Source organism: Actinomadura litoris (assembly GCF_009733595.1).
Taxonomy (GTDB): domain Bacteria; phylum Actinomycetota; class Actinomycetes; order Streptosporangiales; family Streptosporangiaceae; genus Spirillospora; species Spirillospora litoris.
Genome location: NZ_WOFH01000010.1, coordinates 1 through 56,188, shown reverse-complemented (window position 1 = coordinate 56,188; position 56,188 = coordinate 1). Strand labels below are relative to the sequence as shown.

Below are 56,188 nucleotides of genomic sequence, written 5' to 3'. Positions count from 1 at the left end.
GGTGACCGAGGCCAGCACGATGGACGAGCCGAGCAGCGCGAGCCCGAGCCCGTCGCGGCGGTGCTCGGGGTCGAGGCTCCGGGCGCTGTTGCCGTAGGCGCGGAACAGCGACCCGACCGAGACCGCCGCGAGCTGGTAGAGCTTGAACACGAGCTGGGCGAACCCTGAGATGACCTGGACGATCGGATGGGGCTGCGGGGCCGCGGGCCGCCGCCCGCCCGAGCCGCGCGCCGCACCCTTCGCGCCGCCCTTCGCCCCGCCCTTCGCAGCGCCTTTGGCGCCGCCCTTGGACGCGCCGCCGGACGGGCGTTTGCGGGGGGTGGAGCTCGCGGGCTTACGAGCCGCGCTGCCCCCGGCACGCGAGGTGCTCTTCGCTCCGGACGCACGTGTGGCCATGATGATGAGAGTAACCAAGGAGCCTGGCGGTTCCTTGGAGAAGCGGACGGCGTGTCGCCCCGCCGGTGACGGTCGTGGCCCCGGGGAACGCCGAGGCCGCACATATCGGAACGTTCCGATATGTGCGGCCCGCTGGGACCGTTCCGCTATGCCCGGATGGCCGGAACGGTCCTACACCTCGACGATCACAGGGATGATCATGGGACGGCGGCGGTAGGTGTCGCTCACCCACTTGCCGACCGTGCGCCGGACGAGCTGGCTGATCTGGTGCAGGTCGTTGACCCCGTCGCCCGCCGCGTCCCGCAGCACCTGGTCGATGCGCGCCAGGACCTCGTCGAAGTCCTCGTTGACGATGCCGGCGCCGCGGGCGTGGATCTCCGGACCCGCGACGACCTTGCCGGAGGAGGAGTCGATGCCGATCACGATGGAGACGAAGCCCTCCTCGCCGAGGATCCGCCGGTCCTTCAGGGAGGTCTCGGTGACCTCGCCGACCGACAGGCCGTCGACGTAGACGTACCCGGCGGGGACCGCGCCGACGATGCTCGCCTTCCCCTCGACGAGGTCGACGACGACGCCGTCCTCGGCGATGACGATGTTCTCGTCGGGGACGCCGGTCAGCGCGGCGAGCTTGGCGTGCGCCCGCAGGTGCCGCCACTCGCCGTGGATCGGCATGAAGTTGCCCGGCTTGGTCATGTTGAGCACGTACAGCAGCTCGCCCGCCGAGGCGTGCCCGGACACGTGCACCAGCGCGTTGCCCTTGTGCACGACCCGCGCGCCCCACCGGGTGAGCCCGTTGATGACCCGGTTGACCGCGTTCTCGTTGCCGGGGATCAGCGAGGACGCCAGCATGACGGTGTCGCGGTCGGTGATGCGGATCTGCTGGTGGTCGCGGTTGGCCATCCGCGACAGCGCCGACATCGGCTCGCCCTGCGAGCCGGTGCACACGAGGACGAGGCGGTCGGCGGGGACGTCCTCCAGCTCCTTCGGCTCGACCATGATGCCCTCGGGCACGTTCAGGTAGCCGAGCTCGCGCGCGACGCCCATGTTGCGGACCATGGAGCGGCCGATGAAGCACACCTTGCGGCCGTTGGCGACGGCGGCGTCCAGCACCTGCTGGACGCGGTGGACGTGCGAGGCGAAGCAGGCGACGATCAGCCGCTCCTGCGCGGTGCGGAACACCTCGTCCACGACGGGGCCGATGTTGCGCTCGCTCGGCACGAAGCCGGACACCTCGGCGTTGGTGGAGTCCGACAGGAGCAGGTCGATGCCCTCGGCGCCGAGCCGGGCGAACCCGGGCAGGTCGGTGAGCCGGCCGTCCAGCGGGAGCTGGTCCATCTTGAAGTCGCCGGTGTGCAGCACGAGCCCGGCCCCGGTGCGGACCGCGAGGGCGAGCGCGTCGGGGATCGAGTGGTTGACGGCGAGGAACTCGCAGTCGAACGGGCCGAAGGTGCTCCGGTCGCCCTCGCCGACCACCCGCGTGACGGGCCGGATGCGGTGCTCGGTGAGCTTGGCCTCCAGCAGCGCCAGCGTCAGCCGCGACCCGACGAGCGGGATGTCGGGCCGCTCGCGCAGCAGGTAGGGGACGGCGCCGATGTGGTCCTCGTGGCCGTGGGTCAGCACGACGGCCTCGATGTCGTCGAGCCGGTCCCTGATGTAGTCGAAGTCGGGCAGGATCAGGTCGATCCCGGGCTGCTCGGTCTCGGGGAAGAGCACGCCGCAGTCGACGACGAGCAGGCGTCCGCCGTACTCGTACACCGTCATGTTGCGGCCGATCTCACCGAGGCCGCCGAGCGCGACGATGCGCAGGCCGTCCGCGGGCGGTTCGGGCGGGTCGGAGAGCTCCGGGTGAGGATGGCTCACCGGGCGACCTCCGGGATCGTTTCGGGCACTTTTACTCCCCCTGTCGTCAGGTCCTCACGCAGGCGTGCCGCGAACTCCGGCGTGGCCTCCACCAGCGGCGCGCGGAGCGGGCCGCCTCCGGGGAGGCCGAGCAGGTTCAGCGCTGCCTTGACGGCGATGGCGCCCTGCGTGCGTGTCATGATCGCGGTGACCACGGGCAGCAGCCGGCGGTGGATGTCCAGCGCCCGACCGTGCTCACCGGCGCGGTATGCGTCGATCATCTCATGGAGCTCGGTGCCGACGACATGCCCGACCACGCTGACGAAGCCCGCCGCCCCGACCGACAGCCACGGCAGGTTGAGCACGTCGTCGCCGGAGTACCACACGAGGTCGGTCTCGGCCATTACCCGGGAGGCGCCGAAAAGGTCGCCCTTGGCGTCCTTGACGGCGAGGATCCGGGGGTGCTCGGCGAGCCGCAGCAGCGTCTCGTTGTGGATCGGCACCCCGGTGCGGCCCGGGATGTCGTAGAGCATCGCGGGCAGGCCGGTGGCGTCGGCGACCGCCGTGAAGTGGCGGACGAGCCCCTCCTGCGGCGGCTTGTTGTAGTACGGCGTGACCACCAGCAGGCCGTGCGCGCCGGCGGCCTCGGCCTGCCGCGCGAGTTTCAGCGTGTGCTCGGTGTGGTTCGTCCCGGCACCGGCGACGATCACCGCGCGGTCGCCGACCGCCTCGATGACCGCGCGCAGCAGGGTGGACTTCTCCTCGTCGCTCGTCGTCGGCGACTCGCCCGTCGTCCCGCTGACGACGAGGCCGTCATGGCGCCGCTCGTCGACCAGATGGGTCGCGAGGCGCGCGGCGCCGTCGTAGTCGACGCCGCCGTCGGGCAGGAACGGAGTGACCATCGCGGTCAGCATCCGCCCGAACGGCGCGTCGGTCGTTGTGCTGGGTGCCATGCATCGAACGGTACCGTTCCGGCCGGTCGGCGTGGACCCGCAGGTCCCTCCTAGTCAGGGAATATCCCGCCCTGGCGCCCCGGGCCGCCGCCCGCGGGCCGGAACCGGGCGGGGGACATCGCCCGCGCACCGCCGAAAACGGGCTCGGCGGCCGGGATCCGGCCGCGCTTCTGGAGGATCCGCCGCCACACGCTCGGGGGTACGCGTGGCGGCGGCTCCATCACCACATCGTTGCACGCAAACGCGACGTTACGGGGTCAGTCCGGCCACTTCCCGGACTCGGTTGGATAACATGACCCTGCTCGCCCTGGCGTTGCCCGCGGCATCCCGATCGGGTGCCCGGCGGGTGGTTCAGCGAGCGGCCCCGGCGGCGGCCGTCCCGGCGGGCCATTCCGCGCGGTAGCGCGCCCACTCGGCGTCGTCGGTCGTCCAGTCCGCGTAGACGCCCACGCCGAAGGGGCGTTTCGGCGGCCGCTCCAGGTCGTCCACGCCGCGCCGGATGCCCCGGAGCGCGACCGCGAGGTCCTCCGCCCACGGCACCAGCGGCCGGTACGTCGGGACGCCCATGAACACCGTCGTGCGGTCCCCGATCAGCTCCAGCGTCCAGCGGGTGTGCCGGGCGAAGTGCCATCCGGCCAGCGCCTTCGTCGGCAGCGACACGTCGTAGGTCATGATCGCGACCTGGTCCGCCCGGTCGGCGATCCTGAGGAGGAACTCCCTGGTCGGACGCGGCGGGTAGTGCACCGGCCCGTGCCGCGGCACGAGCGCCTTGTAGACGGGCTGGAGCGCGTCGAACAGCGTCGGCTGCTCCAGCGCGACCGACAGCAGCCGCCCCCGGGACCGGGTCAGGGCGCGCGTGGCGTCCATCAGCGCCAGGAACGCGGTGTCGTCGGGGTAGATCGGCTCGAAGTCGTAGTGGATGCCGTCGAACCCGGCGTCGAGGAGCGCCGCGTCGCTGCCCAGCACCCGCGCGCGGACGGCCGGGTCGTCGAGGTCGGTGACCCCGTGGCCCTCGACCGTCCGGATCTGGCCCAGGTACGCCTGCGCGCGGACGCCCGGCGCGTACTCGCGCACGGCCCCGAGGAGCTGCTTGGCGTAGCGGTACTTGGCCGGGGGGACGGTCCCGTCCGCCTCGAAGGGGCCGGCGTGGAAGTACACGTCGGTGATCCGGTTGCGCTTGAGCAGACCCGCGAACGCGCGGTACTCGGCGTCGGTGTGCGGCTCCCCCACCCACTGGTGCCGCGCCCACAGCGCGTTCACCTCCGTGCCGGGCGCGCGCGGCTCCCGCTGCCACCACACGAAGGCGCCGCTGACGGTGATCGCGGCGAGCCCCAGCGCGTAGGCCGCCGCCCAGGCCGTCCAGCGCAGGGAGCGCAGGAGCAGCCGCCGCCAGGACGTTCCACCCGATCGCCGCATCCCGCCATGATCGCGGATCAGTGGGGCGGTTCGGGCGCGGACGGCATGCGGCGGCCACGGGACGATCATGTTTCGGTCGGGATCGCGGGTCGCGCGCGCGATCCGTTGACACCGCCGGAACGATGTGGTGACCAGGCGGTTCGTCGGACGCGGACCCGGCAGGGTCCGCGCCCCTCCGCTGCGAGGCGTGAGCCGCCCGGTCCGAACCCCGTTTCATCGGGATGGAGGTCGAGCGTCATGCGAGGACGACCGAACCGGGCCGAACCGAAACCCCTGCTCAGCACGCGCGCCCTGGTGATCCTGATCGCCGCGGTGGGCGCCGCCGCCCTGTGCGCCGCCGCGCCCGGGGCCGCCGTCCCGATCGGCGTGGGCGTCGGGGTCGTCACGCTGCTGGTACAGATCGTCCGGGACTGACCGGACCCGGCCGCGCGCCGCCGGCGCGTCCCGGCGGACGCGCGTCCGCTGGGTCAGCGCCACGCACACGAGGACGCCGACGGCGGCGAGCGCGGTGGTGGCGTCGATCGACTCCTCCAGCAGGAGGGCCGACCACACCAGCGTCAGGACGGGCTGGGTCAGCTGCACCTGGCTGGCGCGGGCGATCCCGGCCCGCGCCAGGCCCTCGTACCAGGCGAAGAAGCCGAGGTAGGCGGAGAACGCGGTCACGTAGCCGAAGCCGAGGGCGGCGCGCCCCGTCCAGTGCGGGCCGGTGGTGGCCAGCAGCCAGCCCGTCACCGGGACGGTGACCGGCGCGGCCAGGACCAGCGCCCAGGAGATCACGCGCCAGCCGGGCATGTCGCGGGTGAGCCGCGCGCCCTCGGCGTATCCGGCGGCGGCGGCCAGCAGCGCGGCGAACAGCAGCAGGTCGCCGACCGTGAGGCGGCCCGCGCCGCGCACGAGCGCGAAGCCGGTGACGCAGGCGGCGCCCGCCCCGCTCGCGAGCCAGAACGCGCGGGAGGGCCGTTCCCCCGCGCGCAGGACGGCGAGCACGGCGGTCGCGGCGGGCAGCAGCCCGATCACGACGGCGGAGTGGCCGGAGGAGGCGCCCCGGTCGAGCGCGAGCGTGGTCAGCACCGGGAACCCGAAGATCACTCCGGCGCAGACGACCGCGAGCCCGGGGAGCTGGTCGCGCCGGGGCCGCCGGGCGCGCACCGCCAGGAGCGCGATCGCGGCGAGCCCGGCCGCGGCGGCGGACCGGCCGACGCCGATCACGTAGGGGTCGAGCCCCTCCAGCCCGAACTCGGTGCCGGGGAAGGTGAAGGAGTAGATCAGGACACCGATCGAGGCGAGCCACAGCCCGCCGGCCGCTACCGGCGTGGAGGCGGTAGCGCTATCGTGATTCCTCATGCAACACGATAGCAGCGTGCTCTCCCTGGCGGATCGGCTGCGCGCGGAGGTGCGCGGGCTGAATCCTGGGGAGCGGCTGCCGTCGAGCCGGTCGCTGGTCGAGCGGCACCGGGTCAGCCCGGTGACGGTCTCGCGGGCGCTGGGGCTGCTCGCCGCCGAGGGGCTGGTCGTCACCCGCCCGGGGAGCGGCACGTTCGCCGCCGACCGCCCGGCGCCCGCCGAGCCGTCCGACCCGGGCTGGCAGGCGGTGACGCTCGGCGACCGGGCGGTCGACGCCTCCGGGGTGTCGTGGCTGCTCACGCCCGCGCCGGAGGGCACGGCCGCGCTCAGCGGTGGGTACCTGCACCCGACGCTCCAGCCGGTCCGCGCGCTCGCGACGGCGGCGGCCAGGGCGGCCCGGCGGCCGGACGCGTGGGAGATGCCCGCGCTCGGCGGCCTGCCCGAGCTGCGCGCCTGGTTCGCCCGGACGGTCGGCGGCGGCGTCGCGCCGTCCGACGTGGTGATCACCAGCGGCGGGCAGCAGTCGCTGACGACCGTGCTGCGGGCGCTGCTGCCGCCCGGCGCGCCGGTGCTGGTGGAGTCGCCGACCTACCTGGGCGTGCTCGCGGTGGCGCGGGCGAGCGGGCTGCACCCGGTGCCCGTCCCGGTGGACGCGGGCGGCGTGCGGCCCGACCTGCTCGCCGAGGCGTTCGCGATGAGCGGCGCGCGGGTGCTGTACTGCCAGCCCGCCTTCCACAACCCGACCGGGGCGGTGCTGTCGGCGGAGCGGCGCGAGCGGGTGCTCGCGGTGGCGCGGGCGGCGGGCGCGTTCGTGGTCGAGGACGACTTCGCGCGGCACCTCGGCATCGACCCGCCCCCGCCGCCGCTGGTCGCGCGGGACGGCGAGGGCCGCGTCGTGCACATCGCCTCGCTCACCAAGGCCACCGCGCCGAGCCTGCGGGTCGCCGCGGTGATCGCGCGCGGCCCGGTCGCCGAGCGGATCCGCGCGACGCAGCTCGTCGAGGAGTTCTTCCCCGCGCGGCCGTTGCAGGAGACCCTGCTCGAACTGGTCAGCTCGCCGGGCTGGCCCCGGCACCTGCGCACCGTCCGCGCGGCGCTGCGGTCGCGGCGCGACGCCGTCCTCGCCGCGATCGCGCGCGACCTGCCGGAGGTGCGGACGAGCCGTCCGGCGGGCGGCTTCCACATGTGGCTGCGGCTGCCCGAGGGAGTGGACGACGTGGACCTGGCCGAGGCGGCGCTCCGCGCGGGCGTCCTGGTCAGCGCCGGGCGCCCGTTCTTCCCCGCCGAGGCCCCGGCCCCTCACCTGCGGATCAGCTACGGCACGGCGGCCTCGGAGGCGGAGCTGGCCGAGGGCGTCCGGCGGCTGGCCTCCGTCCTGCCGCGCTGACCTCCCCCTGACTCGGCGGGCCGCGCAGAAGCGGAACTCATCGCCTCGGCTCCGGCGGGCGGCCGGCGCCGCGGCTCCGGCACCGTCCGATCAGGTCGTGGACGCGCCTCGACCTGCGCTCGGCGCGCTCCAGCGCCTCCGCGCGGGCGGCGAGGCGCGCCTCGACGAGGTCGGCGTGCAGCCGCGCGTACTGCCGCCGCGCCCACGCGTGCCGCGTCGCCAGGTCCGCCAGGTAGGGCAGGGCGTTCATTCGCTCTCCCATCGTTGACACCAGCTAAACCGTAACGCTGGTGTCGCTCATGCTGCAACCACCAAAGCAGGAATGCCGGTGTTGTGGGTTGGGTAGGGTGCTCGGTGACAGGCAGGAGGGGTGATGGCCGACGCTGGTCCCGGTGAGGACGCCGCGCTGCTGCTGCGGGACTTCGTCAACACGCTCGACGTCGACTCCGGCACCGACGGGCTCGCCGCACCCGCCGACCTCGCGCGCTGGCTCACCGAGCGCGGGCTCGTCCCGTCCGGCACCGCGACGGGCGACGCCGACCTCGCCATGGGGATCGCCCTGCGCGAGGGGCTGCGCGCCGCGATGCTCGCCCACCGGGGGCCGACGGACGAGGAGGTCTGCGACCTCGACGACGTGCTCGCCGAGCTCCCCCTGCGGGTCGTCCTCGACGGGCCCCGCCCGGCGCTCGTCCCGGCGGGCGGCGCCGCGGCGGCCGCCGCCGGCCTCGCCCGCGTCGCCTCGGCGATCATGGACGCGGCGGCCGCCGGGACCTGGGCCCGGCTCAAGGTCTGCGAGGAGGACACCTGCCGCTGGGCGTTCCTCGACACCTCCAAGAACCGCTCCCGCGCCTGGTGCTCGATGAAGACCTGCGGGAACCGCACCAAGACCCGCGCCTACCGCGCCCGGCGCCGCCCCCCGGCCGGCGCGGCGCCCGCGCGCTGAGCCGTATCCTCGCGACGTGCTGACGATCCGTTTCGCGGGGGCGGAGGACGCCGAGGCGATCGAGGCCGCCCGCGCCGCGTCGTGGCGGGCGGGCTACGCGGGGCTGCTCCCCCGGGCGGGTGATCGACGACCTCACCGGCCCGGACGAGGTCGAGCGGCGGCGCCGGTGGCCGGAGGCGAACCCGCACGGCCGGATGCTGCTGGCCGAGGTCGACGGCGTCCCGGCGGGGATGGCGGCCTTCGGGCCCGAGCGGCGGCCGCGCGACACCTCCGCGTCGTCCCGCGTCGAGCTCTACTCGCTGTACGTCGCGCCGGAGTTCTGGTCGGACGGCGTGGGCCGCGCCCTGCTGGAGCGGGTGGTGGACGAGAGCCGCGCGTCCGGGTACGACCGGCTCGTCCTGTGGGTGCTCGACACCAACACGCGGGCCCGGCGCTTCTACGCGCGGGCGGGGCTGACGGAGACGGCGCGGGAGCAGACGGAGCTGCGCGGGCACGTCGTCACCCACCTCCGGTGCGAGCGCGACCTCACGCGTCCCCCTAGGGTGAGCGGTGATCCCGGACGAGAGGACACGTGACGCCATGGCCGATGTGGGCGTGCGGCCCGCCCGGCGCGCGGACGCCGCCGCCGTCGCCGACATCCAGGTGCGCGCCTGGCGGCTCGGCTACCGGGACCTGCTCCCGCCGGAGGTCCTCACGAGGGTGACCGGTCCCGAGGCGCTCGCGGCCTGGCGGGAGCGGTGGGCGGACGCGGCGGTGTCGCCCCCGTCCCCGCGCCACCGGCTGCTGGTCGCGGTGGCGAACGACCTGGTGGTCGGGTTCGCCGCGCACGCCCCCGCCGAGGACGCCGACCTCGACCCGGCGGCGGACGCCGAACTCGTCGCGCTGCTGGTCGACCCGACGCACGGCCGCGCCGGGCACGGCAGCAGGCTGCTGGCCGCCTCCGTGGACCTGCTCCGCGAGGACGGCTTCCGCACGCTGACCACCTGGGCGTTCGAGGACGACGCGGTGACGCGGGGGTTCCTCGGCTCGGCGGGCTGGGCCCCCGACGGGACGGCCAGGACGCTCGACATGGGCGAGCCCGTCCGGCAGATCCGCCTGCACACCGGCATCGCCGACGAATTGTAGGCGGGGCGGGGCGTTCGGCAGGGGTCGGTGAAGGGCACGGGGCGTCCGGCCATATCTTTGAAGTCGTGCCCGAGTCCACCTCCCTGAGCCCGCCGCCGCATGTCTCGGCGGGGCCGTCGCGCGCCGGCCGCCGCCGCTGGCTCGGCATGGTCGTCATCAGCCTCGGCGTCTCGCTGATCGTGGTCGACGCCACGATCGTCGGCGTCCTGCTCCCCCGGATCGTCACCGGGCTGGACCTCACGACCACCGGCGCGGAGTGGGTGACCTCGGTCTACTCGCTGGTGTTCGCCGCGCTGCTGATCCCGTTCGGGCGGGCGGGCGACCTGTTCGGGCGCCGCCGCATGTTCGTCCTCGGCGTCGCGGTGTTCTCGGTCGCGAGCCTGCTCGCGGCGCTCGCGGGCGGCGCCGGGACGCTGGTCGGCGCGCGGGCGCTGCAGGGCGTCGGCGCTTCCATGATCCTTCCGGCGACGCTGTCCACGGTGAACGCGATGTTCACCGGCCGCGACCGCGCGATCGCGTTCGGCATCTGGGGGTCGCTGATCAGCGGCATGGCCGCGCTCGGCCCGCTGGTGGGCGGCGCGGTCGCCACCGGTGGCGGCTGGCGCTGGGCGTTCGGGATCAACCTGCCGCTCGGCGCCGCGCTCGTGGTGGGCGCTCTCGCCCTGATGCCCGAGACGCGGGCGGAACCCGCCGTTCCGGGGGGCATGGGGGGTCGTCCCCCCGCAGGAGACCGGTCCGGGAGCGCATGGCGGGAGATCGACTGGGTCGGCGGGCTGCTGTCGGCGCTCGGGCTCGGCGCGCTGGTGTTCGGGCTGATCGAGGGCCAGACCTACGGCTGGTGGGCGGCGGCGCGTCCGATGTCGATCGGCGCGTTCGAGTGGCCGGGCACCGGTCTGTCGCCGGTCCCGATCGTCCTCGCGCTCGGGATCGCGCTGGTCGCGGTGCTGGTCGTGGTCGAGCGGGCGCGGGCGGCGGCGGGGCGCGCGGTCATGCTCGACCTGGCGCTGTTCCGCATCGCGAACTTCCGGCACGGCAACCTGGCCTCGTCGCTGATCAGCGTGGGCGAGCTGGGGCTGCTGTTCATCCTGCCGCTGTTCCTGCTCGGCGTGCACGGGACGTCCCCGCTCCAGATCAGCGTGGCGATCCTGCCGCTGGCGGTCGGCGCGTTCCTGTCGGGCGGGTACGCGGGCCGGCTCGCGAACAGGCGCGGCGCGCACCGGGTCGTGCAGATCGGCATGGTGCTGGAGGTCGCGGCCGTCCTCGCGCTCGGCCTCACCGTGTCGGCGTCCACCACCGGGTTCGGGCTCGCGCCCTGGATGTTGCTGTACGGGTTCGGCCTCGGCCTGACCTCGGCGCAGCTCACCAACGTCTCGCTGGCGGACGTGCCGCCCGCGCTGGCCGGGCAGGCGTCCGGCACCCAGTCCACCGCCCGCCAGGTCGGCGCGGCGCTCGGCATCGCCCTGATCGGGACGGTGTTCGCGACCGGCCTCGGGCACGCGATGAGCGACCGGCTCGCCGGGTCCGGGCTGCCGCCCGAGCGGCAGGCCGCCATCACCCGCGAGCTGCGCGACAGCGCCGGGACCTACGGACGTGACCTGCACGACACCCCGGGTATGGGCGCCGAGGCGCACGCCGCCGACGCCAGCCTCGCGGTGGCGACCAGGCACGGGGCGCTCGCCACCGCCGCGATCCTGGCGCTCGGCCTCGCGATGTCGCTGCGGCTGCGCCCGAGCAGTGATCATGATCGTGGACAATCGAAGGGATAGTCCCCTGTCATCGCACGAGAACCCGGGATAACTTTGGCAACGCTCTCCCAGTGGGTCGCCGGCGCCCGGCCTCGCACGCTGCCCACCTCGCTCGTCCCCGTCGTCGTCGGCACCGGGGTCGCGGTCGGCGCGGACCACGCCGTCTGGTGGCGCGCGCTGCTCGCCGCCGTCGTGGCCCTGGTCCTGCAGATCGGCGTGAACTACTCCAACGACTACTGCGACGGCATCCGCGGCACCGACGAGAAACGCGTCGGGCCGCTGCGGCTCGTCGGGTCCAAGGTCGCGCCGCCCAGGCAGGTGCTGGCCGCCGCGCTCGGCGCCTTCACCGTCGCGGGCGTGGCGGGCCTCGTCCTCGCCGCCGTGACGACGTGGTGGCTGGTGCTGATCGGCGCGTTCGCGATCCTGGCGGCCTGGTACTACACCGGCGGCAAGACCCCCTACGGCTACCGCGCGCTCGGCGAGATCTCGGTGTTCGTGTTCTTCGGCCTGGTCGCCGTCGTCGGGACGGCCTACGTCCAGGTGGAGGGGCTGCCGTGGGAGGCGTGGGTCGCGGCGGTGCCGATCGGGCTGCTGGCCTGCGGGCTGCTGGTCGCCAACAACCTGCGCGACATCCCCACCGACCGCGTCTCGGGCAAGCGGACCCTGGCCGTCGTCGTCGGCGACCGCTGGACGCGGATCATGTACGCGGTCTGCACCGCGCTGCCGTTCATGATCGTCCTCGGGCTGGCCGCCCCGCACCCGTGGGTGCTGATCGCGCTGCTGGCGGCGCCGCTGTCGGTGCCGCCCACGCAGAAGGTGCTGAACGGCGCGGTCGGCCCCGCCCTGATCCCGGTGCTGGGCGAGACCGGTCGGCTGCAGATCGCCTACGGGGTGCTGCTGGCGATCGGCCTCGCCATCTGACCATCCCGCTCCACGAGCAGGACGGCGCCGGTCAGGCCCATGACGAGCCCCGCGAGCACCCCGGCGAGCGCCGTCATGGCCTCGGCGACCGTGAAGCCGGACGCCAGGTGCGCCGGGCGCCCGAGCATCACCAGCAGGGCGTACAGGGACCCGGCGAACGTCGCCCCCGACCCCACCCACGCGGCGGCGAGCGGCGGCACGAACCCGCGGGGGCGTCCGGCGCGCAGGACGATCAGGAGCAGCGCGCCCGCCCCGGCGGCCGTCAGCAGACCTGAGACGCCGTCGACCGCGTGTCGAAGGACGGTCCGGTCCTGGATCTCCTCGGCGGTGAGCCCGGCCGTCCCGCCGAGGGCCCAGAAGAGGTCGGCGAGCGCGACGACGGCCGCCAGCCCCGCCGCCCCGAACGCGAGGAGTCTCTGGAGCGCGTGGGTCGCGCCCTCGGGGAGGTCCCTGGTCCGGCTGGTGAAGACGCCGGGCCACCGCGTCCGCGCGTAGAGGACGAACGCCGCCAGCAGCCCGAGGCCCTGCACCGTGAATCCCGAGTACACGACGGCGTAGACCCAGCCCTGGAGGCCGTTGTCGGTCCCGGTCAGGGACTCCGACGAGGTGAGCGTCTGCAACGCCGACCCCAGCGGGACGGCCACGACGATCGGCGCGAGCAGCCCGGCCGCGATCCAGATCGGCGCCAGGACGGCCCACGCCGGGATCCGCAGCCCCCACCGGAACGTGAACGCCAGCGCGACGAGCACGGCCGCCGCGTCCATGGCCATCGTGATCGCGTTGCCGACGTAGAGCGCGGAGTCCTTCGCGGCGTCGACGTCGTTCCAGCCGACCGTGCTGCCGGACAGCCAAGCGATCTTGATGGTCAGGTAGGGGACGCAGGCGGCGACGGTCGCGACGCAGACCGCCAGGCGGACACGTCCGGGCCCCGCGCCCGGGACCCCGGCGGCGCCGCGTCCCGGCAGCGGATGAGCTGAAACGGTCATGCCCGCCATGCTCACCCGAACGCCCGCCGCCCCGCCTCCCGCCGCCGGGGGAACCGGAACCGCCCGGCTCCCCCGCATGGGTGATCATGCGGTTGTGTTCATGAAAGCCCCGGCCCACGACCGCTCGCGTGGCGACCGTACTCACGAAGCCCCGGCCCCCAACCGCTCGCCTGGCGACCGTACTCACGAAGCCCCGGCCCCCAACCGCTCGCCTGGCGGCTCGCGGCCGTGACCGCGCCTTTGGCGAGTGCGGCATCGCTTCGCGATCTTCCCGGTGGGGCTCGCCTTCGGCTTCGCCCCACCGGTCAGCTACGCACTCGCGTGGCGGCTGAGGTCGCTGCGGGGTGTCCTAGGCGAGGTTCCAGTCGATCTCGGAGCGGCCCGCGTCCACCAGGGCCTTGTTCACGGCGCTGAAGGGGCGCGTGCCGAAGAACTTCTTGGCGCTGAGCGGGCTCGGGTGGGCCGACTCGATCACGGTGTGCTGGGGGCCGGTGATGAGGCGGGCCTTCTTGCGCGCGTAGGCGCCCCAGAGCACGAAGACGACGCGGTCGGTCTTGTCGTTGAGGGCGCGGATCGCGGCGTCGGTGAAGTCCTCCCAGCCCTTGCCGGCGTGCGACCCGGCGTCGCCCGCGCGGACGGTCAGCACCGCGTTGAGCAGCAGGACGCCCTGGTCGGCCCACCGGGTGAGGTCTCCGGACCCCGCGGGCGGGATCTCCAGGTCGGCGGCCAGCTCCTTGTAGATGTTGCGCAGCGACGGGGGCAGCCGCACGCCCTCGCGGACGCTGAAGCTGAGCCCGTGCGCCTGGCCGGGGCCGTGGTAGGGGTCCTGCCCGAGGATCAGGACGCGGGTGTTCTCGTACGCGCAGTGCCTGAACGCGTTGAACAGGTCGGCCTGCGGGGGGTAGACGGTCTGCTCGGCGTACTCGGCGGCCACGAATGCCTCAAGGGCGGCGGTGGCGATCGGGTCGAGCAGCGGGTCGAGCCGCTCCCGCCAGTCGCCGGGCAGCGATTCCATCAGGTCGAGCGACATCGTCGGGCCTCCGGGGAAGTGATCTCCAGCTATCCGGAACACTAGTGCGGGGCACTGACACGCCAGGGCGGAATCACGGGAGCGAATGCCCTGGGACCCTAAGATCGGGCCATATGCCCGACTCCCCCGGCCGGCGCCGCCCCCGAGCATCCGCGCTGCTCACCGTTCTCGTGCTGCTCGGCCTCACGGCGGGCTGCGGCGGTTCGTCGGGCCCGGTGACGCTGAGGGTCCTCGCGGCCTCGTCGCTGACCGAGGCGTTCGGGGAGATGGGTCTGGCGTATTCGCAGGCCAACCCTGGCGTGAAGGTGAGGCTGGAGTTCGGCGGGTCGCAGGAGATGGCGGGCCGGCTGTCCGATCACGACCCCGGCGACGTCCTGGTGACGGCGGACGAGGCGAGCATGCGGAAGGCCGACCGCTACCTGACCGGCCCCCGCCCGGTCATCGCGCACAACTCGATGACGATCGCGGTCGCGCCCGGCAACCCGCGCGGCATCCGCGACGTGCGCGACCTCGCGCGACCGGGGCTGCGGGTCGTGGCGGGGGCCGAGATCGTCCCGGTCGGACGGTACGCCCGGCAGGTCCTGGCGCGGGCCGGGGTGAGCGTGCGTTGGAGGTCGGAGGAGATCAGCGCCCGCGCGGTACTGGACCGGATCCGCACCGGGGACGCCGACGCCGGCCTCGTCTACATCACCGACCTGGGGTCGGCGGGGGCGGCGGCGAGCAGCGTCCCGATCCCGGCGAACCTCAACGTCACGGCGGCCTATCCGGCGTCGGCCGTCAGGGGCGGCCACCACCTGGACGAGGCGAACGCGTTCGTGTCGTGGCTGAGCACGCCCGAGGCGCAGAAGCTGCTGGGCAAGTACGGCTTCGCCGGCCCCGGCCCCGCCCGCTGACGCCCGCGTCAGGACGCTTCGGCGCGGGCCTTGAGGGCGGCGTTCATGGCGGCGAACTCGTCCTCCATCTTGAGCTGGCCGCCCGCGACCGGGACGAGCGCGCCGCTGAACCGCTCGCCCTGGGTGAGGCGGACGCGGCCCTGCCCGGCGGGCTCGATCCGGAAGTAGTGCTCCCCGTCCACGATCCCGGGCACCCACAGGCGCCCGATCCAGCGCAGCTCTCGGCCCGGCTCGGCGGCGAGGACCTTCGGCTCGAACGTCATCGAGCTTCCGCCGGAGTCGCGCAGCACGTTGCGGAGCCGCGCGCCCTTCCTCGGCTCGCCCTCGGCCTTGACGATGAACGGGTTCCACTCCGGGAAGCTGCCGAAGTCGGTGAGGATGCCGTAGACCTTGTCGGCGGGCGCGGCGATCTCGACGGTGCTGCTGACCTCGTGCGGCGCCAGCTCGCCCCAGGCGAGCAGGCCGCCGGCGGCCAGGACCGGGACGGTGAGGGCGGTGACGACGACGCGGCGGATCATGGCGGCCTCCTTGGCTAATGACTTTTTGCAACTGGCTAAGCTTGTTAGCCAACAGGCTAGCTAAGAGGATTAGCTTTGGCAAGAGGGAACGTCCGGGGGCCGTACGCCGTTTACTCCCCCGGAGCCCGCAACCGGGCTTGCGCGCAACCGCGACCCGCGGGCACGCGCCCGGGAAGATCGTGTTCACCGGCCCCGGCCTGGTGACGTGTACGGGGGGAAGGTCAGTCGTGCCGTCCAAGCGACCCGCGCCGCAGCCGAGCGAGGCGGCGCGCCGAGGAGGCCCCGGCGAACCCGACAGGCGCCAGTCGGTCCCGCCCCGCAACGACCCCGAGCAGCCCTGGCGGGCCGAAGGGGTGCCGGAGCGGCGGCCGGAGCGACGCGCGCGCGGCTTCGGCGGCGGCTGGAAACCCGGCCGCAACACCTACCTGTTCTGGCTGCTCCTGGCCGTCGTGTTCGGGCTGAGCTACGCCTCGATGCACATCACCGGCAAGCAGGAGCGGGTGTCGGTGCCCTACACCGCGTTCACGCAGCAGGTGTCGGCGGGCAACGTCAAGGACGTCTACACCAAGGGCTACCAGATCCAGGGGAAGCTGAAGAACGCCCAGCAGGTGCCCGGCCAGGCCGACACGAAGAAGACCTACACCTCGTTCGAGACGCTGCGCCCCGCGTTCGCCGACGACAAGATCTACACCGAGATGGTGCGGAAGGGCGTCCAGGTCGAGGCCAAGCCCGTCAGCGAGGACCGGGGGCTGCTCGCCAACCTCCTGCTCTCGCTGCTGCCGACGCTGCTGTTCGTCGGCCTGTGGATCGGCGTGATGGTCTGGCTCCAGCGCCGGATGTCGGGCGGCGGAGGCGGCGGGATCATGGGCGGCTTCGGCCGGTCCCCCAAGCCCGTCCAGCCGGACGAGAAGCGCGCCACGTTCGCCGACGTCGCGGGGATCGACGAGGTCGAGGCCGAGCTGAGCGAGATCGTCGACTTCCTCAAGGACCCCGGCAAGTACCGGCGGATGGGCGCCCGTGTCCCCCGCGGGGTGCTGCTCACCGGCTCGCCCGGCACCGGCAAGACGCTGCTGGCCCGCGCCGTCGCGGGCGAGGCCGACGTGCCGTTCTACTCCGCCGCCGCGTCGGAGTTCATCGAGATGGTCGTGGGGGTCGGCGCGGCCCGCGTCCGCGAGCTGTTCACCGAGGCGCGCAAGACCGCCCCGTCGATCATCTTCATCGACGAGATCGACACGATCGGGCGGGCCCGCGGGAGCGGCGCCAGCATGGGCGGCCACGACGAGCGCGAGCAGACCCTCAACCAGATCCTCACCGAGATGGACGGGTTCTCCGGCTCGGAGGGCGTCGTCGTGATCGCCGCGACCAACCGCCCCGACATCCTGGACCCGGCGCTCATGCGCCCCGGCCGGTTCGACCGCCAGGTCGCCGTCGCCCCGCCCGACCTGGACGGGCGCGTCGCGATCCTGCGCGTCCACACCCGCGAGGTGCCGCTCGCGGGCGACTCCGACATCACCTCCGTCGCCAAGATGACGCCGGGCATGACGGGCGCGGAGCTCGCCAACCTGGTCAACGAGGCCGCCCTGCTCGCCGTCAAGCGCGAGAAGGGCGCGGTCGACATGGCCGACTTCCAGTCCGCGCTGGAGAAGGTGCAGCTCGGCACCCGCCGCTCGCTGGTCATGCCGTTCGAGGAGCGGCGCCGCACGTCCTACCACGAGTCCGGGCACGGCCTGCTCGGCATGCTCCAGCCGGGCGCCGACCCCGTCCGCAAGATCACGATCGTGCCGCACGGCCGCGCGCTCGGCGTCACCGTGTCGACCCCCGAGAGCGACCGGTACGCCTACGACGAGCGCTACCTGCGCGGCCGCATCATCGGCGCGCTCGGCGGGATGGCCGCCGAGGAGCTGGTCTTCGGCGTGATCACCACCGGGTCGGAGAGCGACCTGGAGCAGGTCACCAAGATCGCCCGCGGCATGGTCGGCCGCTGGGGCATGTCCCCGAAGGTCGGCCCGCTGTCGATCCTGCCCGCCGACGGCATGGACCCGATGGGCCAGTACGCCGCCCAGGGCACCCTCGACGCGGTCGACCTGGAGGCCCGCCGCATCGTGGACGAGTGCTACGCCGAGGCCCTGGAGACCCTCCGCGCCAACCGCGACAAGCTGGACTCCCTCGCCCGCGTCCTCCTCGAACACGAGACGCTGGACGAGGAGGCCGCCTACGCGGCCGCGGGGATCGAGCGCGTCACGGTCCCCGTGGAGACCACGAAGTTCCCGTCCCCGACCCAGCACTAGTCGACTCGGGGCACGCCGACCGGGTTGGGGAAGGGGACCTCGCCCGCGTCGGCCACGGCCCGCGCGAACGGCACGAGCGTCCGGTAGAGCCCTTCCGGGTCGTCCAGGACCCGGAAGGGCGGCGCCGCGAGCGCGTCGGTGCGCCGCTCGACCTCCGCCCTGAGGGCCCGGCCGGTGCCGGTCGCCGCGTCCCCGTCCAGGAGCCCGCGCGCGGCGAGGGCGGCCGACGCCTCCCGCCACTCCTCCTCCGACCAGCCGCGCGCCTTGGACACCATGTCCCCCGGGACGGCTCCGACCCCGCTGGCCAGGACGTTCGCCTCCAGCCCGCCGAGCCCCTCGGCGGTCAGCGCCGCCACATGCCCGTCGCCCCGGTGCTCCCGCAGCGACGTGGCGAGCTGCCAGAGCGCCTCCACGGGATCATCCGGCAGGCCGAGGTCGCGGTTGGCGGCGAACAGGGGGCGCCCGGCGCCGTCCGCCGCGTCGACGACCCTCGCGAGCAGGGGCACGATCTCGGGCGCGGCGTCCTCGATCCCCGGCGCGACCCGCCGCAGGTTCGCCGCCGCCGCCTCGCTCCGCGCCCGCAGGATGGCCTCCGGCGCCGCGAACCCCCACGCGTCCGGGACGGCCCGCCGCACCCGCGCCGGGTGGAACCCGAAGAACGTCGCCTCGACCACGCCCGCCGCCACCGGCCCGAGCGGCGCGGCCCGTCCGCCGAAATATCCCATCCAGAAGCCCCGGAGCCCGACCTCCTTGAAGGCCCCGAGGCTCTCCGGTGAGAAGTACGTCACCACGTGCAGCGGCTCCAGCACCGTCCACATCCGCCGCGCGTCCGAGTCGTCCACAGGCTCTCCCTCCCACTCCGCCGAACGCTAGGCCCGCCCCGCCGCCCGCACAAGGGATCACTCCGCCCTCCCGGCCGGGCGGGAGTCCCGGATCCGGCACGGCCGGACCCGTCACATACTCGCGGTCGGGCGCGTCATAGCTGTGACGTGGCCGAACGGAGGATGGGGTCGATGGACGAGCGGGAGTTTCTGGCCGAGCGGTTCGAGGACCACCGGGGGCATCTGAAGGCCGTCGCCTACCGGATGCTCGGGTCGCTCGCCGAGGCCGACGACGCCGTGCAGGAGGCGTGGCTGCGGCTCAGCCGGACCGACGCCGACGCCGTGCAGAACCTCGGCGGGTGGCTGACCACGGTGGTCGGGCGGGTGTGCATGGACATGCTGCGGTCCCGGACGTCGCGGCGCGAGACGCCGCTCGACGAGCGGCTGCCGGATCCCGTGGTCAGCTCGGTCGACGGGGTCGATCCGGAGCAGCGGGCGGTGCTGGCCGACTCGGTCGGGCTCGCGCTGCTGGTCGTCCTGCAGTCGCTCACGCCCGCGGAACGGCTGGCGTTCGTCCTGCACGACCTGTTCGCGGTGCCGTTCGAGGAGATCGCGCCGATCGTGGGGCGCTCGCCCGCCGCGTCCCGGCAGCTCGCCAGCAGGGCGCGGCGGAGGGTGCGCGGCTCGGTGCCCGTGCCCGAACGCGACCTGGCGCGGCAGCGCGAGGTCGTGGAGGCGTTCCAGGCGGCGGCGACCGGCGGGGACTTCGAGGCGCTCGTCGCCGTCCTCGACCCGGACGTGGTGCTGCGGGCCGACCAGGGCGCGGTGCCCGGCGGCTGGCGGGAGGTGCGCGGCGCGGAGACCGTGGCGAGGCAGGCGCTCACGTTCCGGCACCCGCCCTACGAGCTGACGCCCGCGCTGGTCAACGGCACGGCGGCGGTCGTGGCCGTCAGCCACGGGCGGCCCTTCTCGCTGCTGGCCTTCACGGTCGCCGACGGGCGGATCGCCGCCATCGACATCCTCGCCGACCCCGAGCGGCTCGCCGCCCTCGACCTCACGTCCCTCGGCTGACGCGGGCGAACCTCCGGGGAGGGTGCGGCGTCTCAGTCGGAAGGGAGGAACCGTTGCGTCTGAGGCTGCGCCTGTTCCAGGCCGCGGGACACCGGGTCGTCCAGCCGTGGCGGCCGCTGCGGCACACGGCCCTGTCCGACCCCGAGGGCCACGGATGGCTCGTCGGCGACCGCGAGGGGCTGGCGCGCCTGGCCGGGCTGTTCTCGTTCGCGGCGTACTCGCGGCGGACGCTCGTCCACGTGCCGCTGCGGGACGGGGCGCCGATCGACGGGGACGAGGGCTTCCTGGAGTCGTGCGGCGGCCGCGTGGACCTGCTGCTGGCGCACCATTCGCTGGGGTTCCCCGCGACGCGCTGGCCCGGCGTCCGGCGGCGGCTCGCGGGCGGGACGCCCCTGTCGGTGCGTCCGGACGGCGAGCGCACCGTCCGGGACGCGGCGGCCTGGGAGGCACGGGTCGGGCGGCAGGGCTTCCGGGACTGGCTCAGGCCCGTCACCCATGCGCGGACGCTCTGCCTCACCGGCAGCCGGGACGCCTTCGCCTGCGCCGCCACCGAGTTCGCCTACGCGCTGGAGCACGGGCCGGGGAAGAAGCGGGTGAGCCGGGGCGAGGCGGCCCTGGTCGCGTCGCTGACCGGGCTGTTCGAGCCCGAGGACGCGTGGCCCCGGCGCCAGCTGGAGATCTCCTACAAGCAGCACCCCTCGGCGCTGCGCACACGCTAGTCAGCCGAGATCCGTGGGCAGCGTCGCGGACTTCAGCGCGTCCAGGACGGCGCGGGGCGGGGCGGCGTGCACCATCGGCAGGACCGGCGCGTCCGGGTAGGCCAGGCGGTCCTCGGACGCGGAGAAGGCCAGGTCGGTGCCGCGCGGGTCGAGATGGACCCAGCGGTCGTCGGCCAGCACGGCGGCGAGGCCGTGCAGGCCGCCGTCCAGCCGCTGGTAGCACAGCCCGGCCTGGATGCCCCCCGCGCGCAGCAGGGCGACGTAGGCGTGCGCCTTGGCGAAGCAGAGCCCGGTCCGCCGGTCGAGCGCGTCGGAGGCCCGCCAGGCGGTCGCCTCCAGCGAATGAGTGATCTCGTCGCGGACGTGGTCGAACGCGGCCTCGGCGTAGGCGAGGTCGTCGCCGTTGCGCAGCCGTGCGGCGATCGTCTGGACGAGCGGGTGCTCGATGTCGATCGCCTCCGACGCGCCGAGGTACTCCCAGGGCCGGGCGTCGAAGTCCATCACAGGCCGAGCAGCGACTCGATGCCGATCGTGAGGCGGTCGGGCAGCCCGGCGACCTCGCGGACGGCCAGCACCACGCCCGGCATGAACGACTCGCGGTTCATCGAGTCGTGCCGGAGCGTGAACAGCTCGCCGTGCCCGCCGAGGATCACCTCCTGGTGGGCGACCGCGCCCGACATCCGCACGGCGTGGACGCGCACGCCCTCGACGTCGGCGCCGCGCGCGCCGTCCAGCGCCGTGGACGTGGCGTCGGGGAAGGGGGCGGCGCCGGCCTCCGCGCGGGCGGCGGCGATCAGCTCGGCGGTGCGGCGGGCGGTGCCCGACGGGGCGTCCGCCTTGTTCGGGTGGTGGGTCTCGACGACCTCGACCGACTCGAAGAACGGCGCGGCCTTCCTCGCGAACTGCATCATCAGCACGGCGCCGATGCCGAAGTTCGGCGCGATGAGGACGTTGCCCGTCCCCTCCTCCAGCCACGAGCGGACGCTGTCGAGCCGCGCCGCGTCGAACCCGGTGGTGCCGACGACGGCGTGGATCCCGTGCTTCACGCACCACTGGAGGTTGTCCATGACAACACCGGGGTGGGTGAAGTCGACGACGACCTCGGCGGCGGTCAGCGCGTCCAGCCCGTCGCCCTGGTCGACGGCGGCGGCGAGTTCCATGCCGTCGGCGTCCCGCACGGCCCGGCACACCTCGGCGCCCATCCGGCCCCGCGCGCCCAGCACCCCGACCTTGATCACGTGTTCCTCCCCGTCTCGGCGTCCGCCCGAGCCTACCGCCGCCTCAACCCCGCTCACCGTCGCGGTCGCGGTCGAACACCTCGTCGGCGACGAACATGTTGAGCAGCCAGCTCACGACGCCGATGATGATCGCCCCCCAGAACGCGGGCCAGAACCAGTCCACGTGGAAGGGCAGGTTCAGCTTCCCCGCGATCCAGCTCGTCAGCATGAGCAGCGCGGCGTTCACCAGCAGCGCGAACAGGCCGAGCGTGAGGATGTAGAAGGCGCACCCGAGCACCTGGATGACCGGTTTCAGGAAGGCGTTGATGACGCCGAAGATGGCCGCGACCGCCAGCAGCGTGAGCACCCGCCGGGCCGTGCTCCCCGCGGTGAGGTCGATGCCGTCCACCAGCGCCTGCGCCACCCACAGCGCGATGGCCGAGATCACGAGCCTGATGAGGATCTTCACGCCGGGGCGATACCCGGTCAGGGACGGGGTCTAACGGCGTCGAGATCGAGCGCCGCCGCCGCGCGCTCCACGGCCTCCCGCTGGTGGGGGGCCATCTCCTGGCCGGGAATGCCGAGCAGGCTCTCCAGGAACGGGTCGGTGACGGGCGTCCGGACGCCGGCGAGGGTCTCCACGACCGCGAGGCCGCAGAACGGGACGTACTCGGGCGAGTAGCCGCCCTCGTGGACGACGACGACCGGCGCGCCGTAGGAGAGCACGCGCGCGGTCATCATCCGGTAGGCGTCGGAGTGCAGGCACATGCGGGCGAGCGGGTCGAAGGCGCCCGCGTCGAACCCGCAGGCCACGAAGACCAGCTCGGGCGCGAACGCGCGGACGGCGGGCCCCACCACCCGCTCGAACGCCTCCTCGTACGCGCCGGAGCCGGACCCGGCGGGCAGCGGGACGTTGACCGTGAACCCCTCCCCCGCCCCGGTGCCGCGCTCGGCGACCTTGCCCGAGTCGGCCGGGAACAGCCCGTCCTGGTGCAGCGAGACCGCCAGCACGCCCGGGTCGGACTCGAAGACCGCCTGGGTGCCGTTGCCGTGGTGGACGTCCCAGTCGACGACCGCGACCCGGCGGAGCCCCCGCGACCGGGCGTGCTCCGCGGCGACCGCGATGTTGCCGAACATGCAGAACCCGATGCCCTGGTCGGGCACGGCGTGGTGGCCCGGCGGCCGGACCAGCGCGTAGGCGTTGTCGACGGTCCCGTCCAGGACGGCGTCGACCGCCGCGATCACCCCGCCGGCGGCGAGGCGGGCGATCTCGTAGGAGCCGGGGCCGAACGCCGACTCGCCGTCGCCCGCGTCGCCGCCGCCCGACTCCGACAGCTCCCGCATCCGCGTCACGTGCGCCTCGGTGTGGACGCGCAGCAGCTCGGCCTCGGTGGCCGGCCGCGGCGCCACCGGCACCAGCGCGTCCAGCAGCCCGCTCACCTCGACCAGGTTGCGCAGCCGCCGCTTGGCCTCCGGGGTGTCCGGGTGGCGCAGCGGCTCCAGGTAGCCGCCGCCGGGCATGCCGAGCGGGCCGGTCCCGGTGTCGTGCCAGAAGTAGCGCTCATGGCAGATCCAGCCGGTGCTCACGTCAGGGCTCCTGGGGGCGGGAATTCAGGCGGCTCGGGGGTTCAGGCGGCTCGGGGGTTCAGGCGGCTCGGGGGTTCAGGCGGCGAAGTCGCGGTCGCCGACCGGGCCGATCACCGTGAGGGCCTGCGGGGAGTCCAGCACCTCGTGCGCGACGGCGCGGACGTCCTCCAGCGTCACGGCCTCGATCCGCGCGAGCACCTCGTCGACCGGCAGCAGCGACTCATACACCAGCTCGCTCTTGCCGATGCGGCTCATCCGCGACCCGGTGTCCTCCAGGCCGAGGACCATCGCGCCGCGCAGCTGGCCCTTCCCGCGCTCCAGCTCCTCGGCGGTGAGGCCCTGCCCGCCGTCCCCGGCGACCTTGGCGACCTCGTCCCGGCAGATCGACAGGACCTCCTCGACCTTGCCCGGCTGGCAGCCCGCGTAGACGCCGAACACGCCCGAGTCGGCGTACTGCGCGGTGTAGCTGTACACCGAGTAGGCGAGGCCGCGCTTCTCCCGCACCTCCTGGAACAGCCGCGAGGACATGCCGCCGCCGAGCGCCGCGTTCAGCACGCCGAGCGCGAACCGGCGGTCGTCGGTGCGCGACACCCCGGCGCCGCCGAGCACGATGTGCGCCTGCTCGGTGTCCTTGTCGATCACCCGGGTGGACGGGGCGACCGGCACGGGCGCACCGTTCAGCCGGGGCGCGGCGGGCGCGGCGCCGCCGGTCAGGTGCTCGGCGAACGCGCGCGAGACCAGCCCGACGACCTCCTCGTGGTCGATGTTGCCCGCCACGGACACGACCAGGTTGGACGGGACGTAGTGCTCGCGGTAGTAGTCGTGGATCCGGTCCCGCGACAGCGCGTTGATCGACTCGACGGTGCCGAGGATCGGGCGGCCGAGCGGCGTGTCCCCGTACAGCGCGGTCGCGAACTCGTCGTGGATGAGGTCGCCGGGGTCGTCGTCGCGCATGTGGATCTCTTCGAGGATCACCCCGCGCTCGGCCTCGACGTCCTCGGGGCGGTTGACCGACGCCGCCACCATGTCCGACACGACGTCCACGGCGAGCGGCAGGTCGGAGTCGAGCACCCGCGCGTAGTAGCAGGTGTACTCCTTGGCGGTGAACGCGTTGAGGTCGCCGCCGACGGCGTCGAGCGCCGCCGAGATCTCCAGCGCCGACCGGGTGCGCGTGCCCTTGAACAGCACGTGCTCCAGGTAGTGGCTGGCGCCCGCGTCGGCGACCGCCTCGTCGCGGGACCCGACACCCGACCAGATGCCGAACGCGGCGGACCGCACGGTCGGCATCGACTCGGTGATCACGCGGAGCCCGCCGGGCAGGACGGTGCGGCGGACCGCGCCGGCGCCCTCGGTGTGGATCGTGGTGGTGGTGCCGGGCTCCTGCGCCCTCGCCGGCAGCGTCACGTGTCGCTCACATTCCGTCGATGGGAAACGGCCGACCGGCCTGCCCGTCGTGGGCAGGCCGGTCGGTCATCGGTATGTCCGTCAGGAGTTGCGCTGGCCGGCGTCGTCGCCGCCGCGGCGGGTGCGGCGGCGGCGCGGGGCCCCGCGGCGCTCGCCGTCCTCGCCGCGCTCCCGGCGCGCGCCGCCGTCCTCGCCGTCGTCGGCCGCGTCGCCGGACGCCGCGTCCGCCGGGCCCTCGCCCGCCTCGTCGGCGGCCGCGGACTCGCGGTCGACGACCTCGACCGGCACCAGCGACAGCTTGCCGCGCTGGTCGATCTCGGTGACCTCGACCTGGATCTTCTCGCCGACGCCGATGACGTCCTCGACGTTCTCGATCCGGGCGCCGCCGTGCAGCTTGCGGATCTGCGAGACGTGCAGCAGGCCGTCCTTGCCGGGCAGCAGCGACACGAACGCGCCGAACGTCGTGGTCTTGACGACGGTGCCGAGGAACCGCTCGCCGACCTCCGGCATGTGCGGGTTGGCGATCGCGTTGATCGCCTGCCGCGCGGCCTCGGCGGAGGGCCCGTCGGTGGCGCCGACGTAGATCGTGCCGTCGTCCTCGATCGTGATGTCGGCGCCGGTGTCGTCCTGGATCGAGTTGATCATCTTGCCCTTGGGGCCGATGACCTCGCCGATCTTGTCGACCGGGACCTTGATCGTGATGATCCGCGGCGCGTTCGGGCTCATCTCGGCGGGCGCCTCGATGGCCTCCTGCATGACGTCCAGGATCGCCAGCCGCGCGCCCTTGGCCTGCTTGAGCGCGGCGGCCAGCACCGAGGCGGGGATGCCGTCGAGCTTGGTGTCGAGCTGGAGCGCGGTGATCACGTCACGGGTGCCGGCGACCTTGAAGTCCATGTCGCCGAACGCGTCCTCGGCGCCGAGGATGTCGGTCAGCGTGACGTACTCGCCGCCCTCGTGGATCAGGCCCATCGCGATGCCCGCGACCATCTGCTTGAGGGGGACGCCCGCGTCCAGCAGCGACATCGTGGACGCGCACACCGAGCCCATCGACGTGGAGCCGTTCGAGCTGACCGCCTCCGACACCTGCCGGATCGCGTAGGGGAACTCCTCGCGGGTCGGCAGCACCGGGATCAGCGCGCGCTCGGCGAGCGCGCCGTGCCCGATCTCGCGCCGCTTCGGCGAGCCCACCCGGCCGGTCTCACCGGTCGAGTAGGGCGGGAAGTTGTAGTTGTGCATGTAGCGCTTGGTGCGCTCGGGGTTCAGCGTGTCGATCATCTGCTCCATGCGGAGCATGTTCAACGTGGTGACGCCGAGGATCTGCGTCTCGCCGCGCTCGAAAACCGCCGACCCGTGCACCCGCGGGATCACGTGCGCCTCGGCGGTGAGCTGGCGGATGTCCTTCAGCCCGCGGCCGTCGATGCGCAGCCCGTCGCGGATGACCCGCTCGCGGACGAGCTTCTTGGTCACGGCGCGGAACGCGGCGGAGATCTCCTTCTCGCGGCCCTCGAAGTCCTCGCCGAGCTTCTCGGCGGCGCCGGCCTTGATCTCGTCCAGCCGGGACTCGCGCTCCTGCTTGCCCGCGATGGTCAGCGCCTGCGCGAGGTCCTCGCCGACGGCGGCGGTGACGGCGGCGAGCACGTCGTCCTGGTAGTCCAGGAAGACCGGGTACTCGGCGGTCTCCTTGGCGGCGACCGCGGCGAGGTCGCTCTGCGCCTTGCACAGCACCTTGATGAACGGCTTGGCCGCCTCCAGGCCCTGCGCGACGGTCTCCTCGGTCGGCGCGGTCGCGCCCTCGCCGACGAGCTTCAGCGTGTCGCGGGTCGACTCGGCCTCGACCATCATGATCGCGACGTCGCCGTCCTCCAGCGTGCGGCCCGCGACGACCATGTCGAAGGTCGCGCGCTCCAGCTCGGGGTGGGTCGGGAAGCCGACCCACTGGCCGTCGATCAGCGCGACGCGGACGCCGCCGATCGGGCCGGAGAAGGGCAGCCCGGCGAGCTGCGTGGACATCGAGGCGGCGTTGATCGCCACGACGTCGTACAGGTGGTCGGGGTGCAGCGCCATGATCGTCTCGACGACCTGGATCTCGTTGCGCAGGCCCTTGGCGAACGAGGGGCGCAGCGGCCGGTCGATCAGGCGGCAGGTGAGGATCGCGTCCTCGGACGGGCGGCCCTCGCGGCGGAAGAACGAGCCGGGGATGCGCCCGGCCGCGTACATCCGCTCCTCGACGTCCACGGTCAGCGGGAAGAAGTCCAGGTTGTCCTTGGGCTTCTTGGACGCGGTGGTCGCCGACAGGACCATCGTCTCGTCGTCGAGGTAGGCGACGGCCGAGCCGGCCGCCTGGCGGGCCAGCCGGCCCGTCTCGAAGCGGATGGTCCGGGTGCCGAACGTGCCGTTGTCGATCACGGCCTCGGTGCTCTGCGCGCCATCGATGCGCACGGCTTCTGTCACGGGAAACCTCCTCAAGGTTCCTTCGTCGGTCCCCGCGGCCGTCTCCCGTGGCTTTCACGCTGCCGGTCTTCGATCGAAGCATCCGGATCGCATGCCCGCCGGCGCGGCGGACGGATCCGGAAGCCACTACCGAGGACCGGCCCGCACCAGCGGTGTCCGCGAGGCTTGTCTCCAGTTGGCGGCCCACCCGGCCATCTGGGCCGGGCGGCCGGTGCGCCGGGGGCCGGCCCGCACGGCCGGGCCTCCGGCGTGGCCGGACGGGGACGCCGTGCGCGGTGGCGCGGCGCGGCCGTCCGGCCCGATGCAAGAGAGGGAGTGGCCGTGGCCACTCCCTCGGTGTGCTATCGGCGCAGACCGAGTCGCTCGATCAGCTTCCGGTAGCGGTTGATGTCCTTGTTGCTCAGGTACTTCAGGAGCCGGCGACGCTGGCCGACCAGCAGCAGCAGCCCGCGGCGGCTGTGGTGGTCGTGCTTGTGCTCCTTGAGGTGCTCGGTGAGATCGTTGATCCGCCGGGTCAGCAGCGCGACCTGGACCTCCGGGGAACCGGTGTCACCCTCAGTGGTCGCGTACTCGGCGATGATCTGCTTCTTCGTGGCGGTGTCGAGCGACACGTGGCTCCTTCAGTGAGGTCGTCACCCGCAGATCCCGGGCCCGGTGGGCGCTCGGGTCCGCATGGTGCGTGTTAAGAGAGTGGTGAGCCGCATGAGGGTGCAGCCAACCGCGCCGGGGCCCTTCCCGGCGACTATTCACCGTACCATGTCCGAAAGCCACCCCGTCACGATGCTGAAACGGCGTGATCACGCAGGGTGCGCCCGGTTCTGCCCGGTTACCGGGGGCGCTGACCTGGGGTGTCCTAGGCGTCGGGCGCGGTGATCTCGCGGGCGCGGTCGACGTCGCGGTGCATCTCCTCGATCAGCGCCTCGATCGAGTCGAACTTGAGGGTGTCGCGGATGCGCGCGGTGAAGTCGGCGGCCATGTGCTCGCCGTACAGGTCGAGGTCGTCGCGGTCCAGCGCGTAGGCCTCGACGGTCCGCTCCACGCCCTCGAACGTCGGGTTGGTGCCGATGGAGATCGCGGCGGGCCAGCGGAAGCCCGGGTAGCGCTCGGAGTCGCAGACCAGCCAGCCCGCGTACACGCCGTCCGCCGGGATCGCGGTGTGCGGCAGCGTCTCCAGGTTGGCGGTCGGGAAGCCGAGCGCCCGGCCGCGCTGGTGGCCGCGCACCACGACGCCCTCGACGCGGTGCGGGCGGCCGAGCGCGGTCGCCGCCGCCTCGACGTCGCCCGCGTCCAGCCGCGCGCGGATGTAGGAGGAGGAGATCGTGTCGCCGTTGGCGACCAGCGGCGTGCCCTCGGCGGTGAAGTCGTACTTCTCGCCCAGCTCGGTCAGCAGCGCGACGTCGCCCTTGGCGCGGTGCCCGAACCGGAAGTCCTCGCCGACGATCACGTGCGCGGTGTGCAGCCGGTCGACGAGCACGGACTGGACGAACTCGTCCGGCGGCACCTTGGACAGCTCCAGCGTGAACGGCACGACGACGACCGCGTCGGTGCCGAGGCCCTCCAGCAGCTCGATCCGGCGCGTGGTGGAGGCCAGCAGCGGCGGGTGCGTGCCGGGGCGGACGACCTCGTCCGGGTGCGGGTCGAAGGTGATCACCACGGACCGCAGCCCGCGCCGGCGCGCCTCCTCGGCGGCGGCGCCCACGATGCGCTGGTGGCCGCGGTGCACTCCGTCGAACACCCCGATGGTGACCACCGAACGGCCCCAGTCGGCGGGAACCTCGTCGAGGCCATACCAGCGCCGCACCATGCTCTCCCTGCGTAGGACGTGAGTGCCCGGTCTATCCCCTGCCGTCTAAGGGTGCCATGCGCGGGCGGGTGAGGTCGCATCCAGGGTGCCCCGGCGCGCGCGGCCCCGCGCCGGCGGGTCAGGCCGACTGGTAGACGACCAGGGAGACCGCGATGTATTGCAGGACGTAGGCGGCGAGCGTGCAGGCGTGGAAGACCTCGTGGAAGCCGAACCAGCTCGGCGACGGGTCGGGGCGGCGCAGCCCGTAGACGACCCCGCCCACGCTGTAGCAGACGCCTCCGAGCGCGACCATCACGCACGCGACCGCTCCCGCGCCGGACAGGAACTGCGGCATGAAGAACACCGCGACCCAGCCGAGGACGATGTAGAGGGTGACGTAGAGCGCGCGGGGGGCGCGGATCCAGGTCGTCCGGAACACGACCCCGGCGACCGCGCCCGTCCACACGATGGCGAGGACGCAGACGCGGACGGCGCCGTCCAGCGCCAGCACCGCGAACGGCGTGTAGGTCCCGGCGATGATCAGGTAGATGTTGGCGTGGTCGAAGCGGCGCAGCACCTCGATCAGCCGGTGCGAGCGCTGCCGGTGGTAGGTGCCCGAGATCCCGAACAGCATCCCCGACGTCGCCACGTACAGCGCGGACGCGAGCCGCGCCTGCGTCGTGGGGCCGAGCGCGACGAGCACGAGCCCCGCGACCAGCACCGCCGGGAACGCGCCGAGATGCAGCCAGCCGCGCAGCCGGGGGCGGGTGGGGGACGGCGCCTCGGGCCGGTCGGTCCCGGTGCCGGTGGGAACGGGGGTTGCGGGCACTGCGGGCACGGTGGTCATGGGGTCGCTCCTCGCCAACGAACGTCGCCAACGAACCTACGGTCACGTAGGTTACGCGACAGTAGGTTCGCGCGCATGGTGTTCCGGGGGTGATGCTCACCACGGGCACCCCCATGGGACCATGGGAGCACTCATGCTCGTCCAGCCCTGTTTCCGCCTTGCCCGCGCGGTGGTCTTCGCCACGGTCTGCCTGACCCTGACCACCGCCGGCCACGCGTACGCGGCGGGCGCCTGCGTGCCGCCGCCCTTCGCGGTGGCCGCCGGGTTCGTGCTCGTGACCGGGCTGGCGCTGGCGCTCTGCGGGGTCGAGCGGTCGTTCTGGACGATCGGCGGCCTCCTCGCGGGCGCCCAGTTCGCCCTCCACGCCCTCTTCGCGGGCGCGTCCGGCGGCGCCGCGCATCCCACCGGGGAGGCGCATGTCCTCCCCGCGGCCCAGGGCGGGGGCGGGATGACGCTCGCCCATCTCGGCGCGGCCCTGGCGACCGCCTGGTGGCTGCGGCGCGGCGAGGCCGCGATGTGGTCGCTGGCCCGGCGGGTCTCCGCCGCGGCGGGGCGCCCGTGGCGGCCGATCGCGGCCGCCTCCCCCGCCGGCTTCCCGGCCCCGCCGGCGGTCCGGACGCGGCGTCCGGACCGCCCCGCCTCGGACGCGCCGCTCCGCCGCGCGCTCGTCCGCGGCCCGCCCGCGCGCTGAACTCCCCAGCCTTCACCCGCCGCCGCGTCCGGCGCCGGGTCCCTTCTCACGTGGAGAGTTCCGCATGCGCGTTTCCGCACGTCCCGGGCCGGGCACGGGCCTGGCCGCCATCGGCCTGGCCGCCGTCCTGCTGGGCGCCGCCGCCTGCGGCGGGGAGCCCGCCCCCGCCGCGGTCGTCGACAGCACGCCCGCCTCGCCCTACAAGGCCACGATGCTGCCCGCCTCGTACACGCTCCCGGACGTCACGATGACGGACGCCAACGGCCGCCCCTACGACCTGCCGAAGCGGACGCGGGGCAAGGTGACCCTGCTGTTCTTCGGCTTCGCCAACTGCCCCGACGTCTGCCCGACCACGATGGCGGACGCGGCGGGCGCCCTGCGCCTGCTCACCCCGGCCGAGCGGGCGCGGATCCAGGTCGTGTTCATCACCGCCGACCCCGCCCGCGACACCCCGGCCGCGCTGAAGGACTACCTCGGCCGCTTCGACCCCTCGTTCGTCGGGCTCACCGGCCCGTGGAAGACGATCGAGCGGGCGGCGGGGGTCGCGAAGGTCCCGGTCAGCCCGGCGCCGAAGAACCCCAAGGGGAACTACCAGGTCCAGCACGGCAGCAACGTCATGACCTACGGGCCGGACGGGTCCGGGCGGCTCCTGTTCCCCTACCAGTTCGGCAGCGCCGACATGGCCAAGGACCTCAGGACGCTCCTCTACAAGGAGAGGAAGGCCGCCTAGCGAGCGCCTAGGGGACGAAGACGGCGAGCGGCTTGGCCCGGCCGTCCTTCTCCTCGACCAGGGCCAGCAGGGTCCCGTCGGGCGCGAACACGCCGACGGGGCCCGGCCCGAGCCCGGCCGCCTCCAGCCGCCCGCCGTGCGCGACCGCGCGGGCGTCCTCGGCCGAGACGTCGCGGCGCGGGAACGCGGACGCGACCGCCGCGCCGATCGGCAGGATCTCCAGGTTCTCGGCCAGTTGCTCCAGCGACCGCGCCATGCCGAGGTCGTAGGGGCCGACACGGGTGCGGCGCAGCGCGGTCAGGTGCCCGCCGCAGCCGAGGGACGCGCCGAGGTCGCGGGCCAGCGCGCGGATGTAGGTGCCCGACGAGCAGGCGATCGAGGCGTCCACGTCGATCACGTCGCCGTGCCGCCGGACCCCGGTCACCGCGAAGTCGTGCACGGCCACCGGGCGGGCCTTGAGCGCGACCTCCTCGCCCTTGCGGGCCATCTTGTAGGCCCGCTCGCCGTTCACCTTGATCGCACTGACCTGCGGCGGGACCTGCTCGATCGGCCCGGTCAGCGCCGCGATCCCGGCGCGCAGGGCCTCATCGGCCACGGCGGCGGCGGACGCCGACGCGGTGATCTCGCCCTCGGCGTCGTCGGTGTTGGTCGACTCGCCCAGCCGGATCGTCGCGTCGTAGCCCTTGGCGGTCAGCGCCAGGTGGCCGAGCAGGCGGGTGGCCTTGCCGACGCCGACCACGAGCACGCCCGTCGCCATCGGGTCCAGCGTGCCGGCGTGCCCGACCCGGCGCGTCCCGGCGATCCGCCGCATCCGGCCGACGACGTCGTGCGACGTCCAGCCCGCGGGCTTGTCCACGATGACGAGCCCCGATTCACCCGGTTCCACTCATGCTCCGCAACGCTCGGTCAGATGGTCGGTCGGTCAGATGGTCGGGTCGGTCAGTCGGCGTCGCCCGGCAGGCGCAGCGCGGCGCGCAGCCGGTCGATGATCCAGGCGGGCTCCCCGCCCATGGTGAACGCGGCGGCGGTGCGGTGCCCGCCGCCGCCGAGCTCGACGCAGGCGCGCCCGACGTCCACCGCGCCCTTGGCCCGGGTGGAGACGTACCACTCGCCCTTGTCGGTCTCCTTCAGCACGACCGCGACCTCGGCCTCGTCGGTGCGCCTGAGCTGGTCGATGACCCCTTCGAGCTGGTCGTAGGGGACGTCGCGGGAGTCGCGGTCGGCGCGCGCGATCGTCGTCCAGACCAGGCCGCGGCCGCCCGCCGCGTCCCGCTCCAGCCGGGCCCGCGCGAGCGCGCCCGCCAGCACTTGGAGGTAGCCGAACGGCGCCCGGTCCCACAGCTCGCGGCTGACCGCCTCGGGGCGGACCCCGGCGGTCAGCAGCCGTCCCGCGAGGTCGTGCACCTCGGGGGTCGTGCAGGGGTACTTGAACGAGCCGGTGTCGCTGGCGAGCCCCGCGTACAGGCCCTCGGCGATCGCGCCGTCGAGCGGGACGCCGAGCCGCCGGATCAGCTCCTCCACGAGGACGGCGGTGGCGGCGGCGTCCGGATCGACCAGCCGCACCCCGCCGAACCCGGTGTTGGACGCGTGGTGGTCGACGACGATCAGCGCGCCGGCGCGTCCGGCGCGGGCGGCGAGCGAGCCCAGCCGGGACTGGCCCGCCGCGTCCAGCGAGACCATCAGCGCGGGTTCCTCGGGCATCCGGTCGGGCTCGACCAGCAGCTCCTGGCCCGGCAGGAACCGCAGGATCGCCGGGACCCGGAACGGCTCACCGAACGAGGCCAGGCAGCGCTTGCCGAGCGCGCGCAGCGCCTGCCCGAGCGCGAGCATCGAGCCGAGCGCGTCCCCGTCCGGCGCGACATGGCAGGCCAGGCACACCTCGTCGGCCGCGCGGATCAGCTCGACCGCCCGCTCCCACTCCATTCCCTGGTCCGTGCCCGGCTCCGGGGCGGCCGACGCGGGGGTGGGCGGCACCGTGGCCGCCGGGTTCGGGTTCGTGGCGGTGGAGTCGGCCGTGGCCGGGTTGTCGGCGGGGTTCGCGGTGCCGGGGTTCAGCGCGGGGGGCGTCGCGGGCGCCGTGGGCGCCGTCGTGGCATGTGCGCCGCGCGGGACGACATCGTGCCCCCCTGCGGAGTGCCCGCCCGCGGAGTGCCCGCCCGTGTCGCGCCGGGAGCAGCGCCGCGTCCATCCCGTGCCCGGCGTCTCCGCGCGCCCCTCGGGGCCGCTCACGATGACGGGGGCCTGGTTCGTCCGTCCCCGCCGCCGCAGGCGCCGGCCGCGCCGAGGCCGTCCGAGCGGGCGTCCTCGCCGCCGGGCTCGTCGTCCTCGTCGTCGGCCTCCTCGCCCGGCTCCCGGTAGGGGTTGGCGTCCCCGGCGTGGGAGGCGCCCTGCGCGGCCCTGGCGACCTCGGCGTCCCTGGCGCGGGCCTGGGCGAGCAGGTCGTCGATGTGGGCGGCATTCTCCATCAGGGAGTCCATGACGAAGGTGATGCTGGGCGTGTGCCGGACCCCGGTCTTGCGGCCCACCTCCGACCTGATCACGCCCTTCGCGCTCTCCAGCGCGGCGGCCGTCTCGGCGCGCTCGCCGTCCGACCCGTACACCGTGTAGTAGACGGTGGCGTCGCGCAGGTCGTTGGTGATGCGGGTGTCCGTCACGGTGACGAACCCGAGCCGTGGATCCTTGATCCGGCGCTCCAGCATCTCCGCCACGATCTGCTGGATGCGGTCGGCGAGCTTGCGCGCGCGAGCTGCGTCCACCATGATCGCACTCCCTTTCTCGGTTCCCGCGACGATGCGTCGCGGACTCAAGGTCTCGGTGCGCGGGGACGGTCCCCCGCGCACCCGCGGCTCCGGCCGGTGCACCGTTCCCGGGACGGCGCGGCGCCCGGGGCGGCGGCGCCGGCGGTCAGCCGTCGTCGTCGTTGAAGAGCCGCTGCCTGGCCGACAGCAGCTCGATCTCGGGCCGGCCCGCCACCAGCCGTTCGCACTGGTCGAGCACCTGGGTGCAGTTGGCCGCGGTGGCCGACACCACCGCGACCCCGATCTCCGCCCTGCGGTGCAGGTCGTTGTCGCCGGTCTCGGCGACGGCCACCGCCGGGAAGCGCCTGTGCACCTCGGCGATGATCGGCCGCAGGACGGACCGCTTCTGCTTCAGCGAACGGACGTCGCCGAGCAGCAGGTCGAGTGTCAGCGCACCCACGTACACCTGGTCGATCACCTCGGAATTCGCATAGGTGGAACGACGGCGGTACGCCGCCGTGTTCCCGGGACGCGCCGCCATCACGCGGACGAACCGGGACATGACAGACGCCAGGCTAGAAGATCCGCCTGGCGCCGTGTCACCGAATCAGTCGATCACTGGTCTCACCGGGTCGGCCCGGCGGCGCGTCCCGCCCCGTGGGACGGGACGCGCCGGGGCCGTGCCGCCGCGTCAGTCGCGGGGCTTCTCCCGCATCTCGTAGCACTCGACGACGTCGCCGAGCTTGATGTCGTTGTAGCCGACACCGATACCGCACTCGAAGCCCTCGCGGACCTCGGTCGCGTCGTCCTTGAAGCGGCGCAGCGACGACACCGTGAGGTTGTCGGCCACCACGACCCCGTCGCGGACGAGACGGGCCTTGGCGTTGCGCTGGATGATCCCCGAGGTGACCATCGAGCCGGCGACGTTGCCGATCCGCGGCACCTTGAAGATCTCCCGGACCTCGGCGGTGCCCAGCTGGGCCTCCTCGAACTCCGGCTTGAGCATGCCCTTGAGGGCCGCCTCGATCTCGTCGATCGCCTGGTAGATGATCGAGTAGTAGCGGATGTCGACGCCCTCGCGGTCGGCGATCTCCTGCGCGTTGCGCTCCGGCCGCACGTTGAAGCCGATGATCACAGCGCCGTCGGAGGCCATCGCGAGGTTGACGTCGTTCTGCGTGATCGCGCCGACACCGCGGCGGATGATCCGCAGGTTGACCTCGTCGCCCACGTCGATCTTGAGGAGCGAGTCCTCCAGGGCCTCGACCGAACCGGACACGTCGCCCTTGAGGATGAGCAGCAGCTCGTCGCGCTCGCCGCGCTCCAGGTCCTTGAACAGCTCTTCCAGCGAGCTGCTCTTGCGGCTCTTGAGCAGTTCGGCGTTGCGCTTGCGCGCCACCCGCTTGTCGGCGATCTGCCGGGCGACCCGGTCGTCGTCGACGACCAGGAAGTTGTCGCCCGCGCCGGGCACGGCCGCGAGGCCGAGCACCAGCACCGGACGCGACGGGCCCGCCTCCTCGACGCTGTTGCCGTTCTCGTCGAGCATCGCCCGGACGCGGCCGTTCGCCACGCCGCAGACGATCGAGTCGCCGACCCGCAGCGTGCCGCGCTGCACCAGCACGGTCGCCACGGCGCCCCGGCCCTTGTCGAGGTTGGCCTCGATGGCCGACCCCTGCGCGGGCATGTCGGGGTTGGCGCGCAGGTCGAGTTCGGCGTCGGCGGTCAGCACGATCGCCTCCAGCAGGCCCTCGATGTTGAGGCCCTCGCGGGCCGACACGTCGACGAACTGCGTCTGGCCACCGAACTCCTCGGCGACCAGGCCGTACTCGGTGAGCTGCGCCCGCACCCGGTTCGGGTCGGCGCCCTCAAGGTCGATCTTGTTGACCGCGACCACGATCGGGACCCCCGCCGCGGTGGCGTGGTCGATCGCCTCGGTGGTCTGCGGCTTCACGCCGTCGTCGGCCGCGACCACCAGCACCACCAGGTCGGTGGTGTCGGCACCGCGGGCACGCATGGCGCTGAACGCCTCGTGACCCGGGGTGTCGATGAAGGTGATCTTGCGGTCCTCGCCGTCGACCTCGGTCTCGACCTGGTAGGCGCCGATGTGCTGGGTGATGCCGCCGGCCTCGCCCGCGACCACGTTGGCCTTGCGGATCGCGTCGAGCAGCTTGGTCTTGCCGTGGTCGACGTGACCCATGACGGTGACCACCGGCGGACGGGACTGGAGGTTCTCCTCGCCGCCCTCGTCCTCGCCGTACTCGATGTCGAAGGACTCCAGCAGCTCGCGGTCCTCGTCCTCGGGGCTGACGACCTGGACGTCGAAGTCCAGTTCGAGCCCGAGGGCCTGCAGGTCGTCGGGGTCGACCGACTGCGTCGCGGTGACCATCTTGCCGAGGTGCATCATGATCGCGACGAGCGACGCCGGGTTGGCGCCGATCTTCTCGGCGAAGTCGGTCAGCGACGCGCCCTGCGGCAGCCGGATGGTCCTGCCGTTGCCGCGCGGGGCCTGCACACCGCCGACGGCGGGCGCCTGCATGTTCTCGAACTCTTGACGGCGCGCCCGCTTCGACTTGCGTCCGCGCGCGGGCCGCCCGCCGGGACGTCCGAAGGCGCCCTGCGTGCCGCCGCGGCCGCGGCCGCCGCCACCGGGACGGGGGCCGAAGCCGCCGCCGCCGGGACGTCCGCCGCCACCCGCGCGGGGCGCGCCGAAGCCGCCGCCACCGCCGGGACGACCGCCGCCACCGGGACCGCGACCGCCGCCGCCCGGACCGCGACCGCCGCCACCCGGGCCTCGGCCGCCGCCACCGCCGCCGGGACCGCCGCGCCCGGGGGCGCCCTGCGGCCGCGAGGACGGCATGTTCATCGGGCTCGGACGCGGACCGCCCGGCCGGGGCGGCATGCTGCCGGGGTTCGGCCGCGGACCGCCCGCGCCGGGAGGACCGCCGGGACGGCCGCCGCCCGCGGGACGCGGCCCGCCCGGACGGTCGCCGCCGCGCGGGCGGTCATCGCGCTCGGGGCGGTCGCCGCCGGGCCTCGGGCCGGGACGGGGACCGGGCTTGGGCGCCTGGCCCATGCCGGTGTTGGTCGAGCTGAACGGGTTGTTGCCCGGACGCGGACGTCCGCCGCCTCCGCCGCCGCCACCCTGGCGCGGGCCGGGACGCGGGCCCGGCTTGGGCGCGCGGGGGCCCGGCTTCGGGCCGGCACCGGCGCCGGGACCGCCACCGGGACCGCGACCGCCGCCGGCGGGGCCGGACGCGGGCGGGGCGCTCGGGGCGCCGCTCGGGGCGCTGGGCGCGCTCGGCGCCTGCGCGGCGGGCGCGTTCACCGGCGTGCTCGGCGCCGGCGGGACGGGCGGGCGGGGGCCCGGCTTCGGACCCGCCGGACCACCGGCGGGGGCGCCCGGACCCGGCTTGGGCGCGGGCGGGCGCGGCGCCGCGGGCCGGGGGGCCTGCGGGCGGGCGCCCTGACCGTCGGACGTGCCGCCGGAGGAGCCTCCGGGCGGGCCGGGGCGCGGCCCGGACGGGCGGGGCCCCGCGGGCCGCTTCGGCCCGACACGCTTGTCCCCCTGCTTGGAGGAGGAATTGGAAAAGGCTTCGGTTAGCCTGCGAACGACGGGCGCCTCGATCGTCGAGGACGCCGACCGTACGAACTCGCCCATCTCCTGGAGCTTGGCCATGACGACCTTGCTCTCTACACCGAACTCCTTGGCGAGTTCGTAAACCCGGACCTTGGCCACTGCACTCCCTACTCGGTCCGGGGGTGCGGCCTCCGGACCGTCGCTAACTTGCCGTACTCATCGCGGCGTGCTCATCGAGCGCTCATAGCAATCTCGACCTGCTTCCGACTAGACGTCGCTTACCATTCGGCCATCCTGCTGCTGCACCGCCCGCTCCGCAAGCCGCGCCCGCAGCGCGGTGCCATCGAGCGGCCCCGGCAGGCGGAACGCCCGCGGGAACGCCCGACGTCGCTCTGCGAGCTCAAGACACGCCAGGTCGGGGTGCAGATGAGCGCCCCGTCCCGGGAGCCGCCCTCGGGGATCGGGGACGATGACGTCCCCCACCACCACCAGGCGCAGCAAGTCGGACTTGACCGTGCGAACCCGGCAGCCCACGCACATGCGTCGCGGAGCCACCCGGCCACGTCCCATGAGTCTACCGCGCCGAGGCGTCGGCGGGACCTGTCGCATGCTCCCCCGGCGTAGAAGATCCGGATTCGCCGGGCTCGTCCGAGCCGGGCCGCGCGGCCTCCGGAGCCGCCGCGCCGGCCGCCCCACCCGCGTCACCAGCGGCTTCACCCGCCGACTTACCGGCCGTGTCGGCCGTGGCCGCTCCGGAACCGGACGCGGCGGGCGCCGGCTCGGTGTCGGATCGGATGTCGATCCGCCAGCCGGTCAGCCGCGCGGCGAGGCGGGCGTTCTGCCCTTCCTTGCCGATGGCGAGGGAGAGCTGGTAGTCGGGGACGATCACCCGGGCGACCCGTCCGTCGGCGTCGACGACCTCGACCGCCGAAACGCGCGCGGGAGAGAGGGCATTCCCGACGAACTCCGGCGCCTCGTCGGAGAAGTCGACGATGTCGATCTTCTCGCCGTGCAGCTCGGCCATCACGTTGCGGACGCGGCTGCCGAGCGGGCCGATACAGGCCCCCTTGGCGTTCACGCCCGCCTTCCGCGACCGGACCGCGATCTTGGTGCGGTGGCCGGCCTCGCGCGCGATCGCGGCGATCTCGACCGTGCCGTCGGCGATCTCTGGGACCTCCAGCGCGAACAGCTTGCGCACGAGGTTCGGGTGGGTGCGCGAGAGCTGCACCGACGGGCCCCGGTGGCCCTTGCGGACCTGCACCACGTAGGCGCGCAGCCGCTCGCCGTGCTCGTACCGCTCGCCGGGCACCTGCTCCTGCGGCGGCAGGACGGCCTCGATCTTGCCGAGGTCGACCAGCACGTTCCGCGGGTCCTTGCCCTGCTGGATGATGCCGCTGACGATGTCGCCCTCGCGGCCCGCGTACTCGCCGAAGGTCAACTCGTCCTCGGCGTCGCGGAGCCGCTGCAGGATCACCTGCTTGGCGGTGGTCGCCGCGATGCGCCCGAACCCGGTCGGGGTGTCGTCGTACTCGCGGAGGGCGGCGCCCTCCTCGTCGGTCTCGGTCGCCCAGACCGTCACGTGCCCGCTCTGCCGGTCCAGCTCGACGCGGGCCCGCGTCGCCGCGCCCTCCGTCCGGTGGTAGGCGATCAGCAGCGCGTCTTCGATGGCCTTGACGGCCACGTCGAGCGAGATGTCCTTCTCGCTCTCCAGGCCCCGCAGGGCGGTCATGTCGATGTCCACGAGGTGTCCCCCCTCTAGTCCGGCTCAGCCGGAGAACGCGTTTCCTCGGCCGCGCCGGCGCCGTCCCCCCGGGCACCGCCCGCCGGAGCCTTGAACTCCACCTGCACCCTGCCGCGTCCGAGCTCGCCGAAACCCAGCCGGCGACGGCCCGCCGGCGGTTCGGCGCCCTTGGACGCGGCGTCCTTCGATCCGGTGCCCTTCCGCCCGGCGGGCTTCGCGCCCTTGCCGCCCTTGCCGCGGCGCGGCGGCGCCACGTCGATCTCGACGGCCTCCTCGTCGGCGGCGACCACGCGGCCCTCGATCTCGCCGCCCTCGACCAGCGGGACGGCGACGAGCCGCCCCACGGCGCGGCGCCAGTGGCGCGGTTCGGTGAGGGGGCGGTCGACGCCGGGCGAGGTCACCTCCAGCACGTACGGCGAGGCGCCCATCACCTCGGAGGCGTCCAGCAGCGCGGAGGCGGCCTCGCTGATCAGGGCGATGTCGTCCAGCCCGACCCCGTCGTCGCCGTCCACGACGACCTTGACCAGGCGGCGCCGGCCGGCGGGCCGGACGTCGACCTCCTCCAGGTCGAAGCCCGCCTCGGCCACGGCGGGCGCGAGCAGCCCGGTCAGCTCGGCGACGGCCGCCTCGCGGGTCGGCCGCGCCGGCGACTCGCCGCGGCCCCCCTGAGCGCGGCCACCGCGGGACTCGACGCTCATGGGACCCTCCTCCTGTTGTTTTCCGCGCGAATCCGCCCGCCGGTGCGGCGGGCGCGGGCCACGCTGAAACCACCGCGCGCCCGTTGACTCCTCAAGACTATCGACAGCCGGGCACCGCGATGGTCCTCCGGACAGCTCACCGGCGCGCCGGATATGGAATGCTTGAGCTGGCCTGATGGACGCGTCCGGGCCGGGACCGCCATGGGCCGCCACCACATGTCATCGGGTGAGGAGACGCCCTTGCCAGCGGTCGTTCCGCGGCTGCGCCCGCTCGCGCGCCCGCCCGTGCCCCTGCCCGCGCCCGCCGGCGCCGTCTCCCGCCGGGCCGTGTTCGGCGGCGCCGCGGCGCTGGCGCTGCCCTGGCTGGCCGGGTGCTCCGCCGAGGCGTCCCCGCGCCGCGACGTCGCGTCCCTCGCCGGCGCGATCGCCTCCGAGCAGGACCTCGTCGCCTCCTACGAGGCCGCGCGTGCGGCGGACGCGGCGCTGGCCCGCCGCATCGACCCCGTCCTGGCACACCACCGCGAGCACCTGGCGGTGCTGCGGCGGCACTACGTGCCCGGGTCGGGGGACCGGGCCCACGAGGGCGGCGCCATCCCGTCCCCCAGGGCGATCCCGCTCCCGCCCGGCGGCGAGCGGATCATCGCCGCGCTGCGGAAGGCGGAGGAGCGCGCGGCGCTGGCCCGCGGGGAGGACGCGGGCAGATGCCGTCCGGGGCTGGCGCAGCTCATGGCGAGCATCGGCGCGTGCGAGTCCGGCCACGCCGGGACGGTCCGGCCCCCGGCGCCGCGCGACGCCCCGAAGTCCGACTCCAAGGCCCTCCAGACCGCGCTCGCGGCCGAGCACGCCGCCGTGTACGGGTACGGGACGCTCGGGGCGCGGTTGCGCGGGGGCCTCCAGCAGGCGGCCAAGGACGCGTGGAACGCGCACCGCGCCCAGCGCGACCGGCTGAGCGCGATCCTGTCCGTCCCGCCGGTCCCGGCGTCGGCGGCCTACCGGCTGCCGGTGCGGGTCGCCTCCGCCCGGAGCGCGGTCCAACTCGCGGCGGCGCTGGAGGACGGCCTGGTCCCCGCCTACGTGGGTCTCGCCGGCGCCTCGTCCCCTGACCTGCGCCATCTCGCCGCCGACGGGGCCCAGATCGCGGCGGCCCGCTCGGCGCGCTGGCGGTCGGCCGCGGGCGAGCCCGCCCCGCCGGCGGCGTTTCCCGGGCTGCCGTCGGGCGCGCTGTCACCTCGTCCCGAACCGGGTGAGTGATCTCCAGCACTCCGGGAACGAAAGGTCTCCGAGTGCACGTTGATCCTTTTTGTACTGGATCACTCGGGGGAGGAGCCCAGACCGGCATGACCACGACGCCGCAGGGGAGCGAGACCGGTGGGCGCAGCGCGCTGGAGGAGCTCCGCGCCGCCTACCACGACCAGTTGACGCAGCTCGCGGCCGAGCGCGACGAGGCCCGGCGGCAGGCGCGCCGCGCCCGCAACGAGGCGGCGGTGGCGCGCGCGGACCTCGCGAGCCTCACCAGCCGCGTCCAGGAGCTGCTGGCCGCCGCGGCGCGGCATCTGCCCGACCTTCCGGCCCTGGAGGCCCCGGCCGGGCCGCCGCGCGCGCTGGAGGCCCCGGAGCCGGAGGCGCGGCCCGTCGCACCTCCGGCGGCCCAGGAGCCCAAGCGCAAGGGCGGTGACCGGCGCCCCGCCCGGAGCGCCAAGAGGCGACCCGTCCGGGCGGGCTGACCGGGAGAGAGCGGCCCGCCATAAGCCGCGCGGGGCCGCCGGGGCACACCCCGGCGGCCTCCTCGGGCACCTCCCGGACGCTGCTAATGTCCATCGAATGACCGCGTACGGCCTCCTCGTCTCCCCATCGCACAACCGGGTCTACGCGCAGGCGGCCGCCGGCCTGGTGAGGGCCGAGCTGTCGGTCTTCGGCGAACGGGCCCTCGGCGGCCGGATCGCCGACATCGCGGAATCGTCCATCGGCGGCGTCCCCTACGTGACGTTCTCGGCGGACGACCTCAGCGGGACCGACCTCCGCCTGCTGTCGAACCTGTCGTCCCTGTACGCGCTCTTCCGGATCGAGGACGGCGGGCTGCTGCGCCCGGTGACGGTCGAGCCGCTCGACCTGTTCGGCAGCGACCTGCTCACCATCCAGAAGTACTCGGGCAAGACCAACGAGAACTTCACCAAGCTGCTGCTGAACGTGACGGCGATGGCGACCGACTCCCCCATGGACCTCGTCACCGGGCGCCCCCGCGTGCTCGACCCCATGTGCGGCCGGGGCACGACGCTCAACCAGGCCATGATGTACGGGCTGGACGCGGCCGGGATCGACATCGACGGCAAGGACTTCGACGCCTACGCCGCGTTCATCCGGACGTGGCTGAAGAACAACCGCGTCAAGCACCAGGCGGAGACCACCAGCATCCGGCGCGAGAAGGCCGTCCTCGGGCGCCGCCTGCACGTGACGCTCGGCGCGACCAAGGAGCGCTACAAGAGCGGCGAGACGATGGAGATCACGGTCGTCAACGCCGACTCCGCCGGGGCGGGGAAGTTCTTCCGTCCCGGCTCGTTCGACCTGATCGTGACCGACGCGCCGTACGGCGTGCAGCACGGCAGCCGCCCCAAGGGCAGCCGCCCCGGTCGCGGCACCGGGAAGCCGGTGCTGTCGCGGAGCCCGGTCGAGCTGCTGTCGGCGGCCGTCCCGGAGTGGGCGCGGCTGCTGCGTCCCGGCGGCGCGATCGGCATCTCCTGGAACACCTTCGTCGGGCGCCGGGACGAGCTGGCCGGCATCCTCGCCTCCAGCGGCCTCACCGTCCAGGACTCGGGCGGCTACCTGGGCTTCCGCCACCGCGTCGACCAGGCGATCTCCCGTGACCTGATCGTCGCCCGCAGGGACTAGGCGGCGGCCCAGCGCTCGACGTGCGGGAGCAGTTCGTCCAGGCCGTGGATGAGCGCGTCGGGCGGGGTCAGGCCGGGGCGGCTGAACGCGTGCGTGGTCTGGTGCCAGACCTGGACGGCGCGCAGCCCCGCGGACTTGGCGCCGTGGATGTCGTCGTAGGGGCGGTCGCCGACGAAGACGCAGGACGCCGGGTCGGTGGCGCCGACCGCGTCCATGGCGGCGCGGAACGCCTCGGCGTGAGGCTTGGTCCAGGGGATCTCGCTGGAGTAGACGGCGCCGTCGAGGTGGCGCAGGACGTCGTCGCGGGCGAAGACGCGCTCGTGCCAGTCGCGGCTCCACATCGTGTTGGACAGCACGCCGATCTTGATGCCGCGCTCGCGCAGCGCGTCGAACAGGCCCGGGACGGCGGGGTCGGTGTGGGTGTGGGGCGTCCACGCCTCGAAGTGGGTGTGCAGGAGGGCGTCGGAGCAGCTGACCCCGGCCAGCTCGAAGACCTCGGCGAAGGTGGCGCTGCGGTGCTCCTCGGTGCCGCGCCGCCACAGCTCCTGCTCGGCCTCGACCAGTGCGATGGCGGCGCGCTCGACCTCGTCCGGCGGAAGGTGCGCCGAGCAGATCCCGCGCCACATGTCGGCCAGCTCGATGTCGTGCCAGGGGGTCAGCGTGCCACCCCAATCGAAGATCACCGCGTGTACGCCCATGCCCGGATGGTAACCGCATGGCGAGGCACCGCGAATAGGGCGAACCGCAACGGGGATACCGGCCGGGCAAGCGGAAAGTCGAACCGAGACCGGAGGAGCCGATGAGCATGCGCGATCCCGGCGCGGACCGTGACCCCCTTGAGAACCCCCGCGTGGGCGCGGACGGCCTGGACGACATGGGGGACGACGAGCAGGCCGAGGAGATCGCCCTGACCGAGCAGTACGTCGAGGACCCGCCCGACGACCACGTGATCGAGGAGCCGGAGGAGAGCGAGGACGGGGTCGGGATCACCGACTACGAGCGGCGGATGACCCGGGAGGGGGAGGACGAGCCCTGGCCGGATGCCGACGGGCCCGCCGAGTCCGACGCCGTGAACCCCACCCGACGGCCTTAGCCGGTGACCAGGGTGGCGAAAGTGACTTTACGGTTCCGTTACTCGATCACGGGGAATGTCGTAGGTACGCCGTAGGTTGCGCGTAGTGGGCGAACTTGCGAGGTGACCGGGGCATGTACGAGGCAGTCGCGGCACCGGCCGACCCCCCGGTCGGCGCCGCGCCCCACTCCGTCCGCCCGGACGGAGGCGGCCCCTTCGCGGCCGGCGGGGCGACGACCGCGGTCGTCGGCGATGACGAGCAGTCCCACCCCCACACGCCCGACGAGCCCCGGGACGAGCGCTCCTGGTGGCGGCGCAGGGCGGGCCTCCTCCTCCAGTGGGCGGTGCTGGCCGCCGCCGTCGCGACGCTCCCCTTCGTCCATGACCGGCTTCCCGACCTGGGCGCGATGTGGTCGGCCGCGACCAGCGCCGAACCGGGCTGGCTCGCCGTGGTCGTGCTCGCCGAGGCGGGCTCGATGGGCGCGTTCGCCCGGCTCCAGCGGCGCCTGCTGCGCATCGGCGGGCTGAGGATGACGCTGCGCCGCGCTTTCGCGATCACCTACGCGGGCAACGCGCTCTCGACGACGCTCCCGGCCGGGCCGGCGGTGAGCGTCGTCTACACGTTCCGGCAGTTCCGCCGGGGCGGCGCGTCCGCGAAGCTGGCCACCGCCGTGATCCTGGCGGGCGGCGTGATCACCACTACCGCCTACACGGTGATCGGGCTGGTCGCGCTGATGGCCGATCCGCACGCCCGCGCGCTCGCGGTCACGGCGCTGGGCGCCCCCGCCGCGCTGCTCCTGCTGCTGGTGCCCGCGCTGCGCTGGCGGCCGCTGCGCGCGGTCGTGACGGCGCCGGTGCGGCGCGCCTACCGCGCCGCGCTCGCCCACCCCCGCATCGCCCCGCACGCCGAGCAGCTCGCCGGGGCGCGCGACGTGCTGCGCCCGACGGCGCGCGACTGGGCGGCGCTGACCGTCCTCGCCACGCTCAACTGGGTCTGCGACATCCTCGCGCTGCTGGCGGCGGCGCGCGCGGTCGGCGTCGACGTCGACCCGCACGGCGTCACCCTCGCCTACTTCGCGGCGCAGGCGGCGGGCAGCGTGCTGCCGCTGCTGCCCGGCGGGCTCGGCGCGATCGAGAGCAGCATGGCCGCCTCGCTGGTCGCGTTCGGCGCGACGCTGACGCCCGCCGCCGCGGCCGTCGGCGTGTACCGCCTCGTCTCCTACTGGGCGGTCGTCGGCATCGGCTGGATCGCGTGGATCGGCCTGCGCGAGGGCCCGCGGCTGTCGGCCCGCTCCCGGCTCCGCCTGGCCCGCACGGGCCGCCTCCTGCTGGACGGGCTGTCCGCGACCGCGTTCAACCACCCCTGCACCAACATCCACCTCCCGGCCCCCGCCGACGCCCGCCGCCCCTGAACCCCCGCCGGTGCCCGGGGATCGGCCGGAAGACCGACCCCCACCAGGACCATTGACCGAGATGCGCCACGCGGGGAATCAGCGTCCCCGAATTCAGGCTTTAGTGGGCGATGTGCCGCACGGCACGCGCACGCCCGACGGCGCGTCCCGCGCGGTCCCCCCGCCCGGGCAGGCGCCCGGCCGAGAGAAGGGATCGGGTCACATGGGCCACGGAGCCGGCGCGTCCGCGTCCACGCTCGCGGGCGACGCGGCCGCACGACCCTCCGACCGGGAGCCGCCCGGCGTCGACGGCACCCGGTTCCGCTCGGTGCTCGGCAGGTTCGCGACCGGCGTGGTCGCGATCACCGCCGTCGAGGACGGCACCGACCGCCCGGCGGGCCTCGCGGCGAACTCCTTCACCTCCGTGTCCCTCGACCCCCCGCTCGTGGCGTTCTGCGTCGCGCACACCAGCACGACCTGGCCGCGCCTGCGCGGCGCCGCGCGGCTGTGCGTCAACATCCTGAGCGAACCGCAACTGGAGGTCTGCGAGCGGCTCGCGCTCAGGGGCGGCGACAAGTTCGCCGGCATCGACTGGACGCGGACGCCGAACGGCGGCCCGCTCATCGAGGGCGCGCTCGCCTGGATCGAGTGCTCGGTCGAGCAGGAGCACGTCGCCGGCGACCACGTCATCGTCGTCGCCCGCGTCCACGACCTGGACCACCACCACGACGCCGACCCGCTGCTGTTCTACAAGGGCACCTACGGAACGTTCACCTAGAACGCACCCGACACCAGCCCGAGAGCGCCGACCGGGGCACGTCGCGCGCCGACCTCAGCCGTCACGCGAGTGCGTAGCTGACCGTGGGGGGTGAAGCCGGAGGCGAGCCCCCCACCGGGAAGATCGCGAAGCGATGCCGCACTCGCCGAAGGCGCGGTCAAGGCACGAGCCGCCAGGCGAGTGCCTTGGGCCGGGGCTTCAATGAACACAGCCGCCAGGCGAGGGACGTGGGCCGGGACTTCAATGAACACTGCTGTCCTCGGGGGCGCGCAGGCGCGCGAGGACCTGGATCGGGTCGGCGAGGACCTCGGCGAAGGCGAACTCGGCGGCGCCGACGAGGGTCGTGTCGTCGCCGAGCGCGGCGGTGCGGAGGCGGACCTTCTCGCGCGGCGCGGCGAGCGCGCCGGTGGCGAGCACGCTGCGGATCTGGGCGGCGGCGCCGAGGTAGATGTCGCGGAGGGTCCCGCCGAACACGACGAGGCCGGGGTTGAGGACGTTGACGAGGTTCGCGACGCCGAACCCGAGCCAGGTGCCGACCCTGTGCAGCGCCTCGCGGGCGACGATGTCGCCCCGGTCGGCGGCGTCCACGACGGCGCGGACGGCGTCGCGCCCGCTCTGGCCGTGGGCCTCCGCGCGGTCGGCGTGGGCGAGCAGCGTCCGCTCCCCCACCTCGGCCTCCAGGCAGCCGCGCGACCCGCAGGCGCAGGGCCGCCCGCCGGGGTTGACGACCATGTGGCCGATCTCGCCGCCGTAGCCCTCGTCGCCGCCGAGCAGCCGCCCGTGCGCGATGATGCCGCCGCCGACGCCGACGTCGCCGTGCAGGTAGATGAGGTTGTCGCAGCCGACGCCCGCGCCGCGCGCGTGCTCGGCGAGCGCGCCGAGGTTGGCGTCGTTGCAGACCGAGACGGGCAGGCCGAGGCCGAGGCGGCGCGACAGCGCGTCGCCGAGGGGGAGGTCGCCGATGTCGAGGTTGGGGCCGAACCGGATGGCGTCGTCCGCGCGGCGGACGGTGCCGGGGAAGCCGAGGGCGGCGCCGACGCACACCGCGTCCCGCTCGCTCTTGCGGACGAGCGAGCGGGCGCCCGCCGCGAGCGTCCCGACGATCTCGGCGGGGTCGGAGCCGCGGGTGCGGGACGCCTCGCGGCGGTCCAGGACCACGCCGCCGAGCCCGACCCGCGCGATCACGAGCCGGTCGACGCCGACCTCGAACGCGAGCACGTACACGCGGGTCGACTCCGGCCGGACGACCAGCGAGGGGCGGCCCGCGCGGCGGCCCGGCCCCCGGGGCAGTTCCTCGCGGACGAGCCCGGCGGCGGTCAGGTCGGCGGTCAGCGCCATGATCGTGCTGCGGTTGAGCCCGAGGGACTCGGCGAGCGTCGCCCGGGAGGCGGGGCCGCGCAGGTGCACGAAGCGCAGCAGCGTCCCGAGGTTGTGCCGCCGGACGTCCTCCTGCGACGGGCCCGCCCGCATCATCGGCGGAGCCCGAGGTCGCCGCTGGCGCCGGAGGTGACCAGCTCGACGATCTGCCGGTGGGTAACGTCGCCGGTCCGCACGTGCGCGACCATCCGGCCGAGGTAGAGCACGGCGATCCGGTCCGACACGGCGAAGACGTCGTTCATGTTGTGCGAGATGAGCACGACCGCGAGGCCCCGGTCGGCGAGCCGCCGGACGATCTCCAGCACCTGCTGGGTCTGCGCGACGCCGAGCGCGGCGGACGGCTCGTCCAGCACGACGACCCGGCTGTCCCACAGGACGGCGCGGGCGATCGCGACGGTCTGCCGCTGCCCGCCCGACAGCGTCGAGACGCTCCGCCGCACCGACCCCATCGTGCGGACCGACAGGCCCGACAGCGTCGTGCGGGCCATCTCCTCCATCGCGTCCTCGTCGAGGGCGAGGCCGCGGCGGCGCTCGCGGCCGAGGAAGAGGTTCTCGACGATGTCGAGGTTCTCGCAGAGGGCGAGGTCCTGGTGGACGACCTCGATGCCGAGCGCGGCGGCGTCGCGGGGGCTGCCGATCCGGACGGGCGCGCCCGCGAAGCGGTACTCCCCCGCGTCGGGCGCGTGGATGCCGCCGATGCACTTCACCAGGGTGGTCTTGCCGGCGCCGTTGTCGCCGACGAGCGCCGTCACCTCACCCGCGCGGGCGGTGAACGCCACGTCGCGCAGGACCTTGACCGAGCCGAAGCTCTTGTCGATGCCGCGCAGGTCGAGGACGGGGGCGTCGAGGACGGGTGTCACTGACATGCCGAGAGGCTCCCACCGTGCCACACCGCCGTCCCGCGCCGAACGGTCCTGGATCGCGAGCGTATCAGCAGCGCTCACCGCCCAGGAAGCACAGTCGGCCCACCCCGCCTCAGGGTCGCGCGGGGTGTCGTACACGGGCTCGCCGGGCGCGTCCCCCGCCGTCATCGGCCGGTGCCGGCCCGGCGGCGCCTGGCCAGCGCGTCGATGCCCGCCGCGAGCAGCAGCACGATCCCGGTGATGAGGTACTGGAGGTAGGCCTTGGTGCCGAGCAGCCCGAGCCCGTTCTCGATGATGGCGATGACCAGGCCGCCGAACACCGCGTCGCGGGCCTTGCCGCGCCCGCCGAACAGGCTCGTCCCGCCGATGACGGCCGCGCCGACCGCGTACAGCAGCGTGTTGCCGCCGCCCGCGTCGGTGGCGACCGAGTTCAGCCGGGACGCGGCGACGATGCCGCTGACCGCCGCCATCCCCGAGGCGATCATGAAGACGGAGATCCGGATGCGGGTGACGTTGATCCCGGCGCGGCGGGCCGCCTCGGCGTTGCCGCCGACGGCGTAGACGTGCCGCCCGTAGGACGTGCGGCCCAGCACGAACGTGCAGGCGACGAGCAGCACGCCGACCAGCGGCACGCCCCACGGCACTCCGCCGAGGGTGATCAGCGGGCTGGGCGCGCGGTCGAGGCTGAGGAGGTAGGTGCCGAGCAGCAGCGCCGCCGCGACGGCCCCGGCCTGCGCGAGCACCAGTTCCAGCGGGCGGGCGTGCAGGCCGCGGGCGTGCTGGCGGCGCCAGCGCAGGAGCTGCGTCCCGGTGTAGCCGGCGACGCACACGGCGGTGAGCGTCCAGCCGAGCCAGATCGGCATGTTCTTGTTGGCGAGCGCGAACACGACCTCGTCGCGGACGGGCACCGTCCCGCCGTCGCCGATCATCCGCAGCGTGACGCCCTGGAGGCCGAGGAACAGCGCGAGCGTGACGACGAACGAGGGGATCCGCACCACGGCGACCAGCCAGCCGATCAGCGTGCCGATGACGATGCCGATCGCCACGGCCGACAGCACCGCGACGTACCAGGGCTGCCCGGAGTCGGCCATGAGCTTGGCCATCACCGCCGCGCAGACGCCGCTGGCGACGCCCGCCGACAGGTCGATCTCGCCGAGCAGCAGCACGAACACCAGGCCCATCGCGAGGATCGTGATGGGCAGCGCCTGCGTCGACAGGTTCGCGATGTTGCCCTTGCTGAGGAACGTGTCCGGTTTCAGCGCGGTGAACAGCGCGACCAGTGAGATCAGGCCGAGGATCGCCGGGAGCGCGCCGAGTTCGCCCGCGCGGATCCGGTCCCGGTAGTCCAGCAGCGCCGACCGCAGGTCGTGTGCGCGATCGTCGACGGCGAAGTCGGCGTCGGCCAGCTTCACGGCGGCCTCCTTGCGCTCGGGGATGTCGGTGGACACCTCGCGTCCCCCTTCAGATGTTCTCGGCGGCGGTCGCCGGCGTGAGACCGAGATCGCCGGAGCGGCCGGCGGTGATGAGCTCCACGACCTGCCCGTGGGTGACGGCGGAGCGCGCGACGTCCGCCGCGACGCGGCCGAGGTACAGCGCGGTGATCCGGTCGGCGACCTCGAACACGTCGTTCATGTTGTGCGAGATGAGCACGACCGCGTGGCCGGTGTCGGCGAGGCGCCGGACGAGCCCGAGCACCTGCCGGGTCTGCGCGACGCCGAGCGCGGCGGTGGGCTCGTCCAGGATGACGACCTTGGACTCCCACAGCGCGGCCTTGGCGATCGCGACGGTCTGCCGCTGGCCGCCCGACAGGCTGGCGACCCGCTGGCGCACCGACCTGACGGTGCGGACCGACAGCCGGGCGAGGGTCCGCCTGGCCGCCTCCTCCATGGACGCCTCGTCCAGCACGATCCCCCTGCGCCGCTCGCGGCCGAGGAACATGTTCTGGACGATGTCGAGGTTGTCGGCGAGCGCGAGGTCCTGGTAGACGACCTCGATGCCGAGCGCGGCGGCGTCGCGCGGGCCCGCGACCCGCACCGGGCGGCCCTCGAACTCCACGCGCCCGGAGTCGATCGGGTGGATCCCGGCCACGCATTTGATCAGGGTGGACTTGCCCGCTCCGTTGTCGCCGACGAGGGCCATCACCTCGCCGAGCCGCACGGTGAGGTCCACGTCGTGCAGCACGTGGACGGCGCCGAAGCTCTTGTTGAGCCCGGTCACCCGGAGGACGGGGTCACCGTTTTCTGCCACGAGTCTCCTTCCAGGGGCCTGACTGGCGGGTCGTGCCCGTGGCGGGCCCACGAGGGCGGTGCGGAGGCGCGGGAGCCGTCCGCCCTCGGCGGGGTCGGGCCCGCCACGGTGTCTCGGAGAAGGAACTACCGGATGCCCGCGTCCTCGCACTTCGCGGCGTAGCCGCCCTTGCACAGCTCGGACGCCTTCACGAACCCGTCGGTCACGACCCGCTTGACGCCGTCCTCGAAGACGCCGATCGGGGTGAGCAGCACCGACGGCACGTCCCGCTTGCCCTCGGGGTCGTTGGTGGTGCCGTTGGTCTCGGCCTTGCCGCCGGAGAGCAGCGCGACGGCGAGCCTGGCGGCGGCGTCCGCCTCCTGCTTGACGGGCTTGTAGACCGTCATGCACTGCTTGCCGTCCAGGATGTTCTGGAGGCCCTGCGGGGTGGCGTCCTGCCCGGTGACGGCGACCTTCCCGGCCTCGCCGTTCTTGTTGACGATCGACACGACCGCGTTGGCGAGGTTGTCGTTGGCGGCGACGACGCCGTCGATCCGGCCCTTCTGCTCGGTCCACATCTGCTCGAAGATGGTCGCGGCCTTCTCCGGCTTCCAGTCGGGGACGGCCTGCTCGGCGGCCTTCCGGTAGGAGGGGACCTTGTCGAGGACGGCGTGCGCGCCCCGCGCGAACAGCGTGGCGTTGTTGTCGGTCGGGGCGCCGTTCAGGTAGGCGATGTTCGCGGCCTTGTCCCCCAGGCACCTGCGCAGTCCGTTGCCGAGCTCCTCGCCGACCTTCACGTTGTCGAAGGAGACGTAGTAGTCCGAGACGCCGCCGAGCGCGAGCCGGTCGTAGTCGATGGTCTTGACGCCCTGCGCCCGCGCCTTGCGCTGGACGGCGGCGGCCGAGTCGGAGTCCAGGCCGTCCAGCACCAGCACGGTGGCACCGCTGGTGATCATCTGGTCGGCGATGGTCTGGAAGCGCTGGGCGGACCCCTCGGCGTTCTGGATGTCGTAGCGGACGCCCGCCGCCTTGAACGCCTGCGCCAGGTAGGGGCGGTCGAAGCTCTCGTAGCGGGTGGAGGACGTCGTGTCGGGCAGGATCACGCCGACCTTGCCCTTGGCGGGATCGGAGGCGGCCTGGGAGTCACCGGAGCCGTCTCCGCACGCGGTGAGGACGAGCGCGGCGACCGCCGACAGGGTGGCGAGGCTGAGGATCCCCTTGCGCATAGCCCGGGTCCTTTCGGGGGGTGGGTGGCCGCGGCGCGCGGCCTAGTTCGCCGTGAATGTTGTGTCCCGCAACTTATGTCGGCGTTGTCCGCCGCGCCATACCCGCCGGCGCGCGGATTTGTTGTGAGCGGTAACAATCACATAACGCGAGATCAACGCGGACGAGCGCCTCCGAGGGGTGGATCACCTCGCGGGAGGGCACGGGAGGGCGGCGCCCGCCGAGGCGGCGCGGAGAATGTTCGAGCGCTCAACATTTTCGGGGGGAGGGCCCACATGAGAGCGTGATCATGCAGGGGGGCACCGGAGTGGGCCGGGGCCGTGCTGCATGATCACGTTGTCAGCGGGCGGCGAGGACCAGCGCGACCCGGTCGGCCGCGGCGGCGACGTCGGCGGCGGCCGCGATGCGCTCCGCCCACGACCACCAGTACCACCACCCGTCCGCGCCCTGCTCCGCCAGGATGTTCTCCGTGAGGGCGGACGCGTCCGGATTCATCACGTGCAGGCTGGGCGACTGGCCTCGGGGCAGGGTGAGACGCACCCGGAAGCCCCGTCTCGTCAGCTCGTCGCCGAGCTCTTCCAGATATTCGATCCGCGTCCTCGACGGCGCGGCGGTTCCCGTATCGTCAGGCGTCATCCTCGTCTTCCTCGTGGACTCCGCGCGGCCCGACGAGCCCTCAGCCTTCCGTTTCCGCGGCCCGACCGCAAGCACTTCGGGCTGGTCAGCCCCGGTGCGCCGGACGGCGCGGCGGGACGCGCCGCTGCGTCCCGGGCGTCGGCGCCACCATCCGGGATATCTTGCGCCTAACAGGCGTACGGGAGCATGGGGGCGATGATGGCGGTCAGCATGGCGGCGAATCCGGAGAAGACCCGGCCGGACCAGCGGCTTCCGGAACCGCCCGCCCCCGCCGACGCCGCCCCGGACGACGCCGGGGAGACCTTCGTCCCGGACCCGCCCCTCCCCCCGCCGCCCGCGCCCGACGCGCCCGTCCCGCCCGCCGGGGGGCCGGGCACGGCCGAGGGCCAGGGCGGCCGGAGCTGGCACCGCCTGCACTACGCGGTCGGCGTGTTCCTCCTCGCCTACGGGGTGACGGGCATCGTGAGCGCCGTGCTGCTGTGGGACGACCGGCGCGAGGAGTTCGAGAAGTACTTCGCCTCCGGCCCCGCGGGGACGCTGCTGATCGTCGTCAAGGCGGTCGAGGTGCTGCTCGTCGTGGTCACCGCCGCCGGGTTGGCGCGCCGCCGGGACATGTGGTTCGTCCCCGCGCTGGCCGGATGGATGGCGGGGTTCGCGATGTTCGCCGTGCTGGACGTGCTCAAGGGCCGGTGGGGCGGGCTGCTGGAGCACGTCCTGTACCTGGCGGGGTTCGTCGTGCTGCTGTTCCTGTCCTACGGCCTGAGCGCGAAGGCGCAGCTCGCCGCCGCCGCGCGGGCCAGGCGCGAGGCGGGCGAGCCCGCGGCCGCGCCGAGCGGGGGCGGGCTCACCCGCACCCAGGAGTTCGCCCTCTCGGCGATCAACCGCCTCCCCCGCCGCTGACCCGCCGCTGATCCGGCCTCCGACCGGCCGCCCGCGTCACAGGAGGCGGGCGATCGCGGTCATCGTGCCGGGCGGGACCTCGGTGAAGCCGCCGTCGCGGACGGCGACCGTCGCGTCCCGCACGCAGCGGCTCCACGGGACGTCGCGGGTCAGGTGCACGCGGGCGCCCGCCTCGATCCAGGCCGCGACGTCGGCGCGCCCGCCCTGGCGCAGCAGGAGTTGCGCGGCGTGCCCGCACTGCGCGGCGGCCTTCCCGGTCGTCATCGTGACGCCGGGGTTGAGCGTGATCGCCGCGTAGGGCGGGCCGGGCGGCGGCTTGGGGTCGGTCTCGGCCAGGTCGAGCCCGGCGACCTGGAGTCTGGCCAGCTCCGGCGGGACGTCCGACACCGGTCCCGGCACGAACGCGCGGACCTGCGCGCCGTCGTGCTCGACGGTGACGCCGGGGAGCGCCTGCACCTCGGGCCAGCGCACCCCGCGCGCCCGCCGCGTCACCTTGCGGATGCGCCGCGACTCCCACGCGTGGACGGCCGCGCGCCATTCCCCGTCGGGTTCCGCGGCGCGCGGGTCGGTGAGCAGCCGGAGGACCGCGGTCGCCGCCGCCTCGCAGACGGCGCCGTGACCAGGCGGATCGGTCTTCTCGGCGCGGACGACGAGCTGCATCGCCCAGGGCGGATCGTCGAGAGGGTCGTAGTCGGGACGCACGCCTGGAGTATTCCAAACGCGACAGGGCGCCCCGCACGCGACTTCCCCGCGCCGGATGTGGGTACTGCAACTCTTACGGTCCGCCGGACGTCAGTCCTGGTGCGGAGCGAGCGGTCCTCACCGGTCGGCGGGGGCGGCGCGGCGGAGCAGTCCGGTCGGAGGTCGCCGGTGACCAGTGGCGCGTGGAGCGAGTCCATCCCCGGGATCGGGACGTACTTCGTCGGGATCGACGTCGCCCCGGGCCGCTACCGGTGCGACGAGGGCAGGGGCGGCTGGTGGGTCCGCTTCACCGGCCCCGGGGGCGGCGACCCGGTCGGCTCGTGGCCGCTGCCCGCCGGGCCCACCGAGATCGAGATCGCGCCCACCGACTTCGCGTTCGAGACCCACGTCGGGACGTACTGGCGGCGGATCGCGCCCGGACGCCCGCGCGAGGACGGCGCCGCCGTGGAGCCCCGCCCGGTCGCCGACCCGACGCTGCGCGCCGAGCTCGACACGCTCGTCGCGCGCCGCCGCCCGCTGGTGTGGCTGGCGCCGCTGACCGTCCTCGGGCTCGGGCTGGTCGGGTCGCCCGCGCTCGGCTCGCTGTGGCTGCTCGGCCTCGGCATGCTCGCCGTGCTGGTGGCGCTCGGCACCCCGTCGGTCTCGCTGGACCTGCACCGCGCCCGCGAGCTGCACCGCCGCCGCGACCGCTACGTCACGCCCGAGGAGCTGGACGGGCCCGGCCGCGCGCTGCTCGTGCGCGTGCAGGCCGCCGTCGACGCCGTCCGCGACTCCGAGGTCAACCGCGAGGGGCTGCTCGACACCGTCGACAACGCCGTCACGCTGCCGCGCCAGGAGTGGGAGATCGCGCGGGTGCTGGCCCGGCAGTCGCGGCTGCGGGTCGAGCAGGAGGAGGTCGCCGCCGCCGCGAACCTCCCCGAGGTGGACGCGGCGCTCCGCCCGCTGCGCGGCAAGCTGGAGCTGTCGGTCGCGGCCGTCACCCGGCGCGTCGAGGCGCTGGAACGCTACGCCGAGCGGGCCCGCGCGGCCGACGAGGCGCTGCGCGCCCAGCGGCATCTGGACTCGCTCGCCGAACGGGCCCACGAGTACGACGAGCTGGTCGCCGACACCGTCCGCGACGACCTGGCGCTGCCCGCGATCGAGCGGCTCACGGGCCAGGGCGACGCGCTCGTCCAGGCGCTGCGCGAGCGGCTGGCGCAGGCGGCCGAGGCCGCCGAGGAACTCCCGCCCGCGCCCTAGCGCGCGTCTTTCGCGATCATCGTTCCGCCGGTGGGTTTAATGTGATGAGCACCGATTTGTCACGAGTTCTGGGAAGGTCCCCATGACCGACGACGGCGCCCCCGCCGCCAGCCCGACCATCGACGTCACGCGGCCGCACCAGGCCCGGCTCTGGAACCACTGGCTGGGCGGCAAGGACACCTATCCGGTCGACCGCGAGATCGGCGACAGGATCGCGGCGGTGTATCCCGAGATCGCGGACGTGGCGCGCCAGTCGCGGGCGTTCCTGATCCGCGTCGTGCACCACATGACCGCCATGGGGGTCCGGCAGTTCCTCGACATCGGGACGGGCCTGCCCGCCGTCGACAACACCCACGAGGTGGCGCAGCGCGACGCCGCCGACTCCCGGATCGTCTACGTCGACAACGACCCGCTGGTCGTCACGCACGCCCGCGCGCTGCTCACCAGCACCCCGGACGGGGCCTGCGCCTACATCCAGGCCGACGTCCGCGAGCCCGAGGCGATCATCGAGCAGGCCGCCGCCGTGCTGGACTTCGGCCGGCCGGTCGGGCTGCTGCTGCTCGGCATCATCGGCAACGTGGCCGACGGGGACGACCCGCCCGGGATCGTCCGGCGGCTGGTCGAGGCGCTGCCGTCCGGCAGCTATGTGTCCATCAACGACGGCACGAACGTGCTCGGCGTCAACGAGTGGACGCCCGCCGAGGCGACCGCCCGGGGCGAGGCGCTGCGGCTGTGCGCCGAGGCCGGGACCGTCCCCTACCACGCGCGCACGCCCGAGTACATCGAGGCGCTGTTCGAGGGCCTGGAGCTGGAGGAGCCCGGCGTGGTCTCGACCCCGCTGTGGCGGCCGGACTTCCCCGAGATCAGCGACCCGCAGGCGATCGACTCCTTCGGCGGCGTCGCCCGCAAGCCCTAGGTCCTGTCCGGTGGATCTGGGTGTTTGGCTGAGGCTGATCTGTGTCCTGGGTTGTGATGGTGGACATGGTGCGTCGTCATGAGCTCACCGATGCCGCCTGGGCGCGGATCGAGCCGTTGTTG

General features: G+C 74.0%; 56 protein-coding genes (1 of these 56 cut by a window edge). 21 read left to right on the top strand and 35 right to left on the bottom strand.

Translation table 11 applies throughout. The features are described from left to right. From GNZ18_RS26260 to GNZ18_RS26240, 5 genes are all read right to left on the bottom strand, one after another. Positions 1-396, bottom strand: the beginning of a protein-coding gene (locus GNZ18_RS26260) for a DNA translocase FtsK (RefSeq protein WP_156219232.1). The gene continues 2,325 nt to the left of window position 1, outside the view; only the first 396 of its 2,721 coding nucleotides appear in the window; the start codon lies at positions 394-396; its stop codon lies off the left edge, out of view. A gap of 171 nt (positions 397-567) precedes the next feature. Continuing rightward, entirely contained in the window at positions 568-2,256 is a 1,689-nt protein-coding gene (locus tag GNZ18_RS26255; RefSeq protein ID WP_214617546.1) for a ribonuclease J, read from the bottom strand. After that, positions 2,253-3,188 (bottom strand): 4-hydroxy-tetrahydrodipicolinate synthase, encoded by a 936-nt coding sequence (gene dapA / locus GNZ18_RS26250; protein ID WP_156219231.1) that lies wholly within the window; start codon positions 3,186-3,188, stop codon positions 2,253-2,255. The genes GNZ18_RS26255 and dapA overlap by 4 nt, the downstream gene beginning before the upstream one ends. Positions 3,189-3,539: 351 nt before the next feature. Further along, positions 3,540-4,604: a glycoside hydrolase family 18 protein gene (locus GNZ18_RS26245; protein ID WP_246250456.1), complete on the bottom strand. Its 1,065-nt coding sequence runs from the start codon at positions 4,602-4,604 to the stop codon at positions 3,540-3,542. 213 nt (positions 4,605-4,817) lie between these two features. Beyond that, positions 4,818-5,948: a DMT family transporter gene (locus GNZ18_RS26240; RefSeq protein WP_156219230.1), complete on the bottom strand. Its 1,131-nt coding sequence runs from the start codon at positions 5,946-5,948 to the stop codon at positions 4,818-4,820. Between GNZ18_RS26240 and GNZ18_RS26235 the strand changes: the two genes are divergently transcribed. After that, positions 5,947-7,335: an aminotransferase-like domain-containing protein gene (locus tag GNZ18_RS26235; RefSeq protein WP_156219229.1), complete on the top strand. Its 1,389-nt coding sequence runs from the start codon at positions 5,947-5,949 to the stop codon at positions 7,333-7,335. The two genes, GNZ18_RS26240 and GNZ18_RS26235, sit on opposite strands and share 2 nt — an antisense overlap. A gap of 37 nt (positions 7,336-7,372) precedes the next feature. On the opposite strand, the gene GNZ18_RS26230 is transcribed toward GNZ18_RS26235, so the two are convergent. Then, on the bottom strand, positions 7,373-7,597 hold the full coding sequence (locus tag GNZ18_RS26230; protein ID WP_156219228.1) for a hypothetical protein: 225 nt from the start codon (positions 7,595-7,597) through the stop codon (positions 7,373-7,375). Positions 7,598-7,708: 111 nt separating this feature from the next. On the opposite strand from GNZ18_RS26230, the gene GNZ18_RS26225 reads away from it, so the two are divergent. The 5 genes from GNZ18_RS26225 (at position 7,709) to GNZ18_RS26205 (ending at position 12,069) form a co-directional block, all read left to right on the top strand. After that, complete coding sequence (locus GNZ18_RS26225; RefSeq protein WP_156219227.1) at positions 7,709-8,278, top strand: CGNR zinc finger domain-containing protein; 570 nt, start codon at positions 7,709-7,711, stop codon at positions 8,276-8,278. A 119-nt stretch (positions 8,279-8,397) separates the two neighbouring features. After that, positions 8,398-8,853 carry a GNAT family N-acetyltransferase gene (locus GNZ18_RS26220; protein ID WP_156219226.1) on the top strand — a complete coding sequence of 152 codons (456 nt, stop codon included), beginning with the start codon at positions 8,398-8,400 and terminating at the stop codon, positions 8,851-8,853. A gap of 4 nt (positions 8,854-8,857) precedes the next feature. Continuing rightward, positions 8,858-9,403 carry a GNAT family N-acetyltransferase gene (locus GNZ18_RS26215; RefSeq protein WP_156219225.1) on the top strand — a complete coding sequence of 182 codons (546 nt, stop codon included), beginning with the start codon at positions 8,858-8,860 and terminating at the stop codon, positions 9,401-9,403. Between the two features lie 65 nt (positions 9,404-9,468). Continuing rightward, positions 9,469-11,169 carry an MFS transporter gene (locus GNZ18_RS26210; protein WP_312874747.1) on the top strand — a complete coding sequence of 567 codons (1,701 nt, stop codon included), beginning with the start codon at positions 9,469-9,471 and terminating at the stop codon, positions 11,167-11,169. 33 nt (positions 11,170-11,202) lie between these two features. Next, positions 11,203-12,069, top strand: coding sequence for a 1,4-dihydroxy-2-naphthoate polyprenyltransferase (locus GNZ18_RS26205; RefSeq protein WP_156219224.1), 867 nt, complete (start codon positions 11,203-11,205; stop codon positions 12,067-12,069). On the opposite strand, the gene GNZ18_RS26200 is transcribed toward GNZ18_RS26205, so the two are convergent. Then, positions 12,033-13,055, bottom strand: coding sequence for a hypothetical protein (locus tag GNZ18_RS26200; protein ID WP_156219223.1), 1,023 nt, complete (start codon positions 13,053-13,055; stop codon positions 12,033-12,035). The two genes, GNZ18_RS26205 and GNZ18_RS26200, sit on opposite strands and share 37 nt — an antisense overlap. A gap of 349 nt (positions 13,056-13,404) precedes the next feature. Then, on the bottom strand, positions 13,405-14,085 hold the full coding sequence (locus tag GNZ18_RS26195; protein WP_156219222.1) for a uracil-DNA glycosylase: 681 nt from the start codon (positions 14,083-14,085) through the stop codon (positions 13,405-13,407). A 113-nt stretch (positions 14,086-14,198) separates the two neighbouring features. On the opposite strand from GNZ18_RS26195, the gene modA reads away from it, so the two are divergent. Beyond that, positions 14,199-14,978: a molybdate ABC transporter substrate-binding protein gene (gene modA, locus GNZ18_RS26190; RefSeq protein WP_156219221.1), complete on the top strand. Its 780-nt coding sequence runs from the start codon at positions 14,199-14,201 to the stop codon at positions 14,976-14,978. Between the two features lie 8 nt (positions 14,979-14,986). On the opposite strand, the gene GNZ18_RS26185 is transcribed toward modA, so the two are convergent. Further along, entirely contained in the window at positions 14,987-15,496 is a 510-nt protein-coding gene (locus tag GNZ18_RS26185; RefSeq protein ID WP_156219220.1) for an SRPBCC domain-containing protein, read from the bottom strand. Positions 15,497-15,723: 227 nt separating this feature from the next. Here GNZ18_RS26185 and ftsH point away from each other — a divergent pair, with 227 nt between their 5' ends. Then, positions 15,724-17,784 (top strand): ATP-dependent zinc metalloprotease FtsH, encoded by a 2,061-nt coding sequence (gene ftsH / locus GNZ18_RS26180; RefSeq protein ID WP_312874746.1) that lies wholly within the window; start codon positions 15,724-15,726, stop codon positions 17,782-17,784. Here the strand turns inward: ftsH and GNZ18_RS26175 are convergent. Next, positions 17,781-18,626, bottom strand: a complete 846-nt coding sequence (locus GNZ18_RS26175; RefSeq protein ID WP_312874745.1) for an SCO6745 family protein — start codon at positions 18,624-18,626, stop codon at positions 17,781-17,783. The genes ftsH and GNZ18_RS26175 overlap by 4 nt on opposite strands. 171 nt (positions 18,627-18,797) lie before the next feature. On the opposite strand from GNZ18_RS26175, the gene sigJ reads away from it, so the two are divergent. Together sigJ and GNZ18_RS26165 are read left to right on the top strand one after the other, a co-directional pair. Continuing rightward, the gene (gene sigJ, locus GNZ18_RS26170; protein ID WP_156219219.1) at positions 18,798-19,676 is read left to right on the top strand and encodes an RNA polymerase sigma factor SigJ; all 879 of its coding nucleotides are present in this window, start codon (positions 18,798-18,800) and stop codon (positions 19,674-19,676) included. A 53-nt stretch (positions 19,677-19,729) separates the two neighbouring features. Beyond that, positions 19,730-20,395, top strand: coding sequence for a hypothetical protein (locus GNZ18_RS26165; RefSeq protein WP_156219218.1), 666 nt, complete (start codon positions 19,730-19,732; stop codon positions 20,393-20,395). Here GNZ18_RS26165 and GNZ18_RS26160 read toward each other — a convergent pair whose 3' ends face one another. From GNZ18_RS26160 to trhA, 9 genes are all read right to left on the bottom strand, one after another. Further along, on the bottom strand, positions 20,396-20,896 hold the full coding sequence (locus tag GNZ18_RS26160) for a transglutaminase-like domain-containing protein (RefSeq protein ID WP_156219217.1): 501 nt from the start codon (positions 20,894-20,896) through the stop codon (positions 20,396-20,398). After that, the gene (gene dapB / locus GNZ18_RS26155) at positions 20,896-21,633 is read right to left on the bottom strand and encodes a 4-hydroxy-tetrahydrodipicolinate reductase (protein ID WP_242890589.1); all 738 of its coding nucleotides are present in this window, start codon (positions 21,631-21,633) and stop codon (positions 20,896-20,898) included. The genes GNZ18_RS26160 and dapB overlap by 1 nt, the downstream gene beginning before the upstream one ends. Before the next feature lie 43 nt (positions 21,634-21,676). After that, the gene (locus GNZ18_RS26150) at positions 21,677-22,081 is read right to left on the bottom strand and encodes a phage holin family protein (protein WP_214617523.1); all 405 of its coding nucleotides are present in this window, start codon (positions 22,079-22,081) and stop codon (positions 21,677-21,679) included. A 17-nt stretch (positions 22,082-22,098) separates the two neighbouring features. Next, on the bottom strand, positions 22,099-23,199 hold the full coding sequence (locus GNZ18_RS26145; RefSeq protein ID WP_312874744.1) for a histone deacetylase-like amidohydrolase: 1,101 nt from the start codon (positions 23,197-23,199) through the stop codon (positions 22,099-22,101). Positions 23,200-23,274: 75 nt separating this feature from the next. After that, entirely contained in the window at positions 23,275-24,603 is a 1,329-nt protein-coding gene (locus GNZ18_RS26140; protein WP_214617521.1) for a M16 family metallopeptidase, read from the bottom strand. 81 nt (positions 24,604-24,684) lie between these two features. Next, complete coding sequence (locus tag GNZ18_RS26135; RefSeq protein ID WP_214618062.1) at positions 24,685-27,036, bottom strand: polyribonucleotide nucleotidyltransferase; 2,352 nt, start codon at positions 27,034-27,036, stop codon at positions 24,685-24,687. A gap of 359 nt (positions 27,037-27,395) precedes the next feature. Beyond that, the gene (rpsO, locus tag GNZ18_RS26130) at positions 27,396-27,665 is read right to left on the bottom strand and encodes a 30S ribosomal protein S15 (RefSeq protein WP_067461705.1); all 270 of its coding nucleotides are present in this window, start codon (positions 27,663-27,665) and stop codon (positions 27,396-27,398) included. 242 nt (positions 27,666-27,907) lie between these two features. After that, positions 27,908-28,855, bottom strand: a complete 948-nt coding sequence (locus GNZ18_RS26125) for a bifunctional riboflavin kinase/FAD synthetase (RefSeq protein WP_214618061.1) — start codon at positions 28,853-28,855, stop codon at positions 27,908-27,910. A 121-nt stretch (positions 28,856-28,976) separates the two neighbouring features. After that, positions 28,977-29,684 (bottom strand): PAQR family membrane homeostasis protein TrhA, encoded by a 708-nt coding sequence (gene trhA / locus GNZ18_RS26120; protein ID WP_156219212.1) that lies wholly within the window; start codon positions 29,682-29,684, stop codon positions 28,977-28,979. 121 nt (positions 29,685-29,805) lie between these two features. On the opposite strand from trhA, the gene GNZ18_RS26115 reads away from it, so the two are divergent. Together GNZ18_RS26115 and GNZ18_RS26110 are read left to right on the top strand one after the other, a co-directional pair. Then, positions 29,806-30,375, top strand: coding sequence for a hypothetical protein (locus tag GNZ18_RS26115; RefSeq protein ID WP_156219211.1), 570 nt, complete (start codon positions 29,806-29,808; stop codon positions 30,373-30,375). Positions 30,376-30,439: 64 nt separating this feature from the next. Further along, positions 30,440-31,105 carry an SCO family protein gene (locus tag GNZ18_RS26110; RefSeq protein ID WP_156219210.1) on the top strand — a complete coding sequence of 222 codons (666 nt, stop codon included), beginning with the start codon at positions 30,440-30,442 and terminating at the stop codon, positions 31,103-31,105. A gap of 7 nt (positions 31,106-31,112) precedes the next feature. On the opposite strand, the gene truB is transcribed toward GNZ18_RS26110, so the two are convergent. The 8 genes from truB to rimP form a co-directional block, all read right to left on the bottom strand. Next, a complete protein-coding gene (truB, locus tag GNZ18_RS26105) occupies positions 31,113-31,991 on the bottom strand; it encodes a tRNA pseudouridine(55) synthase TruB (RefSeq protein ID WP_312874743.1) in 879 nt (292 codons plus the stop codon). Positions 31,992-32,044: 53 nt separating this feature from the next. Then, positions 32,045-33,334 (bottom strand): DHH family phosphoesterase, encoded by a 1,290-nt coding sequence (locus tag GNZ18_RS26100; protein WP_308166011.1) that lies wholly within the window; start codon positions 33,332-33,334, stop codon positions 32,045-32,047. Next, the gene (gene rbfA / locus GNZ18_RS26095; RefSeq protein WP_156219209.1) at positions 33,331-33,864 is read right to left on the bottom strand and encodes a 30S ribosome-binding factor RbfA; all 534 of its coding nucleotides are present in this window, start codon (positions 33,862-33,864) and stop codon (positions 33,331-33,333) included. Before rbfA ends, GNZ18_RS26100 begins: the two co-directional genes overlap by 4 nt. Before the next feature lie 145 nt (positions 33,865-34,009). Continuing rightward, the gene (locus GNZ18_RS26090) at positions 34,010-34,309 is read right to left on the bottom strand and encodes a DUF503 domain-containing protein (RefSeq protein WP_242890629.1); all 300 of its coding nucleotides are present in this window, start codon (positions 34,307-34,309) and stop codon (positions 34,010-34,012) included. 225 nt (positions 34,310-34,534) lie between these two features. Beyond that, positions 34,535-37,576, bottom strand: coding sequence for a translation initiation factor IF-2 (gene infB, locus GNZ18_RS26085; RefSeq protein WP_312874742.1), 3,042 nt, complete (start codon positions 37,574-37,576; stop codon positions 34,535-34,537). A gap of 108 nt (positions 37,577-37,684) precedes the next feature. Next, entirely contained in the window at positions 37,685-37,957 is a 273-nt protein-coding gene (locus GNZ18_RS26080) for a YlxR family protein (protein ID WP_242885835.1), read from the bottom strand. A 34-nt stretch (positions 37,958-37,991) separates the two neighbouring features. Further along, positions 37,992-39,146 (bottom strand): transcription termination factor NusA, encoded by a 1,155-nt coding sequence (gene nusA, locus GNZ18_RS26075; protein WP_156219446.1) that lies wholly within the window; start codon positions 39,144-39,146, stop codon positions 37,992-37,994. Positions 39,147-39,172: 26 nt separating this feature from the next. Then, on the bottom strand, positions 39,173-39,856 hold the full coding sequence (gene rimP, locus GNZ18_RS26070; RefSeq protein ID WP_156219207.1) for a ribosome maturation factor RimP: 684 nt from the start codon (positions 39,854-39,856) through the stop codon (positions 39,173-39,175). A 240-nt stretch (positions 39,857-40,096) separates the two neighbouring features. Between rimP and GNZ18_RS42510 the strand changes: the two genes are divergently transcribed. From GNZ18_RS42510 to GNZ18_RS26055, 3 genes are all read left to right on the top strand, one after another. Then, positions 40,097-41,107: a ferritin-like domain-containing protein gene (locus tag GNZ18_RS42510; RefSeq protein ID WP_246250453.1), complete on the top strand. Its 1,011-nt coding sequence runs from the start codon at positions 40,097-40,099 to the stop codon at positions 41,105-41,107. An 86-nt stretch (positions 41,108-41,193) separates the two neighbouring features. Then, positions 41,194-41,580, top strand: a complete 387-nt coding sequence (locus GNZ18_RS26060) for a hypothetical protein (RefSeq protein ID WP_156219206.1) — start codon at positions 41,194-41,196, stop codon at positions 41,578-41,580. Positions 41,581-41,677: 97 nt separating this feature from the next. Beyond that, positions 41,678-42,742, top strand: a complete 1,065-nt coding sequence (locus GNZ18_RS26055) for a TRM11 family SAM-dependent methyltransferase (RefSeq protein WP_156219205.1) — start codon at positions 41,678-41,680, stop codon at positions 42,740-42,742. On the opposite strand, the gene GNZ18_RS26050 is transcribed toward GNZ18_RS26055, so the two are convergent. Beyond that, on the bottom strand, positions 42,739-43,440 hold the full coding sequence (locus GNZ18_RS26050; protein ID WP_156219204.1) for an HAD family hydrolase: 702 nt from the start codon (positions 43,438-43,440) through the stop codon (positions 42,739-42,741). The genes GNZ18_RS26055 and GNZ18_RS26050 overlap by 4 nt on opposite strands. Before the next feature lie 101 nt (positions 43,441-43,541). Between GNZ18_RS26050 and GNZ18_RS26045 the strand changes: the two genes are divergently transcribed. From GNZ18_RS26045 to GNZ18_RS26035, 3 genes are all read left to right on the top strand, one after another. Next, on the top strand, positions 43,542-43,835 hold the full coding sequence (locus GNZ18_RS26045; RefSeq protein WP_156219203.1) for a hypothetical protein: 294 nt from the start codon (positions 43,542-43,544) through the stop codon (positions 43,833-43,835). A gap of 113 nt (positions 43,836-43,948) precedes the next feature. Continuing rightward, on the top strand, positions 43,949-45,226 hold the full coding sequence (locus GNZ18_RS26040; RefSeq protein WP_156219202.1) for a lysylphosphatidylglycerol synthase transmembrane domain-containing protein: 1,278 nt from the start codon (positions 43,949-43,951) through the stop codon (positions 45,224-45,226). Between the two features lie 202 nt (positions 45,227-45,428). Further along, positions 45,429-45,983 (top strand): flavin reductase family protein, encoded by a 555-nt coding sequence (locus GNZ18_RS26035; protein WP_156219201.1) that lies wholly within the window; start codon positions 45,429-45,431, stop codon positions 45,981-45,983. Positions 45,984-46,223: 240 nt separating this feature from the next. Here GNZ18_RS26035 and GNZ18_RS26030 read toward each other — a convergent pair whose 3' ends face one another. The 6 genes from GNZ18_RS26030 to GNZ18_RS26005 form a co-directional block, all read right to left on the bottom strand. After that, the gene (locus tag GNZ18_RS26030) at positions 46,224-47,453 is read right to left on the bottom strand and encodes an ROK family transcriptional regulator (RefSeq protein WP_156219444.1); all 1,230 of its coding nucleotides are present in this window, start codon (positions 47,451-47,453) and stop codon (positions 46,224-46,226) included. Beyond that, positions 47,453-48,226 (bottom strand): ATP-binding cassette domain-containing protein, encoded by a 774-nt coding sequence (locus tag GNZ18_RS26025; protein ID WP_156219200.1) that lies wholly within the window; start codon positions 48,224-48,226, stop codon positions 47,453-47,455. The genes GNZ18_RS26030 and GNZ18_RS26025 overlap by 1 nt, the downstream gene beginning before the upstream one ends. Positions 48,227-48,387: 161 nt before the next feature. Continuing rightward, positions 48,388-49,671: a sugar ABC transporter permease gene (locus GNZ18_RS26020; protein ID WP_214620797.1), complete on the bottom strand. Its 1,284-nt coding sequence runs from the start codon at positions 49,669-49,671 to the stop codon at positions 48,388-48,390. 13 nt (positions 49,672-49,684) lie between these two features. After that, positions 49,685-50,470 (bottom strand): ATP-binding cassette domain-containing protein, encoded by a 786-nt coding sequence (locus tag GNZ18_RS26015; protein WP_214620796.1) that lies wholly within the window; start codon positions 50,468-50,470, stop codon positions 49,685-49,687. 125 nt (positions 50,471-50,595) lie between these two features. Continuing rightward, entirely contained in the window at positions 50,596-51,675 is a 1,080-nt protein-coding gene (locus GNZ18_RS26010) for a sugar ABC transporter substrate-binding protein (protein ID WP_156219199.1), read from the bottom strand. A 337-nt stretch (positions 51,676-52,012) separates the two neighbouring features. Further along, positions 52,013-52,309: a hypothetical protein gene (locus GNZ18_RS26005; RefSeq protein ID WP_156219198.1), complete on the bottom strand. Its 297-nt coding sequence runs from the start codon at positions 52,307-52,309 to the stop codon at positions 52,013-52,015. A 195-nt stretch (positions 52,310-52,504) separates the two neighbouring features. Between GNZ18_RS26005 and GNZ18_RS26000 the strand changes: the two genes are divergently transcribed. Then, a complete protein-coding gene (locus GNZ18_RS26000) occupies positions 52,505-53,209 on the top strand; it encodes a hypothetical protein (RefSeq protein WP_156219197.1) in 705 nt (234 codons plus the stop codon). A gap of 36 nt (positions 53,210-53,245) precedes the next feature. Here the strand turns inward: GNZ18_RS26000 and GNZ18_RS25995 are convergent, their stop codons facing one another. Further along, entirely contained in the window at positions 53,246-53,911 is a 666-nt protein-coding gene (locus tag GNZ18_RS25995) for a hypothetical protein (RefSeq protein ID WP_312874741.1), read from the bottom strand. 168 nt (positions 53,912-54,079) lie between these two features. Between GNZ18_RS25995 and GNZ18_RS25990 the strand changes: the two genes are divergently transcribed. Both GNZ18_RS25990 and GNZ18_RS25985 read left to right on the top strand, forming a co-directional pair. Then, positions 54,080-55,150, top strand: a complete 1,071-nt coding sequence (locus GNZ18_RS25990; protein WP_214620792.1) for an Rv1352/Rv1906c domain-containing protein — start codon at positions 54,080-54,082, stop codon at positions 55,148-55,150. An 82-nt stretch (positions 55,151-55,232) separates the two neighbouring features. Beyond that, the gene (locus GNZ18_RS25985) at positions 55,233-56,066 is read left to right on the top strand and encodes an SAM-dependent methyltransferase (RefSeq protein WP_156219196.1); all 834 of its coding nucleotides are present in this window, start codon (positions 55,233-55,235) and stop codon (positions 56,064-56,066) included. Positions 56,067-56,188 lie beyond the last annotated feature (122 nt).

Bases quoted from the DNA above. Each gene is read 5' to 3' on its own strand.
- GNZ18_RS26080 (WP_242885835.1), bottom strand. From the start codon at position 37,957: ATGTGCGTGGGCTGCCGGGTTCGCACGGTCAAGTCCGACTTGCTGCGC.
- GNZ18_RS26195 (WP_156219222.1), bottom strand. From the start codon at position 14,085: ATGTCGCTCGACCTGATGGAATCGCTGCCCGGCGACTGGCGGGAGCGG.
- GNZ18_RS25985 (WP_156219196.1), top strand. From the start codon at position 55,233: ATGACCGACGACGGCGCCCCCGCCGCCAGCCCGACCATCGACGTCACG.
- GNZ18_RS26225 (WP_156219227.1), top strand. From the start codon at position 7,709: ATGGCCGACGCTGGTCCCGGTGAGGACGCCGCGCTGCTGCTGCGGGAC.
- GNZ18_RS26160 (WP_156219217.1), bottom strand. From the start codon at position 20,896: ATGGACTTCGACGCCCGGCCCTGGGAGTACCTCGGCGCGTCGGAGGCG.
- GNZ18_RS26035 (WP_156219201.1), top strand. From the start codon at position 45,429: ATGGGCCACGGAGCCGGCGCGTCCGCGTCCACGCTCGCGGGCGACGCG.
- rbfA (WP_156219209.1), bottom strand. From the start codon at position 33,864: ATGGTGGACGCAGCTCGCGCGCGCAAGCTCGCCGACCGCATCCAGCAG.
- GNZ18_RS26245 (WP_246250456.1), bottom strand. From the start codon at position 4,604: ATGCGGCGATCGGGTGGAACGTCCTGGCGGCGGCTGCTCCTGCGCTCC.
- GNZ18_RS26050 (WP_156219204.1), bottom strand. From the start codon at position 43,440: ATGGGCGTACACGCGGTGATCTTCGATTGGGGTGGCACGCTGACCCCC.
- GNZ18_RS26010 (WP_156219199.1), bottom strand. From the start codon at position 51,675: ATGCGCAAGGGGATCCTCAGCCTCGCCACCCTGTCGGCGGTCGCCGCG.
- sigJ (WP_156219219.1), top strand. From the start codon at position 18,798: ATGGACGAGCGGGAGTTTCTGGCCGAGCGGTTCGAGGACCACCGGGGG.
- GNZ18_RS26185 (WP_156219220.1), bottom strand. From the start codon at position 15,496: ATGATCCGCCGCGTCGTCGTCACCGCCCTCACCGTCCCGGTCCTGGCC.
- GNZ18_RS26110 (WP_156219210.1), top strand. From the start codon at position 30,440: ATGCGCGTTTCCGCACGTCCCGGGCCGGGCACGGGCCTGGCCGCCATC.
- rimP (WP_156219207.1), bottom strand. From the start codon at position 39,856: ATGAGCGTCGAGTCCCGCGGTGGCCGCGCTCAGGGGGGCCGCGGCGAG.
- GNZ18_RS26000 (WP_156219197.1), top strand. From the start codon at position 52,505: ATGATGGCGGTCAGCATGGCGGCGAATCCGGAGAAGACCCGGCCGGAC.
- modA (WP_156219221.1), top strand. From the start codon at position 14,199: ATGCCCGACTCCCCCGGCCGGCGCCGCCCCCGAGCATCCGCGCTGCTC.
- GNZ18_RS26235 (WP_156219229.1), top strand. From the start codon at position 5,947: ATGCAACACGATAGCAGCGTGCTCTCCCTGGCGGATCGGCTGCGCGCG.
- trhA (WP_156219212.1), bottom strand. From the start codon at position 29,684: ATGACCACCGTGCCCGCAGTGCCCGCAACCCCCGTTCCCACCGGCACC.
- GNZ18_RS26240 (WP_156219230.1), bottom strand. From the start codon at position 5,948: ATGAGGAATCACGATAGCGCTACCGCCTCCACGCCGGTAGCGGCCGGC.
- GNZ18_RS26230 (WP_156219228.1), bottom strand. From the start codon at position 7,597: ATGGGAGAGCGAATGAACGCCCTGCCCTACCTGGCGGACCTGGCGACG.
- GNZ18_RS26115 (WP_156219211.1), top strand. From the start codon at position 29,806: ATGGGAGCACTCATGCTCGTCCAGCCCTGTTTCCGCCTTGCCCGCGCG.
- GNZ18_RS26215 (WP_156219225.1), top strand. From the start codon at position 8,858: ATGGCCGATGTGGGCGTGCGGCCCGCCCGGCGCGCGGACGCCGCCGCC.
- GNZ18_RS26040 (WP_156219202.1), top strand. From the start codon at position 43,949: ATGTACGAGGCAGTCGCGGCACCGGCCGACCCCCCGGTCGGCGCCGCG.
- GNZ18_RS26005 (WP_156219198.1), bottom strand. From the start codon at position 52,309: ATGACGCCTGACGATACGGGAACCGCCGCGCCGTCGAGGACGCGGATC.
- nusA (WP_156219446.1), bottom strand. From the start codon at position 39,146: ATGACCGCCCTGCGGGGCCTGGAGAGCGAGAAGGACATCTCGCTCGAC.
- GNZ18_RS26200 (WP_156219223.1), bottom strand. From the start codon at position 13,055: ATGACCGTTTCAGCTCATCCGCTGCCGGGACGCGGCGCCGCCGGGGTC.
- dapA (WP_156219231.1), bottom strand. From the start codon at position 3,188: ATGGCACCCAGCACAACGACCGACGCGCCGTTCGGGCGGATGCTGACC.
- GNZ18_RS26055 (WP_156219205.1), top strand. From the start codon at position 41,678: ATGACCGCGTACGGCCTCCTCGTCTCCCCATCGCACAACCGGGTCTAC.
- GNZ18_RS26045 (WP_156219203.1), top strand. From the start codon at position 43,542: ATGAGCATGCGCGATCCCGGCGCGGACCGTGACCCCCTTGAGAACCCC.
- GNZ18_RS26060 (WP_156219206.1), top strand. From the start codon at position 41,194: ATGACCACGACGCCGCAGGGGAGCGAGACCGGTGGGCGCAGCGCGCTG.
- GNZ18_RS26025 (WP_156219200.1), bottom strand. From the start codon at position 48,226: ATGTCAGTGACACCCGTCCTCGACGCCCCCGTCCTCGACCTGCGCGGC.
- GNZ18_RS26030 (WP_156219444.1), bottom strand. From the start codon at position 47,453: ATGCGGGCGGGCCCGTCGCAGGAGGACGTCCGGCGGCACAACCTCGGG.